Origin of the sequence: Streptomyces sp. NK15101, from assembly GCF_020400725.1 — a bacterium.
Lineage (GTDB): Bacteria > Actinomycetota > Actinomycetes > Streptomycetales > Streptomycetaceae > Streptomyces.
In genome coordinates this window covers 56,390-96,882 of the sequence record NZ_JAINVG010000021.1, presented here as the reverse complement: position 1 = coordinate 96,882, position 40,493 = coordinate 56,390, and the positions used below count along the sequence as shown (strand labels likewise).

Here is a 40,493-nt window from a genome sequence, read left to right as displayed (position 1 = left end):
CCGGCGACAACTTCTTCAAGCTCGGCGGGCACTCCCTGCTCGCCGGCAAGCTCACCAACCGCATCCGCGGAGCCCTCGGCCTCCAGGCCGCCATCCGCGACGTCTTCCTCGCCCCCACGCCCCGGCAACTGCTCCACCGCCTCGGCGAACAGGGCGACGGACCCGCCCGCCCCCCGCTGCGGGCCGTCCCCGACGCGCTGCGCCCCGCACGCGTCCCCCTGTCCGCCGCCCAGCTCCGCCTCTGGTTCCTGGGGCGGCTCGAAGGCCCCGGCGCCACGTACAACATCCCCGTGGTGACCCGGCTGCACCGCCCCGTCGAGCCGGCCGTCCTGGCCGCCGCCCTGGCGGACGTCGCCGACCGGCACGAGGTGCTGCGCACCGTGTACCGGACGGCGGACGGGGAGCCGTACCAGCAGGTCCTGACCGGTGTGACGCCCGTGCTCCGGGAAGTCGGCGCCGACGGCCCCGACGCCGTGCGCGCCGCCGTCGACGCCGCCGCCGGACACGTCTTCGACCTCGCCGCCGAAATCCCCTTCCGGGCCACGCTGGTGACGGACGGCGACGGCGGCCAGGTCCTGGTGCTCCTCGTCCACCACATCGCCGGCGACGGCTGGTCCACGAACTGCCTGCTCGCCGACCTGGACACCGCCTACCGCGCCCGGGCCGCGGGCCGCGCGCCCGACTGGGAGCCGCTGCCCGTCCAGTACACCGACTACACCCTCTGGCAGCAGGACCTCCTCGACGGTGAACACGGCGTCGCCGAAGAGCAGTTGGCGCACTGGCGCAAGGCCCTCGACGGACTGCCGCCGCTCCTCGCCCTGCCCACCGACCGGCCGCGCCCCGCCGACAGCGACGGAGCCGGCGCCCTGACCCCCTTCGAGATCGGCGCCGCCACCCACCGGGCCCTGCTGCGCCGCGCCCGGAGCAGCGGAGCCACCCTCTTCATGGTCGTGCAGGCCGCCCTCGCGGCCCTCCTCACCCGGCACGGCGCGGGCACCGACATCGCGATCGGCACCACCGTCGCCGGCCGCGCGGACGACGCCCTGCACCCGCTCGTCGGCTTCTTCGTCAACACGCTCGTGCTGCGCACCGACACCTCCGGCGACCCCGACTTCACCGAACTGGTCCGCCGGGTCCGCGAATCCGGGCTCGCCGCCTACAGCCACCAGGACCTCCCCTTCGACCGGCTCGTCGAACACCTCAGTCCGCACCGCTCCGCCGCCCACGCCCCGCTCGTCCAGGTGATGCTGCAGGTCCACGCGGCGGCCACCGGGACCGGGACCCCGTCCGTCCTCGACGGCGAACCGGTCGCGTTCAGCGCGGCGGGCGCCAAGTCCGACCTCACCTTCGCGCTCACCGAACTCGTCGACGCGGACGGCGGACCCGCCGGCCTGCGGGGCGCCCTGGAATACGCCACCGCCCTCTACGACGCGGACACCGCCGCCCTCCTGGCCCGGCGCCTCGTCGAGACCCTCGACGCGCTCGCCGCCGACCCCGGCACCGCGCTCTCCGGCACGCCGTACGGCCCGGCGGCCCCCGCGGGCCCGGAGGTCGTCCTCGACGAGCGGGGACGCCCCGCGCCCGTACGGGTGCCCGGCGAGGTCCACGAGCGGACCCCCGGCGGCGGCCTGCGCGCCACCGGCCGGAGGGCCTACGCCCAGGCCGACGGGAGACTGCGGCCCGTGGCCGCCCTCACCGCGGGCGGCTACCCGGTGGAGCCCGGCCACGTCGAGGACGTGCTCGGCCGGCACCCCCACGTGACCGGAGCGGCCGTCGCCGTCCGCGACGACCGGCTGTACGCCTACGTCACCCGCCTGCCCGGCGGCGCCGACGAGACGGCACTGCGCGGCTGGGCCGCCGAGCGACTGCCCGAGTACCTGGCCCCCGCCCGCGTCGTCGTCGTGCCCCGACTGCCCGCTCCCGGTGCGCACGCCGACGTCGGCGTCGCGGCGGAGGCACCGGGCGCGGCGGGCCCCGACAGCGGGGAGGAACGCCTCCTCGGGGTCTTCCGGGACGTCCTCGGCGGCCGCCCCGTCGGCCGGGACGACAACTTCTTCAAGTCGGGCGGGCACTCCCTGCTCGCGGTGAGGCTGCTCAACCGGATCCGTGCCGAGTTCGGCCAGGACCTCACCCTGCGGGACGTCTTCCGCAACCCGACGGCGGCGGCCCTCGCCCGCCGCCTGGCCGGCACGGCCGCGCCCGCCGCCCGCTCCGTGCCTGCGGCCCCCGCGCTGCGCCGCCGCACGGTGGCGGGGACCCGCCGTCCCAACTGACCCGGCCTGCCCGCGCCCCCGCCGGGCCGGCACCCACCCCTGTTGTGGGCAGGCGTTCCGCAAGGGGCGGAACGGGTGGGCACAACGGAACGGCGCCCCTTGCCGGCGCCCGAGGCTCATGGGCCTGGACCCGCACCCCGTGCACAGCTCACTTGTGGTGCGGGTCCAAGCGCGGAACGCGGAGGCGCCGCTGAGGGCGCCGTCCCGTGTGCCCACCCGTCCCGCCCCGCGGGACGATTGCCCACACGGGCGGGAGGCGGCCCGCACGGGCGGGGCGAGGGGCACGCCCAGGCAGGCGCGGGCCCACGTAGGAGCGTCGCCCACACGGGCGCGGGTCCACGTGGGCGGGGGCGGCGCCCCGGCGGGTGCGGGGCCACGCGGAGGTGGCTCCGGGGTGGGCGGCAGCGTCGGTGCGGGTCCCGCCGTGGCGGTGGGCGCGGGCGCCGGCCGGCAAGGCGCGCCCGGCCCGCCACCGGCAGCTCCCGGCAAGGGACTTCTGCCGATCGGAGCTGCCGGACCGACTGCCCCGGAAGCGGTCGCCACGCGCCTAGCGTGAAGGGCACGGAGGCGAGAGGAACCGTTCGCCCCGGTCTCTCGGCCCTTTACCGGAGGAACTCAGCATGCCCCCCAGCAGAACGGAAGACCTGCTCGACGGCGGACCCTCTCCCGCCCCCGCGCCGCCCGTCCTCGACCTGATCGCCCATCAGACGCGTACCCGCCCCGACGCCCCCGCCCTGGTCCACGCCGGCGCCCGTCTGACCTACGCCGAGCTCGCCGCCGCCGTGGCGGACCGGGCCCGGGAGCTCACCGCGCAGGGCGCGGGCCCCGGCCGGCTCGTCGCGCTCCACCGGCCCCGCGGCATCGACGCGATCGTCGGCCTCCTGGCCGTCCTCACCACCGGCGCCGCCTACCTGCCCCTCGACGTCCAGGCCCCCGACGCCCGCAACGAGGCGATCCTCAAGGACGCCTGCGGCGACCTGGCACCGGCCCCCGCGGACGTCGCCCGCCACGGCGAACTGGTCCTCGGCGGCCCCGGCGCCGGAGAGGGGGCGGCCTACGTCATCTACACCTCCGGGTCCACCGGCACCCCCAACGGCGTGGTCGTCGCCCACGACTCGCTGGCCCACTTCATCGCGGGCGCGACCCCGGCCTACGGCATCGGTCCCGACGACGCGGTCCTCCAGTTCAGCCCGCTCCACTTCGACGCCAGCATCCAGGAGATCTTCACGACCCTCGGCGCCGGCGGCACCCTCGTCCTGCGCACCGACGACATGCTGGACGTCGCCGAACTCCTCGCGGGCTGCGCCCGGCACGGCGTCACCTACCTCGACCTGCCCGCCGCCTACTGGCACGAGCTCGTCTACGTCCTCACCACCGGCTCCGTCCGCCTCCCCGACCGCCTGCGCACGGTCATGATCTACGGCGAGGCCGCCCTGCCCGAGCGCGTCGCCCAGTGGCGCGGCCTGGTCGGCGACCGGATCCGCCTCCTCAACGGCTACGGCCCCACCGAGACCACCGTCGTGGCCACCGTCGCCGACCTCAGCCGGCACGACGCCGGACCCATCCCCATCGGCCGGCCGCTGCCCGGCGTCCGCGCCGCCGTCGTCGACGGCGAGCTGTGGCTGCTCGGCGGCGGCCTGACCCGCGGCTACCTCCACCGGCCCGAACTGAACGCCCGCCGCTTCACCACACTCGACGGCGAGCGCGCCTACCGCACCGGCGACCTCGTCACCATCGGCGAGGACCGGCAGATCCTCTACCACGGCCGCCTCGACGACGAGGTGAAGATCGGCGGCCAGCGCATCGACCCCGCCGCCGTCGACTCCGTCCTCGCCGGCCACCCCGAGGTCCGGGAGGCCGCCGTCGTCGCCCAGCAGGACGGCGACGGCGTCAAGCGCCTCGTCGCGTTCGTGGTGACCGAGGGCGGCACGGAGGCGGAGGAACTGCGCGACTGGGTACGCGCGCGCATGCCGGCGGCCGCCGTGCCCGCCGTCTCGATCGTCGTCGCCCTGCCCCGCACCAGCTCGGGCAAGATCAACCGCAAGGCGCTGCGCACCGCCGACCCGCGCCTGCCCGTCGTCGACGAGGAACCCCTTCCCGTCGAGGACCGGGTCCCGCTCTCCCACGCCCAGCGCCGGCTGTGGCTGGTCGGCCAGCTCGACGGAGCCTCCGCCGCCTACAACATGCCGATCGTCCTCCACCTGGAGACCGCCCCCGACCGGGCCGCGCTCGCCGCCGCGGTGACCGACGTCGCCGAACGGCACGAGGTGCTGCGCACCGTCTTCCTCGCCCCCGAGGACGAGCCGTACCAGCACGTCCTCGCCCCCGCCGCCGTCCGGCTGCGCACCGTGGAGTGCCCGGCCGACGAACTCCCCGGGCGGGTCGCCCGGTTCACCGCCGAGACCTTCGACCTCTCCCGCGAACTTCCGCTGCGCGTCGCGCTGTTCCTGCCGGACGACGGTCCCGGCGCCACCCTGGCCGTCCTGCTCCACCACGTCGCCGGCGACGGCTGGTCCCTCGAACCGCTGATGACCGACCTCGCCCACGCCTACGCCGCCCGGGCCGAGGGCCGCGCACCCGACCGGGAGCCGCTGCCCGTCCAGTACGCCGACTACACGCTCTGGCAGAACGACCTCCTCGGCGACGCCGACGACCCCGACTCCGTCGCGGCCCGGGGCCTCGCCCACTGGAGCGCGGCCCTCGACGGCCTGCCCGCCACGACCGACCTGCCCCTCGACCGGCCCCGGCCCGCCGTCCGCGCCCACGACGGCGGCCTGGTGACCGCCACCGTCGAACCGGGCGTCCACGCGCGGCTCGCCCGCCTCGCCGAGGAGCACGACGCCAGTCTGCTCATGGTGCTGCAGTCCGCGCTCGCGCTCGCCCTGCGCGCGGCCGGCGCGGGGGAGCGCACCGTCCTCGGCACCCCCGTCGCCGGACGCGACGACGAGGCCCTCGACGAACTGGTCGGCTTCTTCGTCAACACCCTGGTGCTGCCCACCGACACCTCCGGCGACCCCGCCTTCACCGACCTCCTGCACCGGGTCCGCGACACCGACCTCGCCGCCTTCGCCCACCAGCGGCTGCCCTTCGACCTCCTCGTGGAGCACCTCAACCCGCCCCGCACGCCCGGCGTCCACCCCCTCTTCCAGGTGATGCTCACCCTGCGGACCACCGGCCCCGAGGCCGGACCCTTCCGCCTCGGCGCCGTCGAGGGCCGCTTCGCCGGCGAAGGACCCGCCACCACCAAGTTCGACCTCACGGCCGCCTTCGAGGAGCTCCGGGACGCCGAGGGCGCCCCCGCCGGACTGCGGCTCGGCCTGGAGTACGCGCGCGACGTACTCGACGAGGACACCGCCCGCATCCTGCTCGCCGCCCTGGAGCGCGCCCTGCGCGCCGCCGCCGAGCACCCCGCGGCCCCGGTCCAGGACACCGGCCTCGTCGACCCCGCGACCCGGCACGCCCTGGACGAGCGGCGCGCCCGCACCGCCGCGCGCGCCGCCGAGACCAACGGGAAGGCGACGGCGCCCACCGGCACGGAGCCCCCCGCGCCGTACACCGACACCCTGCGGGAACTCTTCGCCGAGGTCCTCGGCCTCGACCAGGTCGGCCCCCACGAGGGCTTCTTCACCATCGGCGGCCACTCCATGAGCGGCGTGCGCCTCGCCAACCGGATCCGCGCCCGCCTCGGCACCGACGTCCAGGTCCGCGACCTGCTCCTCGCGCCCACCCCCGACGCCCTCGCCCGCCGGATCGCCGCCCGGTCCACCGCCCCGGAGACGGACGGCCCGCCCGGACCCGCGCGCCCCCGGCCCGTCCCGCGCACCGACCGGCCCGGACGCGTCCCCCTGTCGTACGCCCAGCGCAGGCTGTGGTTCATCGACACCCTCGAAGGCCCCAGCGCCTCCTACAACATCCCCCTCGTCCTCCGGCCGACGCGGCCCCTCGACGCCGGCGTGCTCGCCCAGGCCCTCACCGACCTCTCCGACCGGCACGAGGTGCTCCGCACCCGCTACCGCAGCGTCGACGGCGAACCCCACCAGGACATCCTCTCCACCGTCCGGCCCCCGCTGGACGTCCGGTCCGTCCCCGCCGACCGGCTCCCGGACGCCGTCGCCGAAGCCGCCGGACACGTCTTCGACCTCGCCGAGGAGACGCCCCTGCGCGCCACCCTCGTCACCCCCGACGACGGAAGCGGACAGGTCCTGGTCCTGCTCGTCCACCACATCGCCGCCGACGGCTGGTCCACCGGCCCCCTCCTCGCCGATTTCGGCACCGCCTACCGCGCCCGCGCCGAAGGCGAGGACCCCACCTGGCGGCCGCTGCCCGTCCAGTACGCCGACTACACCCTCTGGCAGCGCGACCTGATCGACGGTCCGGCCGCCGAGGCCCACCTCGACTTCTGGGAGAAGACCCTCGCCGGCGCCCCGGCCGTCCTCGAACTCCCCTCCGCCCGCCCGCGCCCGGCCGAAGCCACCCACCGCGGCGGACGCGCCCCCGTCACCGTCGACGCCGCCACCCACCAGGCCCTCGAAGCCGTCGCCCGGCGCAGCGGCGCCACCCTCTTCATGGTGCTCCAGGCCGCACTGGCCGCCGTCCTCACCCGGCACGGCGCGGGCACCGACCTGCCGCTCGCCACCATGACCGCCGGACGCGACGACGAGACGCTCGGCGACCTGGTCGGCTTCTTCGTCAACACCCTGGTGCTGCGCACCGACACCTCCGGCGACCCCACCTTCACCGAACTCCTCGAACGGGTCCGCGACACCGACCTCGCCGCCTACGGGCACCAGGAGCTCCCCTTCGACCGGGTCGTCGAGCACCTCAACCCGGTCCGCACCACCGCCCACCACCCGCTGGCCCAGATCGTCGTCCAGCTCCACCACGACTACACCCGCGACGTCCCCGGCGCGGCGGCCGCCAAGAGCCTCTTCCAGGAGGGCGGACCGGCGCTCCTCGACACCGTCTCCACCAAGTTCGACCTGACCTTCGCCCTCGACGAACGGCGGGACGCGGAAGGACGGCCCGCCGGGATGGCCGGCGGCCTGGAGTACGCCACGGACCTGTTCGACGCCCCCACCGCCGCGCTGCTCGCCGCCCACCTGGAGCAGACCCTGCGGGCCGCGGCGGCCGATCCCGGCGTACGGATCGGGGACGTCGGCCTGTTCACCGCCGCCGACCGGTTCCGGCTGGTCGACGAGTACAACGACACCGCCGCCCTGGTCCCCGGCACGTCGGAGACGGTCCACGAGCTGATCGGCCGCCGGGCCGCGCGCACCCCCGACGCGCCCGCGCTGATCACCGAAGAGGAGACCGTCGGCTACGGAGCGCTCGACGCCCGTGCCGGCGCGCTCGCCGCCCGCCTCCGCGCCACCGGCGTGCGCCGCGGCGACACCGTCGGCGTCCTCCTCGAACGCGGCGTCTCCCTGGTGGTGACGGCCCTCGCGGTCCTGAAGTGCGGCGCCGCCTATCTCCCCCTGGACCCGCGCCTTCCCGAGGCCAGGATCCGGTTGATGCTGGAGGACGCCGGGGTGCGCGTGGTGGCGACGGACCAGGACCACGTCACCCTGGTCGCCGCCCCGGCCGTTCTCCTCGTGGACGCGCCCGACACCGCGGAGTCTCCCGACGAGGCCCCCCGTGCCACCGGGGACGACCTCGTGTACGTGATGTTCACGTCCGGGTCGACGGGCCGGCCGAAGGGCGTGGGAGTCACCCACCGCAACGTCGTGGAGCTCGCCGGAGACCGCGACGTCCGCGCCGGCGGAGCGCCCCGGATGCTCGTCCACTCGGCGACCGGCTTCGACGCCTCCGTCTTCGAGATCTGGGTGCCGCTCCTGAACGGCGGCAGCCTCGTCCTCACCCGCGGCGACGGCACGGACCTGGCCGAGACCGCCCGGGCCGTCCGCGAACACGGCGTCACCGCCGCCTACTTCACCGTCGGCCTCTTCCACGTCATGGCCGACGAGGGCCTGGACACCCTCCGGCTGCTGCGCGAGGTGTGGACCGGCGGCGACGTCGCCAACCCGGCCGCCGTCCAACGGGTCCTCGCCCACTGCCCGGACACCGTCCTCGTCCACTCCTACGGCCCCACCGAGACCACCTTCGCCTCCCACAACCAGTGGTTCGGCACCGGCGAGCGCACCCTGCGGGGCGCCGGACTCCACCTCGGACGGCCGATGGACAACACCCGCAGCCACGTCCTCGACGACGCCCTGCGCCCCGTCCCCCCGGGCGTCCCCGGCGAGCTGTACATCGCCGGCTCGCACGTGGCCCGCGGCTACGTCGGGCGGGCGGGCCTGACCGCCGAGCGGTTCGTCCCCGACCCCTTCGAAGGGGACGGCAGCCGCATGTACCGCACGGGCGACCGCGTGCTGTGGACCCCCGCGGGCGAACTCCGCTTCCTCGGAAGGGCCGACGGCCAGATCAAGCTGCGCGGCGTGCGGATCGAACCCGGAGAGGTCGAGCGGGCCCTCGCCGCGCACCCCTCGGTCGGCCAGGCCCTCGTGGTGGTCCGCGAGGACCGGCCCGGCGAGAAGAGCCTCGTCGGCTATGTCGTCCCCCGCGCGGACACACCGGTCACCGAGGCCGAACTGCTCGCCGGGGCGCGCGCCGCGCTCCCCGAGCACCTCGTGCCGTCCGCCGTCGTCGTCCTCGACGCCCTGCCGCTGACCGTCAACGGCAAACCCGACCGCACGGCGCTCCCCGCACCGCACCGGCCCGCCGCCGAGGGCGGCCGGCAGCCCCGCAACGCCCGCGAGGAGGTGCTGTGCGCGCTGTTCGCCGAGATCCTCGACGTGCCCCGGGTCGGCATCGACGACAACTTCTTCGCCCTGGGCGGCCACTCGCTGCTCGGCGTCCGCCTGGTCAACCGGATCCGCGGCGTCCTCGGCATCGAGCGCACCGTCCGCGACCTGTTCCGCCTGCCCACCCCCGCCGGGCTCCTCGGCCTGCCGGAGGACGACGGCGACGGCACGGCCGCCCTGGGCGTCCTGCTCCCGCTCAGCACCCGCGGCACCCGCCGCCCGCTGTTCTGCGTCCACCCCGGCACCGGTGTCGGCTGGGCCTACGCCGGACTCGCCCGCCACCTCGGCGACGACCAGCCGCTGTACGCCCTGCAGGCCCGTGCGCTGAGCGAGCCCGACCACCGGCCGCGCAGCGTCGAGGCGATGGCCGACGACTACCTGGAGCAGATCCGGCGGATCCAGCCCTGGGGCCCGTACCGGCTGCTCGGCTGGTCGTACGGCGGCCTCGTCGCCCACGCCATGGCCGTACGGCTCCGCGAGGCCGGCGAGCGGGTCGAACTGCTCGCGCTGATGGACGTCCACCAGACCGGGCCCGGCAGCGTCTCCGTCCTCCCGCCCGAGGAGCGGACGGCGGCGGCCCGGCCGGCTGACGCCGGGGACCCGGCAGCGGCGATGGAGGAGATCCGCCGCGAGGACCCCGTCCTCGCTGGCTTCTCCGACGCGGAACTCCGGGCGGTGCTCCGCGCCTCCGAGACGCACGCCGCCCTCATGGCCCGGCACGTGCCGGGCGTCGCCGACACCGACACGCTGTTCTTCACCGCCCGCCGGCCGGGGGAGCGCGAAGGCGCCCTCGCCGCCACCTGGATTCCCTTCACCGAGGGCGTAGTCGACAATCACACCGTCGAATGCAGCCACCTCCGGATGGCCGAACCGGAACCTCTCGAAAAAATCGGAAGAATAGTCGCGGAGAAACTCTCCGCGCTTCAGAAGGAAGAAACGAGGAGCCAGTCATGAGCGAGTCCGTCAACCCGTTCGACAACGCCGAGGGCACCTTCCACGTCGTCGTGAACGACGAGGGGCAGCACTCCCTGTGGCCCGCCTTCGCGGACGTCCCGGCCGGCTGGACCAGCGTCTGGGGCGCCGGTGACCGGGCCGAAGCCCTGGAGTACATCACCGCCAACTGGACCGACATCCGCCCGCGCAGCCTCGTCGCCCAGTACGCCTGACCCCTCCCCGGCCGAAGCGCCGTGCCCCGCAGCCGATGCGGGGCACGGCGCTTTTCCGTGGGGAAATCAAGAAATGAAAGTGCCGGTCCTTGCTGCCGGTCACACTTCCCCCTCCGGAATCCCCGGAAATCTATCCTCGACACATGAAGATACTCCTGAGCGGAACCGCATCGGATTCCCACACCTGGAATCTCGTGTATCTCCGTCTCTTCCTCGAGGAACAGGGCCACGAGGTCGTGGGGCTCGGCCCCTGCGCCCCTGCCGAGCTGCTGGTCGCCGGCTGTCTGCGGCACGCGCCCGACGCGGTGGTGCTCAGCAGTGTCAACGGGCACGGCTACCGCGACGGACTCGCCGCCGTCCGCAGGCTGCGCGAGGTACCCGCCCTGGCCGGCCTCCCCGTGGTGCTCGGCGGGAAGCTCGGCGTCGCCGGGCACCGCCAGGAGGCCGACGTGGCACGGCTCACCGAGGCCGGCTGCGACGCCGTGCTCGGCGAGGACCTGGACGCCCTGCGCGAGTTCCTCGCCGCCCGCGCCCGCAGGGAGGTGCCGGCTTGACCGCCCCCGCCCCCGCCCCCGCCCCCGGCTTCGGCGGCTTCGTCGCGGCGTCCATGACCGCCGGCCGGCTCGTCGTCCAGCCCCGCATGGGCTTCGGCGACCCCGGCCGCATGCGGGCCGGACTCGCCCGGACCAGGGCCGCCACCGCGCACACCGCGGGCACCCTGACCGTCGACAGCTACACCCGCGTCGGCGACCTCGCCGCCGCCCGCGCCGCCGTGGCCGAAGGCAGCCTCCTCAACGGCTACCCGATCGCCGCGCACTCCCCGGCCACCACCCGGACCGTCCTCGACGGGCTGTTCGACGCCGACTTCCCCGTCCAGGTCCGGCACGGCTCCGCCCGCCCCCTGGCCATCGTCCGGGCGCTGACCGCGGCCGGCCTGGACGCCACCGAGGGCGGCCCCGTCTCCTACTGCCTGCCCTACGGCCGCACCCCCCTGCGGGAGTCCGTCACCGCCTGGGCCCGCGCCTGCGAACTCCTCGCCTCCACGGCCCGGCCCGGGGCCGTGCCCCACCTGGAGAGCTTCGGCGGCTGCCTCCTCGGCCAACTCTGCCCACCGGGCCTGCTGGTGGCCGTGAGCGTCCTGGAGTGCCTGTTCTTCGCCCGGTTCGGGCTGCGCAGCGTCTCCCTCAGCTACGCCCAGCAGACCGACCCGGCACAGGACGAGGAGGCCCTGAGCGCCCTGCACCGGCTCGCCGCCGAGTTCCTGCCCGACGACGTCGACCACCACGTCGTCCTCTACACCTACATGGGCGTCTACCCCCGCACCGAGCAGGGCGCCACCCGCCTCCTGGAGGCATCCGCCCGGCTCGCCGTGCGCTCCGGCGCCGGCCGCCTCATCGTCAAGACCACCGCGGAGGCCCACCGCATCCCGACCGTCGGGGAGAACGTCCGCGCCCTGGAGACCGCCGCCGCGGCCGCCGCGCTCGCCGGACCCCCGGCTCCCGGCCCCGCGGCCGAAGGGGACGGCGAGGTGTACCAGGAGGCCCGCACCCTGATCGAGACCGTCCTCGGCCTCCACCCCGACCTGTCCCGGGCCCTGCCGGCCGCCTTCGAACGGGGCCTGCTCGACGTGCCGTTCTGCCTCCACCCCGACAACGCCGGCCGCTCCGCGGGATTCGTCGACCCCGCGGGACGGCTCCGCTGGGCCCGGACCGGCGCCATGCCGATCCGCCCGGACACGGCGGCCGACGCGGCCCCGCTCACCTCGGCCGGCCTCCTCGCCGCCCTCCACCACGTCGCCGACCGCTACGACAGCCCCCGGCACCGTGACAGCGGCGACGGCCACGACCGCCCGCCGGCCACCCCGCTCACGGTCTGACCACCAGGGCCCACCCGTCCGCCACCCGACCACCCACACCCGCCACCCTTGCCGCCCGACCACCCGGGCCTGTTCACCCGCCACCCTTGCCGCCCGACCACCCGGGCCCAACCGCCGTCCGACCGCCCGCGCCTCCCTCGAACAGGAGCCCCGCCATGGACCAGCCCCTCTCCGCCGCCACACCGGCCACCCCGCCCCCGCTGGGCGAGCACCTCCGCTCGCCCCGGCTGCGCGCCGCCATGCTCGTCCAGCAGGAGGCCCTCCACGCCGCCCGCGCGTTCCTGCGCGGCGAGGGCTTCACCGAACTGCTGCCCCCGCTCGTCGGGCCCGTCACCGACCCCGGCGGCCGCGGCGCCAAGGCCCTCGACGTCGACTACTACGGCCACCCGTACAAGCTGATGACCAGCGCCATCCTCTACAAGCAGGCGTCCCTGCGCGGCTTCCCCCGGCTCTTCTACGTCGCCCCCAACGTGCGCGTCGAGCCCGAGGAGACCGCCGGCACCGGCCGGCACCTCGTCGAGTTCCACCAGATCGACGTGGAGATCGCCGACGGGAGCCGCGAGGACGCCCAGGAGATCGCCGCCGGCCTGCTCACCCACGTCACCGAGCACGTGTGGACCGCCGTCCCCGAGATCCTCGGGGAACTCGGCCGGGTGGAGGGCGACTTCGCCGACGTCCGCGCCGGCAAGTACGACGTCCGCACCCACGACGACGCCGTGGCCCGCCTCCTCGCCGCCGGTCACCCGCAGAACCCCGACGGCGAGATCGACTGGGCCGGCGAAAGGCTCCTCTCCCTGGAGAGCGACCGCCCCTTCTTCGTCAACGACTACCCCAAGGGCTCCCGCGGCTTCTACGACCGCGAGGACCCCGAACGCCCCGGCGTCCTGCGCAACTTCGACCTGATCGCCCCGCACGGATACGGCGAGCTCGTCTCCGGCAGCGAGCGCGAGGCCGACTACGCCACCATCGTCACCCGCATGCGCGAGAGCGGGGAGAACCCCGCCAAGTACGCCTGGTACCTCAAGGAGGCCCGCGACGGCATGCCGGCCAGCGCCGGATTCGGCATGGGCCTGCAGCGCCTGGTCCGCTTCCTCACGGGCCTCGACGCCCTGTGGCAGGTCAGCGCCTACCCGAAGCTCCCCGGGGTGGTGGCCCCGTGACCGCCCTCGGCGCCCCCGGCTTCCCCGAGCGGGAGGTCCGCGCCCGCGCCCGCAACGGCACCGCCGAGGTCTTCCCCGACCCCGCCGCGTACGGCACACGGCTGTACGGACCGGGCCCGGCGGCCTTCGCGGCCGACGGCCTCGACCGGGCGCGCATCGTCCCGCCCGTCTTCATGCCCCAGCGCCTCGAGAAGCTCATCGACCTCGCCCGGGAACCGGAGTTCACCGACGTCGACCTCGGCTCCCGCGTCGGCGGCTTCGCCACCCGACTGCCCCTCTACCTGTCCGCCTTCGGCTCCACCCGCGCCGGCAGCGGCGACCTCGCCGTCCACGCGAGCCGGCAGGCCGCCCGCCTCGGCATCCCCATGGTCATCGGCGAGAACATGATCCCCGTGCACGGCTACCGCCGCGCCGGCGACGCCACCCGCTCGGCCCTCCTCGCCCGTGTCGAGGCCTACCTCGACGCCGCACCCGACGGCGTCGGCGGCGTCGTCGTCCAGCAGTCCACCGAGGACGCCGACTCCGAGGTCTGGAACCTCCTCTACAGCGACCCCGCCTTCCGGTCCCTCCTGGAGACCGGCCGGCTCGCCTTCGAGCTGAAGACCGGGCAGGGCGCCAAGCCCGGACTCGGCGGCATGACCGTCGTCGACCGCGCCGAGGCCGAGCAGCTCGCCCGCCGCTTCACCGTCAGCGACGTCCTCGGCCCGGACGGCGAACACCGGCTGCGCTGCGCCACCCCCGGCACGTTCACCGACGAGATCCTCCGCCAGCAGCTGCGCTTCATGCGGAACAACTTCCCCAAGGCCCGCACCTGGGTGAAGTTCCACCCGGGCCGCGACATCGCCCGTGCCGCCCGCACCGCCTGGTCCGCCGGAGCGGACGCCGTCACCGTCGACGGCGCCGAGGGCGGCACCGGCTGGGCCCCGGGCGTCTTCCTCGACCACGTCGGCCTGCCCCTCGCCGAATGCCTGCGCCGCATCGGCCGCCCCGACGGCTGCCTGCTCGCCGGCGGCGGCATGTGGGAGGGCGGCCGCGCCGTGCGCGCCCTCGCCCTGGGAGCCACCGCCGTCGGCCTCGGCCGCGCGGCCCTCGTGGCCGTCGACGAGGACCCCGAGCACGGCCTGGAGCGCCTCGCCGACAGCATCGCCCTCGAACTGCGGCTGCTCATCAGCGCCTTGGGAAAGTACACCGTCGCCGCCCTGGGTCCCGAGGACCTGTGGTGGCCCGACGGCCACCCGTCCCACGTCGGCCACACCGCCGACGCACCGCCCCCGGGCGTCACCGATCCGGCGGGAGCGACGCCATGACCGCGCACCGACGGCGCGCCCGGGACCACGCCGTCCGCGCCTGCTTCTCCGTCCGGGAGGCCCCGGGCATCAGCGTGACGGTCACCCACGACGGGACCGACCTCGTCGCCGCGGCCCGGCACACGGCCCAGCGCGCCCTCGCCGAGGCGGGCCGCGGCTACCTCGGCGGCCGTGTCGAGCTGCGTACGCCGCGGCCCCCCGCCCCGGTCACCTCCCGGCCCAGCGCCTTCGGCACGCGCCGGCGGCGCGCCGTGCGCCGGGCCGCCGACCGGGCCGTGGCCCTCGCCGTCGCCGCCGGTCTCCGGGGCGACGCCGCCGGCGTCCGGGTCCGGGTCCGCCCGCCCCTCTGACCGGGGCCGTCGCCTCCGCACCCCCGCACCTCCGCCCCACGTCCTGGCTCCCCGTCCCTCGACCACAGAAAGCCGACCCCATGGGAACGACCCCCACGACCAGCGCACCGGCGGGCCGAGAGCCCGCCGTCGACTGGCGTCGCGTCAGCAGTCTCGTCATCGGCCAGGCCGCCGTCCAGGCGGGCAGCTTCGCCCTCCTGATCGCCATGAGCTGGACGGCGGTCCAGCTCGGCGGCCGCGAAGCCGTCACGTACGTCACCCTCGCCGCCACCCTGCCGCGCGCCCTGCTGCTGCTCTTCGGCGGAGCGCTCGCCGACGCGCTCGGACCCCGCGCCGTCCTGCTCCGCGCGACCACCGTCCGCGTCCTCGTCCTCGTGGCCGGAACGCTGGTGACCGCCACCACCGAGAGCCTGTGGCCGCTGATCGCCGTCGCCCTCGTCGACGGCGTCCTGCTCGGTCTCACGGGGCCCGCCTCCGGGGTCCTGCTGCCCCGCCTCGCCCCGCAGGACCAGCTCGGCCGGGCCAACTCCCTCTTCTCCATGGTGCTGCGGGTCGCCCCCATCGCCGGCTCGCCCCTCGGCGCCTGGCTGGTCGTCGTCGGAGGCCTGCCCGTCGCCATGGCGGCCGCGGCCGCCGGCTGCGCCGTCTGGCTGGCCTGCGCCAGCCACGTCACCCACGGCATGACCCGGCCCGAGCGAGCCCCCCAAGGGCCCTCCTCCCTGCTGCGCCGCTCCGGCGACGGCTTCCGCCTCCTCGCCGCGCACCCGCGCCTGCGGTGGATGTTCGTCGCCTGCTTCTGCATGGACCTGGCCTTCCTGTGGCCGGCCGAGGTCGCCCTGCCCCTGCGGGCCGCCGACGAGGGCTGGGGCGTCGGCGCCGTCGCCATGGTCCTGGCCGTCTTCGGCGCCGGCGCGCTGGCGTCCGCCGCCCTGGGCGCGGCGCTCGCCCACCGGATCCCGGCGCACACCAAGCTCGTGGTGACCGGAGCCGGCCTCGCGGCCGGGATGGCCGCCATGGCCCTCGTCCCCTCGCCCGTCGTCCTGGCCGGCACGGCCGGAGCCGTCGGCCTGCTCTCCGGCCTCAACGGCCCGGCCCTGGTCACGGCCTACCAACAGGCCGTCCCCGAGGGCCGGATGGGCGCCGCGATGTCCACCTTCGCGCTCTCCGGCATCGGCGCGGCCCCCCTGTCCCTGGCCGTGTTCAGCCCCGTCTCGCTCTACCTCGGGGTGACCGGGACCTGGCTGCTGTGCGCGGGCCTCGCCCTCCTCTCCCCGGTCGCCGCGGCCGTCGCCCTGCGCGGCGGGGCGGCCGCCGCCGCGCCGCGCGCCGACGCCCGTGCCCGTACCGCACCGGAGCCCACCGCCACTTCCGTGTGAGGCAGACATGATCCCGCTGGTTTCCCCGCCACCGCCGGCAGCTCCGCCGGCCGGCCCGCTGATCCCGACCACGCTCCCGCCCCTGACCACGGCCCTGCCCCGGCTGCCCGGCCTCCGCCCGGTCCGGCCGCAGCTGTGGCTGGTGGCCACCGAGACCCACCAGGCCACCGTCACCCGGTACGCCCCCCTCGTCCTGGACGCCGGCGAACTGGCCCGCGCCGAGGAGTTCCGCCGCTCCGGCGACCGCGCCACCTATCTGTGCGCGCACGTCGGGCTGCGCCGCCTGCTCGGCGCCCACCTGGGCGTCGCGCCCCGCGCCGTGTCGGTGGCCCGCGCGCCGTGCCCCTGCTGCGGCGAGCCGCACGGACGCCCCGTACTGACCGGCGGGCGCCCGCACTTCTCGCTCTCCCACTGCGAAGGGCTGAGCCTGATCGCCGTCGCGTCCACACCCGTGGGCGTGGACATCGAGCGGGTGCCGGCGGCGCACACCGTCGCGGAGGCCTCGGAGGTCCTCCACCCCGCCGAGGCGGCGGAACTCGCCGCCCTCGCCCCCGCCCGCCGGCCCGCCGCGTTCGCCCGCGTCTGGACCAGGAAGGAGGCCTATCTGAAGGGGCTCGGCATCGGTCTGGGCGCCGACCCGTCCGCCGAGTACGTGGGCGCCGGCCCGGTCCCGGCCGCACCGCCCGGCTGGCTCCTCGCCGACGTCACCGTCCCGGACGGCCACCATGCCGCCGTGGCCCTGCTCCGGTGACGGGTCCACGGCGCCGGCGGGAGGTCCCGGCCGGACCGTGCTCCTCAGGACGCGCCGTCGAGCAGCGGCAGCACGTCCCTGCGGTAGAAGTCGAAGAAGCCGCGCTGCTCCGGGCCGATCTGGCCGACGTGCAGCCGGTCGACGCCGGCGTCCACGAACGGGCGCAGGTGCCGGACGTGCTCCTCGGGGTCGGGGCCGCACGCCACCCCCGCCGCGACCGTCTCCGCGGTCACCAGCGTGGAGGCCTGCTCGAAGTGGGCGGGGGTGGGCAGGATCTGGTTCAGTTCGCCGGGCAGGTGCTCGGTCGGCCAGATCCGGTGGGCCGTCCGCACCGCCTCGGCGCGGGACTCCGCCCAGCACACCTTCGTCGCCGCGTACACGGGCCGGGCGGGGTCGCGCGCCCGGAACCGCGCGATGAGGTCCCCGTCCGGGGCGGTGGTGACGAGGCCGTCGGCGATCTGCGAGGCGAGATCGGCGGCCCGGGGGCCGAAGGCGGACACGTCGAGGGGAGGCGGGGTGTCGGGCAGACTGTAGATCCGGGCGTTCTCGACGGTGTAGTACCTGCCCCGGTGGGTGACCGTCTCGCCGGTGAAGAGGAGCCGGATGACCTCGACCGCCTCTTCCAGCATCTCCAGACGCACGGCGGCGGACGGCCAGGCGTCGCCGAGGACGTGCTCGTTGAGCGCCTCTCCGCTGCCGAGACCGAGGCGGAAGCGCCCCTCCAGCAACAGCTGGGAGGTGGCCGCGGCCTGCGCGACCAGCGCCGGATGGAGACGCACGGTCGGACAGGTCACGGCCGTCTCGACGGGCAGCCGCACGGCCTGGGACAGGGCCCCGATCACGGACCACACGAAGGGGCTCTGGCCCTGTGCCTCGTTCCAGGGGTGGAAGTGGTCGGAGATCCACAGTGACCGGAAGCCCGCGTCCTGCGCCATCCGGGCCTGGGCGACGAGATCGGCGGGCCCGAACTCCTCGCAGGAGAGGAAGTACCCGAACTCGGTCATGACGCCTCCGGTGGCTGCGCGCGTTCCCCGGTCTCCGCGGAGACGGTTCGTCGTTGCGGTTGCCCGGGTGCCGGGGGGAGAAACACGGGCCCTCCCGGCGCGGCGCGACGGCCTCACACCTCGGACCACGTCCCGTCCCGGCCGCGGGGCACATGGACGTCGAGGACGCAGACGTCGTCCCGGTTCCCCGTGCCGGCCCCGGCGAGCATCCGGGCGACCATGAGGTCACGGCCTCCGCGCACCAGCCGCAGCGCCTCGGCGGCGAGGCGGTCCAGGCCCGTCGTGATGTCCTCGCCCGGCTCCTCCACGAGGCCGTCCGTGTAGAACAGCAGATGGTCCCCCGGCCGCAGGTCGACCGCGGCCTCCTCGTACCGGGAGCCGTGCAGGGCGCCGAGCAGCGGACCCTCGGGCTGGGGCAGGAAGCGCGCCTCGCCGTCCCGGATCAGCAGGGGCGGCGGATGCCCCGCCCGGACCCAGGTCAGGCGGTGGTCCCAGGGCTGGTAGCGGCCCATGACCATGGTCGCGGTGGCGCCGCGCTCGTCGTCGGCCGTGTGGAGGAGGAGCGCGTTGAGCCTGCCGAGGACGTCGGGGAGACCGGAACCCGTGATGCTCATGCCCTTGGCGGTGAACCGCAGCTGCGCCATGGTGCCGACGGCCGCCAGGCCGTGGCCGGCGACGTCTCCCACGACGAACAGCGCGCTCCGGTCGGGCAGTTCGATCGCCGAGTACCAGTCGCCCCCCACGTTCAGGCCCCGGTCGGCGGGCACGTAGGCGACGTCGACGCGCAGCCCCGCGAGCTCCAGCGACTGCTCGGGGATCGGCAGCAGGGTCTCCTGGAGCCGTGCGCCGAGGGCCCGCTCGGCCTTGAGCATGCCGCGCTGGACGAGGTTCTCGCGTTCGCTGTCGCGCAGGGCGAGTTCGGCGTCCTTCTGCGCGCTGAGGTCCTGGAAGAAGCCGTGCACCTCGACGGGCGTGCCGTCCGCGTCCCGCTGCGCCTCCGCGACGATCCGCAGGTGCCGCACGCCGTGCGCGGTGGAGATGCGGAAGGGCTCGTCGATGGCCCGGCCGTCGCCGAGCAGCCGCTGGACGGCCGCGCCGAGCCTCGGCAGGTCCTCGGCCACCAGGTGCTCCGGCAGTTCCTCCAGACGCATGGGTCCCAGCGCGGGGTCGCGGTCGAAGACGACGTACACCTGGTCCGACCAGGTGATCGTGTCCGTGACCAGGTTCCAGCCGGCCCAGCCCAGGTTTCCCAGGCGCTGCATGTCGGCCAGCAGGCGGGTCTCGCGCTCGTCGGCGTCGTGGCGGACCCAGGAGACCACGAGGCGTCCGCCGAGCCGTGAGGCGCGGACCGAGTACACGGACTTCTGCTGGACGCCGGCGGTCACCTCCTCGTACGTGAAGGGCTCGCCCTCGTAGACCGACCCCGTGACCAGCGTGTCCAGGTACCCGTCCCACAGGGCGGTGCCCGCCACCGTGGGGTACGTCTCCAGGATCCGCCGGCCCACCAGCTCCTTGCCGCGTCGCCCGGCCACGTCGACCGCCCCGGGCGTCGCCGCCTCGATCAGGTAGTCCTCGACGTCACCGGTCTCCGAGCGCAGCGGGGCGAGCAGGACCGCGGGGCCCGGCAGGGCGTCCAGGACCGCCTGGACGACGGTGACGTCCTCCTCGGGCGCGGCGCCTCCGAGCGGGCCCCGGTCCTCCCGCAGGGGTCCGCCGCACAGTCTGACGGCCCGCCGCAGCAGCGTCCGGGTCCGGGCGTCGAAGGGGCCCGGACGGGTGCGGAAGAAGCCGACGACCGTCGTCATCGGCGGACCGCCCGGGACGGGGAGCCAGGCCCGGGTGGGCCACTGCTCGGGGGGGTCCCCGATCAGGAGGTAGCGGTCGGCGTCCCGCCGCGTGTCCTCCAGCCAGACCGCCTCCTGGGTGTCGAAGGCCTCCAGCGCGGCGACACCGCTGAGGGGCGGGATGCGGCTCCACCGTCCGGCGAGCTCGTCGGACACGCCGGCGCTGCCGACCAGCTCCAGGTTCCCGGCCGCCGCCACGGTGTAGATCATCACCGCCCCCACGTCCTCGGGCTCGCCCAGGGTCGTCCGCAGGAGCTCCGCGACGTCGTCCGGGGTCCGGGTGTGCGCCAGCCCCCGGGCCAGCTGGGCCAGTGCCCGGCCGTGACCGGCGGGCCGGGCTCCGCCGACGACGTAGCGGGGGGCGCTGAACGGCGACGGGTCCTCCTCCCGCGGCAGCTCGGAGGGGGGCGCCGCGGGCCGCGCGGATGCCGGTGCGCCTCCCTCCCCGAGACGGCCCAGGGTGATCCAGCACTCCTCCAGGAGGGTTCTGCGGTGTCGCTCGGAGCGGTCGAGCAGCAGCCGGTAGGCGGCCTCGGCCGACACCCCGGCCTGGGCCATGACCACCCCTTTGGCCCGTTCGAGGACGGCCGTCATCGAGGCGCCGCCCTCCAGGTCCACGACCTCGGCGCGCAGCCGTGCCACGACCTTCGCCAACGCGCGCACTTCGGGTGCCGCCCCCTCGCCCGCGCCGGGGGTCGCGAAATCGCCCTCCATATGTTTGAGCATGCCACGCCCCGCCCGGAACGCACCCGGTGTTCGGCAGGTGCGGCCCGTCGTGATCCGTGGGCCGCGACGCGTTCCGTATCCCGTCCCGCGTGGGATGGTTGGAGGGAGGAACCGATCGGTCCCGCCGCTCAGAGAACCCCGGCGCCTCCTTCACGGGACGCCCCCGTCGGTCGCGCGCCCTGACGGCTCTGGAAGCCGCAGCACGCACGGCATGCACCGTGCTCCGGACAGCCGTGCACCAGCTGCCCTGGGCTCCGCCCCCGAGGGGGAGCCCGATGAAGTCCTACCGCGTACGGATCCAGACCTTCGGCCCCCTCGCCGTCGTGACGCCGACCGGCCCTGCCGAGGAGGTGACGCCCGAGGAGGGCCGCCGACTCCTGGCCCGGGAGCTGGGGACCCTGCCGGGCGGCATCGAGTACCTCCTCCTCGACGTCGGCCTCGTACGGGCGGAGGACATGGTCGCCCAGGTCCGCCGCTGGGCGCTGGACCGGTCGGTGCGCCTCGCGACCGTCGGCGGCGTCCACGCGCGGCGCTCGCCGCCGGTGCCGCTCCTGTTCACCTCGGAGCCCGACCGGGAAGCGGCCCCTTCCGTCGCCGGGGACTTCCGACGCGCCCTCATCGGCAGAATGGTGCTCCAGCGTGTGGCGGGTGTCCGCCGGGCTCGTGGCGGCGGCCTCCCGTCCGCCTGACCCGCGACACGAGAGGGCGGTTCCGGTTTCGGGCGCCATATGAGGGAAGATGCGGGACGGGCCCGACGGGCGGAGGTGACGATCATGAACCAGGGGCGGCCGGAGGACGAGGGACGAGGGGCCGACGCGGACGCGTGGTCCGGCACCGAGAGGACGAAACGCCTGGCCGACCTGTTCTCCGTCGAGGGCCTCTCCGCGGCCGACGCCCCCGCGGTCCTCTGCCGGGCCTGTGTGGACCTGCTCGACGTCACCGGCGCCTCGATCTCCCTCTACGGCGGCGGCGACACGGGCGCGCTGTGGTGGTCGAGCGACCCGGTGGCCGGACGGCTCGCGGAAGCCCAGTACACCCTGGGCGACGGCCCCTGCCAGACCGCGAGCAGGGCGGCGGCCCCCGTGCTCGCCGCCGACCTGACCCAGGGGCCGGACGCCCGGCGGTGGCCGGTCTTCGCCCAGCAGGCCGTCGAACTGGGGGTGCGGGCCGTCTTCTCCCTCCCGCTCGGCGCGGGAGGTCTCGCCATCGGCACGCTCGACCTCTACCGCGACGCGCCCGGTCCGCTCTCCGAGCAGGACCAGTCCTTCGCGTTCCCCGTCTCGGAGGCCATCACGAGCGCCCTGCTGTCCCTGCACAGCGCGCAGGGCAGCCGGAACGCCCCCTTCGCGCCGACCTGGCTGGACGGGGCGGAGAACGACCACGAAGAGGTCCACCAGGCCACGGGAATGATCATGGTGCATCTCGGGGTCGATCCCGAGTACGCCCTCGCCCGCCTACGGGCCCACGCCTTCGCCCACGCCCAGACCGTCACCGAAGCGGCTCGTGACGTCATCGCCGGAAAGATCAGATTCCATGAGTAGGTCCGTGTCCCGGCCCGAGCGGCGAAGGGGTGATTCGGAATGAATCGCGAACAGCAACTCACCGAGGCGTTCGTGAGCCTCGCCGACACCCTCTCCGAGGACGTCGACCCGCCCACCCTGCTGCGCAGGCTCGTCGACCACAGCGTCCGGCTGACCCCGATGGACGCGGCCGGCGTCATGCTCGCCAACGCCCGGGGGCGGCTGCGGCCGGTCGTGGCCACCGACGACCGCGCGGCGGTGACCGAGCTCTTCCAGACCCAGATCGACGAAGGGCCCTGCATCGAGGCGTACGAGACGGGCACGCCGGTCCACGTGGAGGACTTCGCCGCGTACGAGGAGCGCTGGCCGTCCTTCGTCCCCGTCGTCCGCGCCGCCGGATACGCGAGTGCCCACGCACTGCCGCTGCAGGTCCGCGGGCAGCGCATCGGCGCCCTCAATCTCCTCTCCCACACCGCCACCTCGCTCTCCCCGTCGGAGACGGGGATCCTGCGCGGGCTCGCCAACGTCGCCGCGGCGGCGGTCGTGACCTGGAACCGCGACCTCGTCCGCCCCACGGACATCGCCAGCCGCAGTTACGCCGCGCTCTCCGCGAAGGCCCTCCTCGACACCGCGGCGGGCATGATCGCCGCCACCGAGGACATCACCCCGCTCGAGGCGGCCCGCCGCCTCCGGGCCTACGCCGCCCTGCACCACCGGCGCCCCACCGACGTCGCCGAAGAGCTCGTACGACGCCGGATGGAGGTCGCCGCGGTCATGAACGCGGCGGTCTGAGGCGGCGGTCGTCCCGGCGCCCCGGTCCTCGCGGGACCGGGGCGCCGGGACGCGGGACCGGGTGTACGGGGCAGGCCCGGCCGCGCGAGGCAGGGCCGGGCACCAGCCGCGGGGCCGGGCGCGCGAAGTCCTCGCGGGGCCGGGCGCACGACCCGGCGGGCGGCGGCCGTCCGCTCAGGTCAGGCGGCGCCCCGCGCCGTCACCCGGAACGTCTTCAGGGAGGGGTCGGCGGCGTCGGGCACGAGCAGACCGTGCTCCACGCCGCTGCGCAGGTAGTCCACCACCTCGGCGTTGATCAGCTCACCGGGCGCCACCGCCGGCACCCCCGGCGGGTACGGGCTGATCGTCTCCGCCGAGACCCGGCCGACCGCGTCCTCCGCCGCCACGTGCTCCGCGGGCCCGAAGAAGGCGTCGCGCGGCAGGCACACCTGCTCCAGCTCCAGCGCCCGGGGCTCCGGCAGCCGTACGGCCGGCCGCGGCGCGATCCCGCCGGCTCCGTCCACCAGCGCGTGCAGCGCCTCCACGAGCCGCTGCTCCGTCCGGTCGTCGTCCGCGTGCGTGATCGACGCGGAGAGCCGGCACGTGTCGGAGCCGCCCATGTCCACGCGGCAGTTGTCCCGCAGCCACTCCGCCGCCTGCATCCCGCTGATGCCGAGGCCCCGGACGTCGATGACGACCTTGAGGGGGTCGTAGGCCGCGGCGAGCCCGGCGTCGACGACCTCGGCGCCCATCGGCTCCAGCCCCGGCAGCCCCGCGGCGGCCTCGCGCACCCGCGCGGCCCGCCGCAGCGCACCGCCGAGCAGCTCCTTGCCGTGCTCGGCCATCTGCCGCCGCCAGCCGTCGAGCGTCGCGTACACCAGTGTGGAGGCGCTCGTCGTACCGAGCAGGTCCTCCCGCTGCTTGAGCACCTCGGGCGACACCCGGTCGTGCTGGAGGTGGAAGACGGAACTCTGCTCGATCGCCCCGCCCATCTTGTGCACGCTGGTGATCACCAGATCGGCGTCCGCGTCGATGCCCCAGGCCGGCAGATCCGGGTGGAACGGCAGGTGGGCGCCCCACGCCTCGTCGACGATCAGCGGCACGCCCGCGGCGTGGCACACCTTGGCCACGCCCCGCACGTCGGCGCACGTGCCCCAGTCCGTGGGGGTGATCAACAGCATCCCCTTGGCGTCCGGATGCTCCTCCAGCTTGCGGCGCACGTCGTCGGGCTCCGGCGGGTGGGCCAGGTGCCGCTCGGCGTCGAACTTCGGGTGCACCCAGACGGGCTCGACCCCGTTCACCACGACGGCCGCGATCACGGATTTGTGCGCGTTGCGGGAGACGAGCAGCTTCTCGCCCGGTCCCGCGACGGCGAGCATCGCCGTCTTCACCGACAGGGAGCTTCCGCAGGTCGAGAAGAAGGCCTTCTCCGCGCCCACCGCGTCGGCCATCAGCTCCTGGGCCTGCTCCAGCACGCCCCGGGACATCCTGCGGTCGTCCAGACCGTTCAGCATCAGCACGTCCGACCGGAAGACGTCGGCCCCGACCACGGCGGCCACCCTGGGGTCGGTCCCGCGGCCCTGTTTGTGCCCCGGCGGGCCGAAGACGACGTCTCCCCGGCGCCGGAAGTCCTGCAGTGCCTCGAGTACGGGTGCCTGCGAGTGGTCCATGGTTCCTCCGGTTCGGCTTCGCCCGCCCTCCGGCGGGGGCACACTGCCGCGGCCGCTGACGCGTCTGCCCGGGGCCTCCCCGCCGAAACGAGCCCCGGACAGGGGGTACGGGGCCGGCAACCGTCCGCGCGGGAGTGGCATGAAGCGGCGCGGACGGGGCACGTGCGCCGTGGGGTCCTCCCCCGAAGCCGCCGCCCACCGGTTCCCCTCCACGGCAGGGCGGCGGCTCCACGGCGGGGCGGCGGGCCCCTGAGCGGTTACACGACACCATCGGGCTTGGGGCGCACGGCACGGACGGCCGCCCCGCACAGCCCGGAGGCCCTGGGTCCCGGAGCTTCGGTTCGCGCGGACGGCTCGGCCCTGATGCTTCGGTTCGCGCGGACGTCCCGGCCCCGGCGCTTCGGTTCGCGCGGATGTCATGGGCCCCGGCGCCTTCGCCCGCGCCGACGGCTCAAGCCCCGGCGTCTCCGTCGGCGACACCCGTACGGAGTCGTGCTTCGAGGCGGCCCCCGACGGTCCGCGTCTCGAAGGCGGGCTGCGGCGCCGTGGCGGGGCCGGTCACGTTCCAGCCGTCCGACAGGCGGAAGGTGCTGCCGTGCCAGGGACAGCGGACGCAGCCGTCCACGACGGTGCCCTCGGCGAGCGGTCCGCCCATGTGACTGCACCGTGCGGCCAGGACGTGGACCCGGCCGTCCGCGCCCCGCACGATCACGACGGACACCTCGCCGATGCGGCCCTCCCGGGGCCGGCCCTCGGGCAGGGAGGCCACCTCGCCGAGGTCGTGCCAGCCCGGCTCGACCAGGTCGACGACCTCCTCGGCGTGGTTCGCCCCCGCGGACTGCCGGTACGCCAGATGGCCGCCGATCGCCCCACCGGTGCCGATCGCGGCGAGGCCGCAGAACGCCCATGCCTTCCCGCGCCAGTGCCGCCCCCGGCACCGGGCCGAGAAGGAGGCCGCGTAGAGGGCCACGCCGGTGATGTTCGCGGTGGCGTGGACGAGCCCCACCCGCAGCTGTGGACGGCGCAGCTCCGCCCAGTCGGTCCAGCCCGACAGGGCGGACGGCAGCGCCCCCACCAGGCCCACGCCGACGAGGAAGCGCGCCGCCCGGCGTTCGCCGGGGAGGAGGTCGAGCACGGCCGCCGACAGCCAGGCCCCGATGGGGAGCTGCACCAGGAGCGGATGGACCGGGTGGCCGAGCCAGCGGCCGTGGAGGACGTCCCGGGCCCGGCCGAGCGGGAGGCCGTGCACGGCACTCCGCAGGACGTCGGCGACCCGGTCGTACCGGGCGGAGTTCTCGATCCGCTCCATCGCCGCCAGGACGCGGCCCGGCCCCCGGGCGGACGGCAGTGCCGCGCGGGCGTGCGCGAGGGTGCGGCGGGGAATGTCTTGGGTGACCATGGCTGGCGTGTAACCCGTGACGCCGACCGGAAACGGACCCGCGCGGACGGATCCGGCGGGAGACGCGCTCGGACGAGCGGCCGCCGTCGTCCGGGGCCGGAACCACCGGGCGCGTGCGCTGCGACTGCCGATGACGACCCTTTGTGCAGATAATGCTCATGTCGCCCTCCGTCGTGCTCTCACGAAACGGAGCGTCCTGCGGCGAGGAGCGGGATCCGGAGCGGGAGGAGCCATGCTCATCAGGCATCTGGTCGAGGACGGAGTCCTGCACCTGGCACTCCTGCGCGACCTGGACGTCCCCAGCCGTGCCGCGGCCGTCCTGCAGATCGAGACGCTCCTCCTGGCGCATCGACCCCGTCTGGTCAGGATGCAGCTCCCCACCGCCGACCCCTCGCCCGCGTCGCTCAGCGCGCTCGCTCGCGCCCGGCGGATGTGCGAGGGCCTGGGCATCCCGCTGACGGTCGTCGGCCCCGCCCCGGTCGTCGGCCCGTCCGGCGCGCTCTGAGGGCCGGACGGGACCGGGGGCTCACCACGTGACCGTACGGCCTCCGAACGCCACGACGAGGCGGCCGTCCGCGGCGTGGGACCAGCTCAGGGCGCCGGTGTAGGAGGAGCACCGGGAGCCGTTCGTCCCGGTCCAGAACTGGTTCGAGCCGTCGGCGTCACCGATGGTCCGGTCGTTGGCGCCGCTGCCGGTGCTGCGGCAGGAGGTGTTGCTCCGGAAGACCGAAGTGCCCGCGTCGAAGGAGAAGTTGCGCTGGGCGTTGTCGACGCCGATGTTGCCCGAGACCGTCATCGAGCCGGGGTTGCTGTTGTACGTGAACCCGTGCTTGCCGTTGTGGAAGGCGATCGTGCGCCGCACCACGTGGTCGACGGCGATGCCCTCGCCGCCGAGCTTGAAGCCGTTGCGGTCGCCCGCCCCGGCCTGCGAGCCGTCGCTGAGGGTGCCGTTGTCGTACGCGAGGGAGTCCTCGATGGTCACGGCCCCGATCGGGCCCGTGTCGGGCTTGGTGTAGAGGTCCCAGCCGTCGTCGATGTTGTGGTGGGACACGGCGTGGCGGAACACGTTCCCGGTGCCGACGGTGAGCTTCGCGGCGAAGCCGTCGGCGTCCTCCCCGTCGGAGTCGGCGTTGTCGTGCGACTCCGCGCCGAGGACCAGGTTGTCGGAGGGCCACTGCTCCCGGGGCGTGGTGGAGGCGATGCGGCCGAGCTGGAGGCCCGTGTCCCGGTTGAAGCGGGTGACCGTCCGCTCGATGACGTCGTGGCTGCCGCCGACGTAGATGCCGTTGTCGCCGGCGCGCTCGACGACGACGCCCTTGACGTGCCAGTACGAACCGTTCACGACGAGGCCGCGGTTGGCCGGGTCCTCGGTCATGGCGGAGAAGTTCAGCACCGGGGTCTCGCCGGGGTAGGCGGACAGCGTCTTCAGGGCGCCGGCCGTGCCGCTGTTGCCGGGCGGGATGGTGACGGTCGTGGAGTGGCGGTAGGTGCCGCCGCGGAGGTAGACGGTCCCGCCGGCGGCGACCCGGCCGAGGGCCGAGGCGAGCGTCGTGGGGTCGGACTGGGTGCCGGAGGCGCCGTCGGTGCCGTCCGGGGCGACGTACAGCGCACCGCCGGCCGGCGGCGGGGCGTCGGAGGCCGTGACGTTCAGGGAGTCGACGTTGGGCAGACCGGCGGCGGTGGTGGGGTTGAGCCGGATGGTGTTGCTCCCGGCGTTCAGGGCGACGGTCAGGGTCTTGGTGGTCCAGGCCGACCAGGTGCCGGTGGATTCGAACGAGGGCGTCTGCACGGTCGCCCCGTTGACGACGAGGCCGGCGGGCCGTGCCGTGGCGGTCCCGTTGGCGAACCGGACGGCGAGCGTCGCCGTTCCGGCGGCAGGGGCGTTCACCGTGAACTGCGCGTAGGCGCCGAGGGCGTTGGTGCCGTTGCAGAACCCGCTGCCGGTGTAGCCGGACCAGTCGGAGTCCACGGTGCCGTTGCAGACGGCCGGGGAGCTCTCGGCCTCGTACAGGGTGGACGCGGCGTGCGCGGAGTTCGGGGACAGGGCTACGAGCGTGCCGGCCAGCAGGCTGACGCAGGCCGTGGCGGATCGCAGGTGCATGTGGGGGCTCCAGAGGGGATGGACGGCGTTCCGGGACTGGACGGGAAAGCGCTTTCTCCGGAAGCTAAAGGGGTTGCCGTGGGCGCGTCAATGGATGTGTGCGTGAACGTCGTTCATATGACTGAACATTTAGGGGTGTGGGGCCCCGCTGGAGCTGGCCTCCCGCACCGGGTCGGCCGCCCGCGAGACGGCGGTGGAGGCCGTGCTCCCACACCGGGGTGCCTCCCGTACCGGGCCCTCGTTGCGACAGCGTGTTCCATCGCCCGACACGGGCGAGTGATCATTCGCCGTGATCGCCCTCGGGGGGCGGGAGCGACCGCGCGCCGCGCCTAGACTCCCCGCACATGTCGCTCTGGCTCCTCAACCACTTCAGCACCTTCACCCTCGCCGTGGTCACCGTCGGCGGGACCGTCGTCCTCGCCGTGGCCGGCAGCGTGCTGCTCCGCCGCAGGTACCCGTCGCTGGCCCGGGGGGAGCACAACGACATGGTCGGGGTGACCCTGGGGATGTTCGGCGCGATCTACGGGATCATCCTCGCCTTCGTCATCGTCACCCTCTGGACCCAGCTGGACAGCACCCAGACCATCGTCGCCGGCGAGGCCACCGACGCCGCGCTCATCGCCCGCGACGCCGCCGCCTTCCCGCCCGCGGTCCGCGCCGACCTCGACGCGGCCCTCAGCGGCTACGTCCACGCGGTCGTCGAGGACCAGTGGCCCCGCATGCGCGCCGGGCAGCCGAGCTACGGGGCCACGGAGACGCACCTCCGGTCCGCCTTCGACGTCCTCCAGGCGTACGATCCCGCCTCCGTGCGCGAAGAGGTCTTCTACAAGGAGGCCGTCGTCCACCTCGACGACATCGCCGCCCAGCGCCGCGCCCGCCTGAACATGGCCCAGCAGGAACTCCCGCCCCTCCTCCAGGTCCTGGCCTTCGGCGGCGCGATCGTCCTCGTTCCGCTCACCTTCCTCTACGGCATGCGCAAGCTGCGGATCCAGCTCCTCTTCGTCGCCTCCGTCGCGGGCCTCATCGGCTTCAGCCTGCTCCTGGTCTTCGTCCTCGACCGCCCGTTCGCCGGCGAACTGAGCGTGAGCCCCGCTCCGTACCGAGAGGGGGCACTCGCCCAGTACTGGGACCGGTGAGCGGTGCGGCTCCGGGGTCAGGAGTGGCTGATGACCACTTTGCCGAAGGCCGTGCCGCCGGCGTAGTACCGGTAGGCGTCGACGGCCTCGTCGAAGGGGAAGACGCGGTCGACGACCGGCCGCAGGCCGTGCGCCTCGATCAGGGCGTTCATGTCGGTGAACTGGGCGCGGCTGCCGACCGCCACGCTGCGGACGGTGGCGCCGGAGGCGAAGAGGGCGTGCGGATCGAGCGGCGGGGCGGTCCTGCCCATGAAGCCGACGCACGCGATGGTGCCCGCCAGGGCGATGGCGCGGACGGACTCGTGGAGGAGGCCGGCGACGTCGACGATGCGGTCGGCTCCCCGCCCTCCGGTGAGGGAGCGGACCGCGCCGGCCCAGTCGGGGTCGGCCGAGTGGTCGACGACGGCGTCGGCGCCGAGCTCGCGCAGGCGTGCGGCCTTGGCGGGACTGCCGGTCGTGGCGATCACGCGCGCGCCGAGCGCCCTGGCGAACTGGAGCGCGAAGAGGGACACGCCGCCGGAGCCCTGCACGACGACGGTGTCGCCGGGACGGACCCCCGCTCCGTCGCCGGTCAGCGCGTTCCACGCCGTGACCGCCACACAGGGCAGGGTGGCGGCCTCCGTGTACGTCAGGTGCGCGGGGACGGTCACGAGCGAGTCCGCGTCGACCAGGGCGAACTCGGTGAGCATGCCGTCCAGGGAGCCGCCGCGCTGCGCGACGTGCTCGACGGCGAACGGGCCGTCCTGCCAGGACGGGAAGAGCGTGGCGGCGACGCGGTCCCCGAGGCGTACCGAGTCGGCGCCCGGCCCGACCGCGACCACCTCGCCGGCCCCGTCCGAGACGGGGACGACGTCCGGCTTGACCGGAAGGACGTAGGTCCCGTCGAGCACCATGAGCTCGCGGAAGCTCAGGGACGTCGCACGCACCGCCACCAGGGCCTGGCCGGGGCCGGGCGCGGGGACGTCGTGCTCGCGGACGCCGAGTCCGGAGAGCCCGGCCCCGCTGTGTGACAGGTGATAGCTCCGCATCGGTCGTGCCCTTCGTGAGACGTGGGTGGTGCGGGGGGAACGGGTGACCGGGGCAGGGGCCGGGTGACCCGGGCCGGGCCTCACGCGGCGTCGGACTCGGCGGCCGGTCGGATCTCCCCGGCCGTCTTGGCGAAGCCGAGCGCCTCGACGATCCGGCCGTCCGTCACGCGCATCACGTTGACGCCCTGTACCCACTGGTCGGGGCCGTCGCCGAAGCGGTAGGTCCACACGATCGTCGCGCGGTCGCCGGCCACGATGACCTCCTGCGGGGCGAACCGCACGGCGTCGTCGTCGACGAGGGCGGTCCACCACTCCGTACAGGCTTCGCGTCCGGAGACACGTTCCCCGCGCGGCGCGGGCTGGACGCTCTCCATGACGCAGTCCTCGGCGATCAGGTCGGCCAGGAGGCCGGCCTCGCGGTCGGTGAACGCCCGGTTGAAACGGGCGATGACTTCGGCGGTGGTGCGTACGGACATGACGCCTCCTGGAAAGAGATAGACCGTTCGGTCTACGAGGCATATAGATAGACCGGTTGATCTACCGTGTCAAGTGCTGCAGAATCGCCCCATGAGCACTTCCGTGAAGCCGGGCCCCCGCGAGCGACTCCTGCTCGCCGCCCAGGAGTTGACCTACCGTCAGGGCGTCGGCGTCGGCGTGGACGCCCTGCTCAAGGAAGCCGGCGTCGCCCGCCGCTCGCTGTACGAGCACTTCGGCGGCAAGGACGGTCTCATCGCCGAGGTGCTGCGCCGCAGCACCGCCGAGGACGTGGAGCGGTACCGCTCCACCATGGACGCGGCGGGGGACGACCCCCGGGCCCGGCTCCTCGCGGTCGTCGACCGGCTCGGCCGCATCGCCGCCGACCCGGACTTCCACGGCTGCCGCTACCTCGCCGCCGACCTCGCGCTCACGGACCCGGAGCACCCCGGCCACGAGGTCACCAGGGAGTACCGGCGCACTCTCCGGGGCCTGTTCACGGACGAGTTCGCCGCCCTCGGGCACCCGCGGCCCGACTTCGCCGCCGACCAGCTGCTCATCCTCGTCGACGGTCTCCTCGCCGCCGGCGCGACCCGCCCAGGCGCCGAGCCCGCCGCCGCGGCCCGCGCCCTGGCCGAGCACCTCATCACCGTCGGCCCCGCGTAGGGCCTGCCCGGCGGGCCGACTCCAGGACGCGCCCGCAAAGCCGTCGGCTCGTCGGTCGGCTCGTGGCGCGCCGGCGCGAACGGACCGGCGGGTCGTGGGCGTCGACCGCTCCGCCCGGCAGGATCCACCGGGCCTGCCACGGCCGGGGCCGTCCGCTCGCGTTCACGGTCACGGCACCGGGAGATCCCGGCCTGCGGGCCTGCCACGGCCGGAGCCGCCGACGCGCCGTCCGGAGCCGCGGAGGACTCCACGCTGTTCGTCCGGGCGCCATGCCGGGACTCCCGAGGCCACAGTCGGCCCGGACGGATCAGGGCCGTTGTCCGGGCCGAAGGGATCGGTCCGCCCGCCGGAGCATCGCGAGCCGGCTGGCCGTGCGGTCCAGGTCGCGGGTCAGGGCCCGACCGGCGGGAAGGGCGGCGAGCGGGTCGGAACCGATGAGGAGGAGTCGGACGTCCCGGTCGCAGGCGACGTCGACGAGGTTCGCGAACCGCTGCCGCCCGTCCGCGGAGACCTCGGCCAGCGGGGGCACGCCGTCCAGGACCAGGGTGGCGAACCGTTCGGCGAGGGCCAGGTAGTCGGGCACCGCCGTCGCCTTCTCGCAGAGCGCGTCGAAGCCGAACCAGACGAGTTCGCCGCGCACCGCGCGGGCCGGGAGCTCCCGCAGGTGGGCCTGGACGGTGGTGGCCTCCGCGGCCGCAGGGACGGTGAGGCCGAGCGCCTCCAGGGCGGCATCACCCGGGGGCACGCACAGGCCCGTCGCGAAGCGGCGGCCGCCGTCCGTCGCCGCGGGCACCGCGACGCGGCGGAAGTCCACCGGACCCGTGACGTCCAGGACGTCCATCCGCTCCTCTATGAGCTTGATGGTGGGCTCGAACAAGTGGTGGTAGAGCGGGTCCGGCATCAGCCCGGCGGGCGGGTAGTTGGAGGTGGTGACCAGGGTGATCCGGCGGTCCAGCAGCGTGCGGAAGAGGCGTGCGATCAGCATCGCGTCGCCCGCGTCGTGCGCGTGGAACTCGTCGAAGACCAGGACCCGGCTGTCGCCGATCAGCTCGTCGAGGGCGCTGTCGACGGCGCTCTGCCCGTCGTGGCGGGCGCCCGGCCAGGTCGCCCCGTCGTGCAGTCGGCGGAAGAAGTCGTGGAAGTGCAGGCGGCGTTTGCGCGGCGTGGGCAGCCCTTCGTAGAAGGTGTCCACCAGCCAGCTCTTCCCCCGGCCCACCGGGCCCCAGACGTACAGGTCGCGGGGCGGCCCGGGGAAGGTCCAGGCCGGCCGGGCGAGTTCGGCCGCCAGGCGGGCCAAGCGGTCGACGGCGGCCTCCTGGGCCGGGGCGACCGAGAAGCCGCGCCGCGCGGCGGCCTCGTGGAAATGGCGGCGCATGGCCTGGGCGTGTTGGGACACCGGTCGATTCGTCCGTTCGTGCGGGGGATCCGTCAGGGCATGGGCAGGGGGATCAGGCGGGCCCGGGGGCCGTCGCCGGCTCCAGGACGTCCACCGTCCCGCGGCCGCCGTCCACGCGGATCCTGTCCCCCGACCGGATCCGGGTCGTGGCGTCGCCACATCCGACCACGGCCGGAATGCCGAGCTCCCGGGCCACGATCGAGGCGTGCGAGAGGTTCGCGCCGACGTCCGTCACGATCGCCGAGATCCGCGTGAACAGGGGCGTCCAGCCGATGTTCGTCACCGTGGTCACCAGGATCTCGCCCGGCCGGACGGCCTCGCCCTCCTCGACACCGGCGACGACCCGGGCGACGCCCTCCACCACACCGGCGGAGGCGGGCGAGCCCGAGACCGTGTCCGAGGCGGGCGTCGTGTCCTGCGCGTCGAACAGGTCGGCCCGCCGGTTCGGGTCGGCGGCCCAGGCCGCCGGGTCGAACTCGCCCCGGATCAGGGTCGGGTAGACGGGGAGCGCGCGGTAGGTCTCGTACGCGGCGCGGCGGGCCGGCACCGCGGCGAGCGGGGTCCGGTCGCCGCCGAGCACGGTGAGGATCTCCTCGCGGGACAGGAAGAACAGTTCCTCTCCCGCCCCGCTGACCTCGCCGGCGCGCAGGACGAACGTGCGCAGCAGCCAGAAGACGCGGGCGATCTCGGTGCGGGCGGCTTCCCGCAGGCGTGCCGAGGCCGCCCAGGCGTCCACCGCGGCGCGTATCCCCGCCACCCGCCGGGGGTGCTCCGCGGCCAGGCGGTCCCAGGCCGCCGCACGGGCCGCGGTCTGCCGTGCGAGACGCAGTGCGGCGTCCTCTTCGACCGTGCCGAGTGCGGCGAGCTGCCGGTCGAGCCAGTCCGCGTCCTCGGCGGGCCGCGGGAGGGACACCTCGAACTCGTGCGGGCCCCGGTGGCCGTACGCACGGGTGTAGGTGTCGCGGTCGGTCTCGCCGCGGGCGAGCCGTTCCAGGCCGAGCAGCGGTCCCATGCTGGCCAGTCGGCCCCCGTCGCCGAGTCCCGTGGTCATCAGGTCGGCGTCCTCTTCGCCCACCAGGGACTCCAGGGTGCCGCGCACCTTGACGAGGGTGTCGCCGCCCTGGCGGGTGGCGGCCTGGAGCATGTGGCAGCAGCGGCGGAAGTACGGGGCCACCTCCGACTCCCACAGAGCCGACAGCTCTTCCCCGGTCCCGGCCGCGGCGACGCGGGCCCGCAGTGCCTCGCAGCGTGCGGGCGCCTCCTCCAGGAACGCCGGCAGCTGCTTTCCGTTCGCGCGAATGCGGCTCATCACCGCGAACGCCTCGCCGAGGGTGTCCCGCCAGACCCGGAGCCTGGACGCGGGCAGCAGCGGAATCACCACGCCCTCCGGAAGGCGCCCGAACACCAGCTCGTTGGCCCGGGCGAACTTCCGGCCCTGCCCGAACGCGGCCGCCAGGGTGGCCGTGACGCTGAGGTTCATGTAGAAGCGGCCGCCGATGTTCCCGTACATCGGGCGGCCCTCCAGACTGGCGCCGACCATGACGTCGCCCATGAACGCCTTCACGAACGACCAGGTCGCGGGCGTCATCACGTCCGGGACGGCCTCACCCAGGTTGGCGCTCGTCCACAGGGAGTCGGTGCCGAGGCTGTCGTTCCACACCTCGGGCCGGGGCGCCGCGACGGTGGTGATCGGCCGGGCCTGGAGGATGCGGAAGGAACCGGCCTCGCGCGCCCACTCGACGTCGCGCGGCTCCCCGTACAGCTCCTCGATCGCGAGGCCGAGCCGGGCCAGTTCACCGGCCTCCGCGGCGGTGAGGACCGGGGCTTCGCGCAGGGCGGCGGGGACCGGCCGCTCCGCGGTGCCCCCGGAGGCCGGCACGGTCATCACCTCCTTGACGGCGACGCGTTCCTCCACGACGGTCAGGCCGGCCCGGTCGACCACCAGGGTGTCCGGGGTGACCAGCCCGCTGACGACGGCTTCGCCCAGTCCCCAGGCCGCGTTGACCACGAGCCGGTCGGCGCGCCCGCCGAGCGGGTCGACGGTGAACATCACCCCGGCGGCATCGGCGGCCACCAGCTCCTGCACCACCACGGCGAGCGAGACGTCCTCGTGCGCGATGCCCGCCCGGGTGCGATACGCGAGGGCGCGGTCGGTCCACAGGGACGCCCAGCAGCGTCGGACCGCCGCCAGCAGGGCGCTCTCGCCGGTGACGTTCAGGTAGGTGTCCTGCTGGCCGGCGAAGGACAGGTCGGGCAGGTCCTCCGCCGTGGCCGACGAGCGTACGGCGACCGTGCGCGCGCCGTCGCCGAGTTCCGCGTACGCCTTCGAGACGGCCTGTTCCAGGGCGGAGGGCAACGGGCCCTCCTCGAATAGCGCCCGGATACGGGCACCCGCACCCCCCTCCGGGCCGTCGTCCGGTCCGGAGGCGGCGAGTTCCGCACGGATGCGGTCGGCCACGCCGGTGGAGGTGACGAACTCCTGGTACGCGGCGGTCGACACGTGGAAGCCGCCCGGTACCGGCAGCCCTCCGCGCGCGAGCTCGGACAGAGCCGCTCCCTTGCCCCCCGCCGTCTCCAGCGTGGCGGCAGCAGCGTTCAACGGCAGCACGAAGTCCATGCCTTGATCCCCCGACTCGGCACCCGACAAAGGATCATGATCGTACAGGGCGGGTCACGGAACGGTTCCGTCCGCGGCTACGCCTCGTGCACCCGGGTCAGCAGCTCCATCAGCTGCCGGGCCTCTGCCGCGCTGAGCGGCGCCAGAAGCGTGGAGTTGGCCCGTTCGGCCAGTTCCGCGCACCGCTCCAGGGTCCGTACGCCCTCCGGCGTCACCGTCACCGCGTTCTTTCGGCGGTCCCGTGGGTCGGGCTGCCGTCGCGCGAGCCCGGCTTCCTCCAGGTGGTTGAGCAGGAGGACCACGTCCTTCGCGTCGAAGCCCAGCCTGCGCACCAGGTCCGCCTGGGCGACCGGGCCGTACGCGGCCACCGCCGCGAGCACGGCGTGCTGCGGGAGCTTCAGTCCTTCCCCGGCGATCGCCTCGGCGACCAGACTCCGGCCGCGCGCCGCCACACGGCCGAGCAGCCAGCTCGGCAGGGACTGGATGTGCGCCAGGGCGTGCGGGTCTTCCGTGGGGGCCATGGGGACAGGCTATCCCGAATTCATTGGACTTCCCAATGGTCTCTCCTCTACGGTGAGATTCGTTGGGGCTCCCCATGAATTCGAAACCCCTGCCCGTGTCACCCCTGGAGGTGTCCATGCGTCGTGTCCGGTACGAGGTGACCGGCGGCCCCGAGGCCCTCTTCGTCGAGGAGGCCCCCGTCCCGGAACCCGGCCCCGGTGAGCTGCTGGTCCGCAACGAAGCGGTCGGAGTCACGCTGCCCGCCGTACGGAAGGTGCGCGAGGGCGCCGAACCCGGTCCGCTCGGCGGTGAGGTGGCCGGCGTCGTCGCCGCCGTCGGTGCGGGCGTCAGGGGCTTCTCCGCGGGCGACCGCGTCACCGGCCTCTGCTTCTCCCACGCCTATGCCGAACTGTCCGTCGTCCACCAGACGATGGCCTCCCGTGTTCCCGACCGGGCGACGGCCGTCGACGCCGTGGCCCTGGTACGCAGCGGACTGGTGGCGCGCGGCGCCTACGAGGCCGGCCGGCCACGCCCCGGCGACGCCGTCATGGTCACCGCGGCGGCCAGTGCGGTCGGCACCCTCGCCCTGCAGTACGCCAGGGCGGGCGGGGCCTCCCGGGTGGTCGCGGCCGTCGGCAGCGCGGAGAAGGCGGAGTTCGTGCGCGCCCTCGGCGCCGACGAGGTCGTGCTCTACGGGGACGAGTCCTGGGGCGATCCGGTCGACGTCGTCGTCGACGGGGTCGGCGGAGAGCTCCTCGGCCCCGCCGTGCGGGCCCTCGCTCCCGGCGGCCGCCTGGTCGCCTTCAGCTCGGGCGGCGGCACGATCGACGCGTACGAGCTGCTGGTCCGGGGCGCCTCGGTCATCGGCTTCCAGATGGCGGCCATCGCCCGGGGCGAGCCCGAGGTGTACGCGCGCTGGCTCGACGAGCTGTGGGAACTCCACCGCGACCGCACGCTCCGCCCCCGCGTCTCCGCCGAGATCCCGCTCGCCGAAGCGGCGCGCGCCCATGAACTCGTCGAGTCCCGGCGCAATCTCGGCAAGGTCGTCCTCGTCCCCTGAGCGCGAGGAGACGGGGACGGGGGGCGGAACGGACGGGGTTCAGCGGGTGTAGCGGCCCGTGTCGATCTCCCAGCGGTGGTAGCCGGCTATCCAGGTGGCGAGCCCGTCGACGTACCGGCGGGCCGCCTCCCGGGCGGCCGGGGCGAGGCCCAGGAGGTCGCATATCTCGGGGACTTCGGACGACAGCTCCACGAAGCGGTCGACCATCGCCTGTGCCTCGCGCATCACCTCGGCGGCCGCCTCGTCGGGGGTGCTGCCGAGCTCCTCGCGGACGATCATCACCATGTTGGCGACGTCGCCACGGGCGAGTTCCTGCGCGTACGAATGCACGTCGTTGGTGAACGACGGTATGTCGGCGGCCAGTTGACGCATCCGTCGGAAGGCCGGGTGATGCAGCACTTCCTGCGGCAGCTCGAACCGGTTGAGCCGCTCGACCATGTCGAAGAGGGTCTCCATGGCGGCCGTGCCCCGGCGGAGCGCCAGATAGCTCTCCCGGTCGGGAAGGCGCCCGGTGAGCCGGCCGGCGGCCTCGGCGGGGTGGCAGGCGAAGTACCACTCCCAGTTGTAGGCGGACCGGGCGAGCCAGCGGGCCGACATGCCGCGCACGCTGCGCTCCCAGAGGTCGGCGAAGGCCTGCTCGACGGCGGTACGGTCGCCGGGTTCGGGCCCGTTCCCGTGCAGAAGGCCCGTCAGGCGGGTGCACATCTCGGCCACTCGGGCCGGGGACCGGCCGAGGTCCGAGTCGAACCGGTCGTCGAAGAGGAAGTAGAAGCCGAGCAGGTCCGCGGCGAGGACGAGGTCGTCGGCGGCGGAATCCGGGCTGGTGAACGCGGCGAGACGGGGCACGTCCCACTTCTCGTACGCCGGCAGGGTGATGGTGACGGCAAGGCCCTCGTGATGGAGGAGCCAGTCCCGGTGGCGCTGCGCGACGGATGCCTGGTTCGGGTTGCGGCGAGGCGGAAACGGCAGGTCGAGCGTGGTGGCGTTGGACACTGGCACCCCCAGGTTCTGATCCCGGGTCATCCCGTGACGCCCCCGGCGCGATCGAAGATTACTTGAATTGATCATCAACTACCAGGAGCGACAAGCAGATCGCTTTCAAGCCAGTGGAAGCATGCCGTCCGGATAGGCCGGGTCCGAGGGGCGTCCGGCCGGGTCCGTGGCCGTCGGCACCCGGTGGCGGTGGTGACACGTGAGGGGCCGTCACGTCGGTCGGTTGTTCGCCCGTTCAGCGCGACGGGTGGTTCGTCCCCCGTGCGCGCCACCCGTGGGCGGGGGAGCGCGTTGGGGTTGCCGTGACGCCCGGTGCAGTGACGGTTCTGCAATCGGGACCTGCGGGTTCTGCATCGACTCCCGATCTTGGTGGGTCGGTGGCGAGAGCGAAGATCTGGATGGTGCGCGATGCCGGAGACGTGGAATCGGAACGAGGGACACGACGCCCGGTTCGAGGACTGCTTCCGGGGCGGTCGCGCCCTGGTCGGTCGTGACGGGGAACTCGCCGCGCTCCGGGCCGCCGTGTCCGGGCACCGGCTGGTCACCGTGACCGGAGCGGCCGGGACGGGCAAGAGCCGGCTGGCCCTGGCCGCCCTCACGTCACCCCCCGACGGCCCCGCCCGGACGGTGGTGCGGGTGCGCTGGCACGACGGGATCCCCGTCGGACGCCGGGCGCTGACCGCGCGGGTCGCCCGGGCCCTGAGCGGTGCCGGGCTGCCCTGGGGTGTCGTCGGGGCCCCGGGCGGCCCCGGCCTGTCCTGGGATCCGGCGCCCACGGAACTCGCCGCGCCCCCTCGACCCGCGCCGGCGGGCGAGGTGCTCCTCCTCCTGGACGACGTCGATCCCGTCCACACGGAGTGCATCGGCCTGGTCCAGACACTGCTGATGGCCCAGCCGGCGGTACGGGCCCTGGTGACCGCGCGGCGGCCGCTCGGCCTCGGTGACGAACGGGTGATCAGACTGGAGCCCCTGCCGGTGGAGGCGGCACCGGGCCGGCCGGACGCGTCCCCCGCCGCGGAACTCCTCGTCTCCCGCGCACGGGAGCGCGGCTGGAGGGAGCAGCCCGATCCCGCGGCCGTGGCCCGGGTGTGCCGGCTGCTCGAAGGCGTTCCCCTGGCACTCGAACTCGCCGCGGGCCGGCTGGGGGAGTGGACGATGGAGGAGCTGGCCGCCCACCTCGAGACCGGCCAGTGCCGGCTGGCCGACCCGGACCCGCTGCTGCTGCGGCACCGCACGCTGCGCACCTCCGTCGGGGCCGTCCACGCCCTGTGCGAACCGGCCCAGCGCAAGGTCTGGCGCCGGCTCAGCGTCTTCACCGGGCCCTTCACGGAGGCGGCGGCGGTGTTCGTGTGCCCGGGCTCCGACCTCGCACCGCACGAGGTGCCCCCCGCCCTGGCGATGCTGAGCGCCACGGGCGTGCTCCAGGTGCTCGGGGAGGCGGGCGCGGTGCGCCCGCCCCGCTACCGCATGGCCCGGGCCGCCCGCGACTTCGGGGCGGAACGGCTCGCGGCGGCGGGCGAGCGGCCGGTGACGCGGGACCGGCACGCCGCCCACTTCCGCGGCGTGGCGGCCGTCGCCGAGACCCTGTGGAACACCGGCCTGCAGCGGCAGGCGCTCCAGACCGTTCAGGACGAACACGACGACCTGATGGCCCTCGTCCGCCGCGCCGGCGACGGCAGCGGCCACGCCGAGACGGCCCTGGAGACCATGCTGCACCTGTGGTTCTGGTGGGCGGTCCACGACCACGCCAGAGAAGGCAGCGACCGCCTGCGCGGACTGCTGCCCCGGCTGCCCGCCGACAGCCCGCTCGTGGCGCGGGGCCGATGGCTCGCGGCCTGGCTCGGTGCGGCGTGGGACCCGCGCACGGCGCACCGCCTGCTCTCCCTCGCCTGGCCCGCGGCCGTGCTCGCCGGTGACGACGCCCTCCTCGGCCGCATCGCCCATGTGCACGGAACCCTGGCGTGGCGGCGGCAGGACCCCGCATCGGCCGCCGAGTACTACCGGCAGGCGGCGGACACCACGCCCAGGGGCGCTCCCGGGGGCCCGTCCTCCACCGTGAGCCTCGCCGCCCTGGCCGTGGTCCAGGCCCACCACGCCCCCGCGGCGGCGGCCCGCACCGCCCGCCGGGCCCTCGCGCAGCCCGACTGCGCCGACGACGCCTGGGCCACGGCGCTGGCCCACTACGCCCGCGCCTTCGCCGACCACCGTTCCGGACGCACCGGCCGCGCCCGGCACCGGGCCGGCCGCGCCCTGGCGGACCTCGAAGCCCGGCTCGACGCCCCACAGGCCCGCCGTGCCCTGCGCCTCCTCGTCGCCGCCCTCGACCTCGCCGCGACGACGGCCGGCACGCGGGCACCGCGGCCCCGCCCGTGCGTCCCCGTGCCGCGCGGCGGGGCCCAGGCCCCGTCGGTGACAGCGAGCCTGGCCCAGCGGTGACCGCGCGCCGCCCTCACGGCTCGGCCCTGTTCCGGCTCGGCCCCGACGCGGCGCACGCCCCGACGGCCTCGCGCTGGTGCACCGTGAGCTCC

Annotated in this window: 29 protein-coding genes; 18 read left to right on the top strand and 11 right to left on the bottom strand. The window is 74.9% G+C overall.

All coding sequences use genetic code 11. The features are described from left to right. From K7G60_RS14505 to K7G60_RS14460, 10 genes are all read left to right on the top strand, one after another. A partial coding sequence (locus K7G60_RS14505) for a condensation domain-containing protein (protein WP_225801303.1) occupies positions 1-2,273 on the top strand: 2,273 nt, incomplete at its 5' end. A 620-nt stretch (positions 2,274-2,893) separates the two neighbouring features. Then, a complete protein-coding gene (locus K7G60_RS14500) occupies positions 2,894-10,027 on the top strand; it encodes a non-ribosomal peptide synthetase (protein ID WP_225801302.1) in 7,134 nt (2,377 codons plus the stop codon). Continuing rightward, positions 10,024-10,239 (top strand): MbtH family protein, encoded by a 216-nt coding sequence (locus K7G60_RS14495; protein ID WP_225801301.1) that lies wholly within the window; start codon positions 10,024-10,026, stop codon positions 10,237-10,239. Before K7G60_RS14500 ends, K7G60_RS14495 begins: the two co-directional genes overlap by 4 nt. Positions 10,240-10,382: 143 nt before the next feature. Then, positions 10,383-10,793 (top strand): cobalamin B12-binding domain-containing protein, encoded by a 411-nt coding sequence (locus tag K7G60_RS14490; RefSeq protein ID WP_225801300.1) that lies wholly within the window; start codon positions 10,383-10,385, stop codon positions 10,791-10,793. Continuing rightward, positions 10,790-12,115, top strand: coding sequence for a methylaspartate mutase (locus K7G60_RS14485; RefSeq protein WP_225801299.1), 1,326 nt, complete (start codon positions 10,790-10,792; stop codon positions 12,113-12,115). Before K7G60_RS14490 ends, K7G60_RS14485 begins: the two co-directional genes overlap by 4 nt. A 155-nt stretch (positions 12,116-12,270) precedes the next feature. Then, positions 12,271-13,275 (top strand): asparagine synthetase A, encoded by a 1,005-nt coding sequence (locus tag K7G60_RS14480; protein WP_225801298.1) that lies wholly within the window; start codon positions 12,271-12,273, stop codon positions 13,273-13,275. Further along, positions 13,272-14,582: a glutamate synthase-related protein gene (locus K7G60_RS14475; RefSeq protein WP_225801297.1), complete on the top strand. Its 1,311-nt coding sequence runs from the start codon at positions 13,272-13,274 to the stop codon at positions 14,580-14,582. The genes K7G60_RS14480 and K7G60_RS14475 overlap by 4 nt, the downstream gene beginning before the upstream one ends. Then, the gene (locus K7G60_RS14470) at positions 14,579-14,932 is read left to right on the top strand and encodes a hypothetical protein (RefSeq protein ID WP_225801296.1); all 354 of its coding nucleotides are present in this window, start codon (positions 14,579-14,581) and stop codon (positions 14,930-14,932) included. Before K7G60_RS14475 ends, K7G60_RS14470 begins: the two co-directional genes overlap by 4 nt. A gap of 80 nt (positions 14,933-15,012) precedes the next feature. After that, entirely contained in the window at positions 15,013-16,308 is a 1,296-nt protein-coding gene (locus K7G60_RS14465; protein WP_225801295.1) for an MFS transporter, read from the top strand. A gap of 7 nt (positions 16,309-16,315) precedes the next feature. Then, positions 16,316-17,059, top strand: coding sequence for a 4'-phosphopantetheinyl transferase superfamily protein (locus K7G60_RS14460; protein ID WP_225801294.1), 744 nt, complete (start codon positions 16,316-16,318; stop codon positions 17,057-17,059). A gap of 44 nt (positions 17,060-17,103) precedes the next feature. Here K7G60_RS14460 and K7G60_RS14455 read toward each other — a convergent pair whose 3' ends face one another. Next, positions 17,104-18,063 carry a TIGR03557 family F420-dependent LLM class oxidoreductase gene (locus tag K7G60_RS14455; protein ID WP_225801293.1) on the bottom strand — a complete coding sequence of 320 codons (960 nt, stop codon included), beginning with the start codon at positions 18,061-18,063 and terminating at the stop codon, positions 17,104-17,106. A 113-nt stretch (positions 18,064-18,176) separates the two neighbouring features. Beyond that, complete coding sequence (locus tag K7G60_RS14450; RefSeq protein WP_225801292.1) at positions 18,177-20,621, bottom strand: SpoIIE family protein phosphatase; 2,445 nt, start codon at positions 20,619-20,621, stop codon at positions 18,177-18,179. 287 nt (positions 20,622-20,908) lie between these two features. Here K7G60_RS14450 and K7G60_RS14445 point away from each other — a divergent pair, with 287 nt between their 5' ends. From K7G60_RS14445 to K7G60_RS14435, 3 genes are all read left to right on the top strand, one after another. Next, a complete protein-coding gene (locus tag K7G60_RS14445; protein WP_225801291.1) occupies positions 20,909-21,322 on the top strand; it encodes a hypothetical protein in 414 nt (137 codons plus the stop codon). Positions 21,323-21,406: 84 nt separating this feature from the next. Next, positions 21,407-22,174 carry a GAF and ANTAR domain-containing protein gene (locus K7G60_RS14440; protein ID WP_225801290.1) on the top strand — a complete coding sequence of 256 codons (768 nt, stop codon included), beginning with the start codon at positions 21,407-21,409 and terminating at the stop codon, positions 22,172-22,174. A gap of 39 nt (positions 22,175-22,213) precedes the next feature. Next, positions 22,214-22,945 (top strand): GAF domain-containing protein, encoded by a 732-nt coding sequence (locus tag K7G60_RS14435; RefSeq protein WP_225801289.1) that lies wholly within the window; start codon positions 22,214-22,216, stop codon positions 22,943-22,945. 179 nt (positions 22,946-23,124) lie between these two features. Here the strand turns inward: K7G60_RS14435 and K7G60_RS14430 are convergent, their stop codons facing one another. Both K7G60_RS14430 and K7G60_RS14425 read right to left on the bottom strand, forming a co-directional pair. Next, on the bottom strand, positions 23,125-24,594 hold the full coding sequence (locus tag K7G60_RS14430; RefSeq protein WP_225801288.1) for an aminotransferase class I/II-fold pyridoxal phosphate-dependent enzyme: 1,470 nt from the start codon (positions 24,592-24,594) through the stop codon (positions 23,125-23,127). 451 nt (positions 24,595-25,045) lie between these two features. Continuing rightward, entirely contained in the window at positions 25,046-25,993 is a 948-nt protein-coding gene (locus K7G60_RS14425; protein ID WP_225801287.1) for a Rieske (2Fe-2S) protein, read from the bottom strand. Between the two features lie 232 nt (positions 25,994-26,225). Between K7G60_RS14425 and K7G60_RS14420 the strand changes: the two genes are divergently transcribed. Continuing rightward, the gene (locus K7G60_RS14420) at positions 26,226-26,498 is read left to right on the top strand and encodes a hypothetical protein (protein ID WP_225801286.1); all 273 of its coding nucleotides are present in this window, start codon (positions 26,226-26,228) and stop codon (positions 26,496-26,498) included. A 21-nt stretch (positions 26,499-26,519) separates the two neighbouring features. Here the strand turns inward: K7G60_RS14420 and K7G60_RS14415 are convergent, their stop codons facing one another. Then, positions 26,520-28,094: a carbohydrate-binding protein gene (locus K7G60_RS14415; protein ID WP_225801285.1), complete on the bottom strand. Its 1,575-nt coding sequence runs from the start codon at positions 28,092-28,094 to the stop codon at positions 26,520-26,522. A 344-nt stretch (positions 28,095-28,438) separates the two neighbouring features. Between K7G60_RS14415 and K7G60_RS14410 the strand changes: the two genes are divergently transcribed. Continuing rightward, the gene (locus K7G60_RS14410) at positions 28,439-29,230 is read left to right on the top strand and encodes a DUF4239 domain-containing protein (protein ID WP_225801284.1); all 792 of its coding nucleotides are present in this window, start codon (positions 28,439-28,441) and stop codon (positions 29,228-29,230) included. 17 nt (positions 29,231-29,247) lie between these two features. On the opposite strand, the gene K7G60_RS14405 is transcribed toward K7G60_RS14410, so the two are convergent. Continuing rightward, positions 29,248-30,258 (bottom strand): NAD(P)-dependent alcohol dehydrogenase, encoded by a 1,011-nt coding sequence (locus K7G60_RS14405; RefSeq protein WP_225801283.1) that lies wholly within the window; start codon positions 30,256-30,258, stop codon positions 29,248-29,250. Positions 30,259-30,338: 80 nt separating this feature from the next. Further along, the gene (locus K7G60_RS14400) at positions 30,339-30,734 is read right to left on the bottom strand and encodes a nuclear transport factor 2 family protein (protein WP_225801282.1); all 396 of its coding nucleotides are present in this window, start codon (positions 30,732-30,734) and stop codon (positions 30,339-30,341) included. 91 nt (positions 30,735-30,825) lie between these two features. Between K7G60_RS14400 and K7G60_RS14395 the strand changes: the two genes are divergently transcribed. Further along, a complete protein-coding gene (locus tag K7G60_RS14395) occupies positions 30,826-31,398 on the top strand; it encodes a TetR/AcrR family transcriptional regulator (RefSeq protein ID WP_225801281.1) in 573 nt (190 codons plus the stop codon). Between the two features lie 307 nt (positions 31,399-31,705). On the opposite strand, the gene zapE is transcribed toward K7G60_RS14395, so the two are convergent. From zapE to K7G60_RS14380, 3 genes are all read right to left on the bottom strand, one after another. Continuing rightward, positions 31,706-32,794 carry a cell division protein ZapE gene (gene zapE, locus K7G60_RS14390; RefSeq protein ID WP_225801280.1) on the bottom strand — a complete coding sequence of 363 codons (1,089 nt, stop codon included), beginning with the start codon at positions 32,792-32,794 and terminating at the stop codon, positions 31,706-31,708. Positions 32,795-32,846: 52 nt separating this feature from the next. Next, entirely contained in the window at positions 32,847-35,411 is a 2,565-nt protein-coding gene (locus K7G60_RS14385; RefSeq protein WP_225801279.1) for a PEP/pyruvate-binding domain-containing protein, read from the bottom strand. A 77-nt stretch (positions 35,412-35,488) separates the two neighbouring features. Next, the gene (locus K7G60_RS14380) at positions 35,489-35,932 is read right to left on the bottom strand and encodes a MarR family winged helix-turn-helix transcriptional regulator (protein WP_225801278.1); all 444 of its coding nucleotides are present in this window, start codon (positions 35,930-35,932) and stop codon (positions 35,489-35,491) included. A 116-nt stretch (positions 35,933-36,048) separates the two neighbouring features. Between K7G60_RS14380 and K7G60_RS14375 the strand changes: the two genes are divergently transcribed. After that, complete coding sequence (locus K7G60_RS14375) at positions 36,049-36,972, top strand: zinc-binding dehydrogenase (RefSeq protein ID WP_225801277.1); 924 nt, start codon at positions 36,049-36,051, stop codon at positions 36,970-36,972. A gap of 39 nt (positions 36,973-37,011) precedes the next feature. Here the strand turns inward: K7G60_RS14375 and K7G60_RS14370 are convergent, their stop codons facing one another. Then, a complete protein-coding gene (locus K7G60_RS14370; protein WP_225801276.1) occupies positions 37,012-37,971 on the bottom strand; it encodes a terpene cyclase in 960 nt (319 codons plus the stop codon). Between the two features lie 402 nt (positions 37,972-38,373). On the opposite strand from K7G60_RS14370, the gene K7G60_RS14365 reads away from it, so the two are divergent. Beyond that, entirely contained in the window at positions 38,374-40,401 is a 2,028-nt protein-coding gene (locus K7G60_RS14365; protein WP_225801275.1) for a hypothetical protein, read from the top strand. Positions 40,402-40,493: the final 92 nt, after the last annotated feature.

Coding starts and splice junctions, on each gene's coding strand:
- K7G60_RS14460 (WP_225801294.1), top strand. CDS start 16,316: ATGATCCCGCTGGTTTCCCCGCCACCGCCGGCAGCTCCGCCGGCCGGC.
- K7G60_RS14365 (WP_225801275.1), top strand. CDS start 38,374: ATGCCGGAGACGTGGAATCGGAACGAGGGACACGACGCCCGGTTCGAG.
- K7G60_RS14375 (WP_225801277.1), top strand. CDS start 36,049: ATGCGTCGTGTCCGGTACGAGGTGACCGGCGGCCCCGAGGCCCTCTTC.
- K7G60_RS14495 (WP_225801301.1), top strand. CDS start 10,024: ATGAGCGAGTCCGTCAACCCGTTCGACAACGCCGAGGGCACCTTCCAC.
- K7G60_RS14455 (WP_225801293.1), bottom strand. CDS start 18,063: ATGACCGAGTTCGGGTACTTCCTCTCCTGCGAGGAGTTCGGGCCCGCC.
- K7G60_RS14450 (WP_225801292.1), bottom strand. CDS start 20,621: ATGGAGGGCGATTTCGCGACCCCCGGCGCGGGCGAGGGGGCGGCACCC.
- K7G60_RS14420 (WP_225801286.1), top strand. CDS start 26,226: ATGCTCATCAGGCATCTGGTCGAGGACGGAGTCCTGCACCTGGCACTC.
- K7G60_RS14435 (WP_225801289.1), top strand. CDS start 22,214: ATGAATCGCGAACAGCAACTCACCGAGGCGTTCGTGAGCCTCGCCGAC.
- K7G60_RS14395 (WP_225801281.1), top strand. CDS start 30,826: ATGAGCACTTCCGTGAAGCCGGGCCCCCGCGAGCGACTCCTGCTCGCC.
- K7G60_RS14405 (WP_225801283.1), bottom strand. CDS start 30,258: ATGCGGAGCTATCACCTGTCACACAGCGGGGCCGGGCTCTCCGGACTC.
- K7G60_RS14465 (WP_225801295.1), top strand. CDS start 15,013: ATGGGAACGACCCCCACGACCAGCGCACCGGCGGGCCGAGAGCCCGCC.
- K7G60_RS14445 (WP_225801291.1), top strand. CDS start 20,909: ATGAAGTCCTACCGCGTACGGATCCAGACCTTCGGCCCCCTCGCCGTC.
- K7G60_RS14425 (WP_225801287.1), bottom strand. CDS start 25,993: ATGGTCACCCAAGACATTCCCCGCCGCACCCTCGCGCACGCCCGCGCG.
- K7G60_RS14470 (WP_225801296.1), top strand. CDS start 14,579: ATGACCGCGCACCGACGGCGCGCCCGGGACCACGCCGTCCGCGCCTGC.
- K7G60_RS14400 (WP_225801282.1), bottom strand. CDS start 30,734: ATGTCCGTACGCACCACCGCCGAAGTCATCGCCCGTTTCAACCGGGCG.
- K7G60_RS14380 (WP_225801278.1), bottom strand. CDS start 35,932: ATGGCCCCCACGGAAGACCCGCACGCCCTGGCGCACATCCAGTCCCTG.
- K7G60_RS14415 (WP_225801285.1), bottom strand. CDS start 28,094: ATGCACCTGCGATCCGCCACGGCCTGCGTCAGCCTGCTGGCCGGCACG.
- K7G60_RS14480 (WP_225801298.1), top strand. CDS start 12,271: ATGGACCAGCCCCTCTCCGCCGCCACACCGGCCACCCCGCCCCCGCTG.
- K7G60_RS14430 (WP_225801288.1), bottom strand. CDS start 24,594: ATGGACCACTCGCAGGCACCCGTACTCGAGGCACTGCAGGACTTCCGG.
- K7G60_RS14490 (WP_225801300.1), top strand. CDS start 10,383: ATGAAGATACTCCTGAGCGGAACCGCATCGGATTCCCACACCTGGAAT.
- K7G60_RS14385 (WP_225801279.1), bottom strand. CDS start 35,411: ATGGACTTCGTGCTGCCGTTGAACGCTGCTGCCGCCACGCTGGAGACG.
- K7G60_RS14440 (WP_225801290.1), top strand. CDS start 21,407: ATGAACCAGGGGCGGCCGGAGGACGAGGGACGAGGGGCCGACGCGGAC.
- K7G60_RS14410 (WP_225801284.1), top strand. CDS start 28,439: ATGTCGCTCTGGCTCCTCAACCACTTCAGCACCTTCACCCTCGCCGTG.
- K7G60_RS14500 (WP_225801302.1), top strand. CDS start 2,894: ATGCCCCCCAGCAGAACGGAAGACCTGCTCGACGGCGGACCCTCTCCC.